This is a genomic window from Paenibacillus sp. FSL M7-1414 (assembly GCF_038003195.1).
Lineage (GTDB): Bacteria > Bacillota > Bacilli > Paenibacillales > Paenibacillaceae > Paenibacillus > Paenibacillus amylolyticus.
In genome coordinates, this window is sequence record NZ_JBBOOS010000001.1 from 3,806,319 (window position 1) to 3,863,989 (window position 57,671).

The 57,671-nt window shown below is 46.6% G+C and carries 56 protein-coding genes (2 of these 56 cut by a window edge); 17 read left to right on the top strand and 39 right to left on the bottom strand.

The window, feature by feature from the left end; genetic code table 11:
• From MHH92_RS16455 to MHH92_RS16465, 3 genes are all read right to left on the bottom strand, one after another.
• Positions 1–191, bottom strand: partial view of a DUF5682 family protein gene (locus MHH92_RS16455; RefSeq protein ID WP_340904954.1) — the start only. The gene continues 2,278 nt to the left of window position 1, outside the view; the window shows 191 of its 2,469 coding nt (coding positions 1–191); the start codon lies at positions 189–191; the stop codon falls past the left edge of the window.
• On the bottom strand, positions 179–1,279 hold the full coding sequence (locus MHH92_RS16460) for an ATP-binding protein (protein ID WP_076328618.1): 1,101 nt from the start codon (positions 1,277–1,279) through the stop codon (positions 179–181). The genes MHH92_RS16455 and MHH92_RS16460 overlap by 13 nt, the downstream gene beginning before the upstream one ends.
• A gap of 421 nt (positions 1,280–1,700) precedes the next feature.
• Positions 1,701–2,678: an aldo/keto reductase gene (locus MHH92_RS16465; RefSeq protein WP_307411809.1), complete on the bottom strand. Its 978-nt coding sequence runs from the start codon at positions 2,676–2,678 to the stop codon at positions 1,701–1,703.
• 189 nt (positions 2,679–2,867) lie between these two features.
• On the opposite strand from MHH92_RS16465, the gene MHH92_RS16470 reads away from it, so the two are divergent.
• The 4 genes from MHH92_RS16470 to MHH92_RS16485 all read left to right on the top strand — a co-directional run bounded on the left by MHH92_RS16470 (position 2,868) and on the right by MHH92_RS16485 (position 6,318).
• Positions 2,868–4,067 carry a cytochrome P450 family protein gene (locus tag MHH92_RS16470; RefSeq protein ID WP_340904957.1) on the top strand — a complete coding sequence of 400 codons (1,200 nt, stop codon included), beginning with the start codon at positions 2,868–2,870 and terminating at the stop codon, positions 4,065–4,067.
• A gap of 40 nt (positions 4,068–4,107) precedes the next feature.
• Positions 4,108–4,449 carry a ribosomal protein L7/L12 gene (locus MHH92_RS16475; protein WP_076328616.1) on the top strand — a complete coding sequence of 114 codons (342 nt, stop codon included), beginning with the start codon at positions 4,108–4,110 and terminating at the stop codon, positions 4,447–4,449.
• Positions 4,450–4,620: 171 nt separating this feature from the next.
• A complete protein-coding gene (locus tag MHH92_RS16480) occupies positions 4,621–4,905 on the top strand; it encodes an ArsR/SmtB family transcription factor (protein ID WP_076328615.1) in 285 nt (94 codons plus the stop codon).
• Between the two features lie 228 nt (positions 4,906–5,133).
• A complete protein-coding gene (locus MHH92_RS16485) occupies positions 5,134–6,318 on the top strand; it encodes an MFS transporter (RefSeq protein ID WP_340904959.1) in 1,185 nt (394 codons plus the stop codon).
• Between the two features lie 109 nt (positions 6,319–6,427).
• Here MHH92_RS16485 and MHH92_RS16490 read toward each other — a convergent pair whose 3' ends face one another.
• The 9 genes from MHH92_RS16490 to MHH92_RS16530 form a co-directional block, all read right to left on the bottom strand.
• Positions 6,428–7,183, bottom strand: coding sequence for an SDR family NAD(P)-dependent oxidoreductase (locus tag MHH92_RS16490; protein WP_076250445.1), 756 nt, complete (start codon positions 7,181–7,183; stop codon positions 6,428–6,430).
• Between the two features lie 323 nt (positions 7,184–7,506).
• Complete coding sequence (gene poxB, locus MHH92_RS16495; RefSeq protein WP_340904963.1) at positions 7,507–9,234, bottom strand: ubiquinone-dependent pyruvate dehydrogenase; 1,728 nt, start codon at positions 9,232–9,234, stop codon at positions 7,507–7,509.
• 256 nt (positions 9,235–9,490) lie between these two features.
• Positions 9,491–10,252, bottom strand: a complete 762-nt coding sequence (locus MHH92_RS16500; protein ID WP_340904965.1) for an SDR family NAD(P)-dependent oxidoreductase — start codon at positions 10,250–10,252, stop codon at positions 9,491–9,493.
• 151 nt (positions 10,253–10,403) lie between these two features.
• Positions 10,404–10,709 carry a Dabb family protein gene (locus MHH92_RS16505; protein WP_036673713.1) on the bottom strand — a complete coding sequence of 102 codons (306 nt, stop codon included), beginning with the start codon at positions 10,707–10,709 and terminating at the stop codon, positions 10,404–10,406.
• 404 nt (positions 10,710–11,113) lie between these two features.
• The gene (locus tag MHH92_RS16510) at positions 11,114–11,365 is read right to left on the bottom strand and encodes a type B 50S ribosomal protein L31 (RefSeq protein ID WP_036613829.1); all 252 of its coding nucleotides are present in this window, start codon (positions 11,363–11,365) and stop codon (positions 11,114–11,116) included.
• A gap of 144 nt (positions 11,366–11,509) precedes the next feature.
• Positions 11,510–11,776, bottom strand: coding sequence for an HPr family phosphocarrier protein (locus tag MHH92_RS16515; RefSeq protein ID WP_340904969.1), 267 nt, complete (start codon positions 11,774–11,776; stop codon positions 11,510–11,512).
• A 167-nt stretch (positions 11,777–11,943) separates the two neighbouring features.
• On the bottom strand, positions 11,944–13,011 hold the full coding sequence (locus MHH92_RS16520; protein ID WP_253508936.1) for an NAD(P)-dependent alcohol dehydrogenase: 1,068 nt from the start codon (positions 13,009–13,011) through the stop codon (positions 11,944–11,946).
• 110 nt (positions 13,012–13,121) lie between these two features.
• Positions 13,122–15,269: an alpha-glucuronidase family glycosyl hydrolase gene (locus MHH92_RS16525; RefSeq protein ID WP_253508938.1), complete on the bottom strand. Its 2,148-nt coding sequence runs from the start codon at positions 15,267–15,269 to the stop codon at positions 13,122–13,124.
• Entirely contained in the window at positions 15,266–17,455 is a 2,190-nt protein-coding gene (locus MHH92_RS16530) for a glycoside hydrolase family 52 protein (protein WP_340904972.1), read from the bottom strand. Before MHH92_RS16530 ends, MHH92_RS16525 begins: the two co-directional genes overlap by 4 nt.
• Positions 17,456–17,673: 218 nt before the next feature.
• Here MHH92_RS16530 and MHH92_RS16535 point away from each other — a divergent pair, with 218 nt between their 5' ends.
• Positions 17,674–18,585 carry an AraC family transcriptional regulator gene (locus MHH92_RS16535; protein WP_253508942.1) on the top strand — a complete coding sequence of 304 codons (912 nt, stop codon included), beginning with the start codon at positions 17,674–17,676 and terminating at the stop codon, positions 18,583–18,585.
• A 79-nt stretch (positions 18,586–18,664) separates the two neighbouring features.
• Here the strand turns inward: MHH92_RS16535 and MHH92_RS16540 are convergent, their stop codons facing one another.
• Both MHH92_RS16540 and MHH92_RS16545 read right to left on the bottom strand, forming a co-directional pair.
• Complete coding sequence (locus MHH92_RS16540; RefSeq protein ID WP_340904974.1) at positions 18,665–20,068, bottom strand: aldehyde dehydrogenase; 1,404 nt, start codon at positions 20,066–20,068, stop codon at positions 18,665–18,667.
• Positions 20,069–20,158: 90 nt separating this feature from the next.
• On the bottom strand, positions 20,159–20,461 hold the full coding sequence (locus MHH92_RS16545) for an ArsR/SmtB family transcription factor (RefSeq protein WP_017688208.1): 303 nt from the start codon (positions 20,459–20,461) through the stop codon (positions 20,159–20,161).
• Between the two features lie 271 nt (positions 20,462–20,732).
• Between MHH92_RS16545 and MHH92_RS16550 the strand changes: the two genes are divergently transcribed.
• The 5 genes from MHH92_RS16550 to MHH92_RS16570 all read left to right on the top strand — a co-directional run bounded on the left by MHH92_RS16550 (position 20,733) and on the right by MHH92_RS16570 (position 24,715).
• The gene (locus tag MHH92_RS16550; RefSeq protein ID WP_340907695.1) at positions 20,733–21,410 is read left to right on the top strand and encodes a GntR family transcriptional regulator; all 678 of its coding nucleotides are present in this window, start codon (positions 20,733–20,735) and stop codon (positions 21,408–21,410) included.
• Between the two features lie 40 nt (positions 21,411–21,450).
• Positions 21,451–22,518 (top strand): mannonate dehydratase, encoded by a 1,068-nt coding sequence (uxuA, locus tag MHH92_RS16555; RefSeq protein WP_340904979.1) that lies wholly within the window; start codon positions 21,451–21,453, stop codon positions 22,516–22,518.
• Positions 22,515–23,378 (top strand): SDR family oxidoreductase, encoded by an 864-nt coding sequence (locus MHH92_RS16560; protein ID WP_340904980.1) that lies wholly within the window; start codon positions 22,515–22,517, stop codon positions 23,376–23,378. Before uxuA ends, MHH92_RS16560 begins: the two co-directional genes overlap by 4 nt.
• Before the next feature lie 210 nt (positions 23,379–23,588).
• Entirely contained in the window at positions 23,589–24,317 is a 729-nt protein-coding gene (locus MHH92_RS16565) for a DUF421 domain-containing protein (protein ID WP_083684362.1), read from the top strand.
• Positions 24,318–24,343: 26 nt separating this feature from the next.
• Positions 24,344–24,715 carry a DUF4363 family protein gene (locus tag MHH92_RS16570; protein WP_076328606.1) on the top strand — a complete coding sequence of 124 codons (372 nt, stop codon included), beginning with the start codon at positions 24,344–24,346 and terminating at the stop codon, positions 24,713–24,715.
• Positions 24,716–24,830: 115 nt separating this feature from the next.
• Here the strand turns inward: MHH92_RS16570 and MHH92_RS16575 are convergent, their stop codons facing one another.
• The 6 genes from MHH92_RS16575 to rpmG form a co-directional block, all read right to left on the bottom strand.
• The gene (locus MHH92_RS16575; protein ID WP_036613817.1) at positions 24,831–25,532 is read right to left on the bottom strand and encodes a M50 family metallopeptidase; all 702 of its coding nucleotides are present in this window, start codon (positions 25,530–25,532) and stop codon (positions 24,831–24,833) included.
• A 54-nt stretch (positions 25,533–25,586) separates the two neighbouring features.
• Positions 25,587–26,069, bottom strand: a complete 483-nt coding sequence (locus MHH92_RS16580) for a hypothetical protein (RefSeq protein WP_036673725.1) — start codon at positions 26,067–26,069, stop codon at positions 25,587–25,589.
• Positions 26,070–26,234: 165 nt separating this feature from the next.
• Positions 26,235–27,353: a metal ABC transporter solute-binding protein, Zn/Mn family gene (locus tag MHH92_RS16585; RefSeq protein WP_253508954.1), complete on the bottom strand. Its 1,119-nt coding sequence runs from the start codon at positions 27,351–27,353 to the stop codon at positions 26,235–26,237.
• Entirely contained in the window at positions 27,340–28,233 is an 894-nt protein-coding gene (locus MHH92_RS16590; protein ID WP_253508956.1) for a metal ABC transporter permease, read from the bottom strand. Before MHH92_RS16590 ends, MHH92_RS16585 begins: the two co-directional genes overlap by 14 nt.
• A complete protein-coding gene (locus tag MHH92_RS16595) occupies positions 28,179–28,886 on the bottom strand; it encodes a metal ABC transporter ATP-binding protein (protein WP_253508958.1) in 708 nt (235 codons plus the stop codon). The genes MHH92_RS16590 and MHH92_RS16595 overlap by 55 nt, the downstream gene beginning before the upstream one ends.
• A gap of 50 nt (positions 28,887–28,936) precedes the next feature.
• Entirely contained in the window at positions 28,937–29,086 is a 150-nt protein-coding gene (rpmG, locus tag MHH92_RS16600) for a 50S ribosomal protein L33 (RefSeq protein WP_253508960.1), read from the bottom strand.
• A 234-nt stretch (positions 29,087–29,320) separates the two neighbouring features.
• Between rpmG and MHH92_RS16605 the strand changes: the two genes are divergently transcribed.
• Both MHH92_RS16605 and MHH92_RS16610 read left to right on the top strand, forming a co-directional pair.
• Positions 29,321–30,361, top strand: coding sequence for a permease (locus tag MHH92_RS16605; RefSeq protein ID WP_340904984.1), 1,041 nt, complete (start codon positions 29,321–29,323; stop codon positions 30,359–30,361).
• 84 nt (positions 30,362–30,445) lie between these two features.
• On the top strand, positions 30,446–31,429 hold the full coding sequence (locus MHH92_RS16610; RefSeq protein ID WP_340904985.1) for a TIGR03943 family putative permease subunit: 984 nt from the start codon (positions 30,446–30,448) through the stop codon (positions 31,427–31,429).
• 123 nt (positions 31,430–31,552) lie between these two features.
• On the opposite strand, the gene MHH92_RS16615 is transcribed toward MHH92_RS16610, so the two are convergent.
• From MHH92_RS16615 to MHH92_RS16640, 6 genes are all read right to left on the bottom strand, one after another.
• Positions 31,553–32,854 carry a pyrimidine-nucleoside phosphorylase gene (locus MHH92_RS16615; protein ID WP_036613808.1) on the bottom strand — a complete coding sequence of 434 codons (1,302 nt, stop codon included), beginning with the start codon at positions 32,852–32,854 and terminating at the stop codon, positions 31,553–31,555.
• A 184-nt stretch (positions 32,855–33,038) separates the two neighbouring features.
• Positions 33,039–33,746 carry a purine-nucleoside phosphorylase gene (gene deoD, locus MHH92_RS16620; protein WP_340904990.1) on the bottom strand — a complete coding sequence of 236 codons (708 nt, stop codon included), beginning with the start codon at positions 33,744–33,746 and terminating at the stop codon, positions 33,039–33,041.
• A gap of 96 nt (positions 33,747–33,842) precedes the next feature.
• Complete coding sequence (gene deoB, locus MHH92_RS16625; protein WP_047843308.1) at positions 33,843–35,021, bottom strand: phosphopentomutase; 1,179 nt, start codon at positions 35,019–35,021, stop codon at positions 33,843–33,845.
• 29 nt (positions 35,022–35,050) lie between these two features.
• Complete coding sequence (locus MHH92_RS16630; RefSeq protein ID WP_036613804.1) at positions 35,051–36,238, bottom strand: NupC/NupG family nucleoside CNT transporter; 1,188 nt, start codon at positions 36,236–36,238, stop codon at positions 35,051–35,053.
• A gap of 230 nt (positions 36,239–36,468) precedes the next feature.
• Complete coding sequence (deoC, locus tag MHH92_RS16635) at positions 36,469–37,119, bottom strand: deoxyribose-phosphate aldolase (RefSeq protein ID WP_076250397.1); 651 nt, start codon at positions 37,117–37,119, stop codon at positions 36,469–36,471.
• 213 nt (positions 37,120–37,332) lie between these two features.
• Positions 37,333–38,271: a sugar-binding transcriptional regulator gene (locus MHH92_RS16640; protein WP_340907696.1), complete on the bottom strand. Its 939-nt coding sequence runs from the start codon at positions 38,269–38,271 to the stop codon at positions 37,333–37,335.
• 240 nt (positions 38,272–38,511) lie between these two features.
• On the opposite strand from MHH92_RS16640, the gene MHH92_RS16645 reads away from it, so the two are divergent.
• A complete protein-coding gene (locus tag MHH92_RS16645; protein WP_036613802.1) occupies positions 38,512–39,138 on the top strand; it encodes an FMN-dependent NADH-azoreductase in 627 nt (208 codons plus the stop codon).
• Between the two features lie 113 nt (positions 39,139–39,251).
• Here MHH92_RS16645 and MHH92_RS16650 read toward each other — a convergent pair whose 3' ends face one another.
• The 4 genes from MHH92_RS16650 to MHH92_RS16665 all read right to left on the bottom strand — a co-directional run bounded on the left by MHH92_RS16650 (position 39,252) and on the right by MHH92_RS16665 (position 43,873).
• Positions 39,252–39,602 (bottom strand): hypothetical protein, encoded by a 351-nt coding sequence (locus MHH92_RS16650; protein ID WP_036613800.1) that lies wholly within the window; start codon positions 39,600–39,602, stop codon positions 39,252–39,254.
• A gap of 132 nt (positions 39,603–39,734) precedes the next feature.
• Positions 39,735–40,397 (bottom strand): class II aldolase/adducin family protein, encoded by a 663-nt coding sequence (locus MHH92_RS16655; RefSeq protein WP_340904994.1) that lies wholly within the window; start codon positions 40,395–40,397, stop codon positions 39,735–39,737.
• Between the two features lie 70 nt (positions 40,398–40,467).
• On the bottom strand, positions 40,468–41,958 hold the full coding sequence (locus MHH92_RS16660) for a rhamnulokinase (RefSeq protein ID WP_253508986.1): 1,491 nt from the start codon (positions 41,956–41,958) through the stop codon (positions 40,468–40,470).
• A gap of 124 nt (positions 41,959–42,082) precedes the next feature.
• Complete coding sequence (locus MHH92_RS16665) at positions 42,083–43,873, bottom strand: L-fucose isomerase (RefSeq protein WP_253509521.1); 1,791 nt, start codon at positions 43,871–43,873, stop codon at positions 42,083–42,085.
• 413 nt (positions 43,874–44,286) lie between these two features.
• Here MHH92_RS16665 and MHH92_RS16670 point away from each other — a divergent pair, with 413 nt between their 5' ends.
• Positions 44,287–45,303: a LacI family DNA-binding transcriptional regulator gene (locus MHH92_RS16670; protein WP_340904998.1), complete on the top strand. Its 1,017-nt coding sequence runs from the start codon at positions 44,287–44,289 to the stop codon at positions 45,301–45,303.
• Between the two features lie 241 nt (positions 45,304–45,544).
• On the opposite strand, the gene MHH92_RS16675 is transcribed toward MHH92_RS16670, so the two are convergent.
• From MHH92_RS16675 to MHH92_RS16685, 3 genes are read right to left on the bottom strand one after another with little or no spacing between them, the layout of a single operon-like run.
• Entirely contained in the window at positions 45,545–46,438 is an 894-nt protein-coding gene (locus MHH92_RS16675) for an NAD-dependent epimerase/dehydratase family protein (RefSeq protein WP_036613785.1), read from the bottom strand.
• A gap of 21 nt (positions 46,439–46,459) precedes the next feature.
• The gene (locus MHH92_RS16680) at positions 46,460–47,221 is read right to left on the bottom strand and encodes an SAM-dependent methyltransferase (RefSeq protein WP_340905001.1); all 762 of its coding nucleotides are present in this window, start codon (positions 47,219–47,221) and stop codon (positions 46,460–46,462) included.
• Positions 47,222–47,251: 30 nt separating this feature from the next.
• A complete protein-coding gene (locus tag MHH92_RS16685) occupies positions 47,252–48,232 on the bottom strand; it encodes a Gfo/Idh/MocA family protein (RefSeq protein ID WP_340905004.1) in 981 nt (326 codons plus the stop codon).
• A 189-nt stretch (positions 48,233–48,421) separates the two neighbouring features.
• On the opposite strand from MHH92_RS16685, the gene MHH92_RS16690 reads away from it, so the two are divergent.
• Complete coding sequence (locus MHH92_RS16690) at positions 48,422–49,006, top strand: bifunctional transcriptional activator/DNA repair enzyme AdaA (protein WP_340905006.1); 585 nt, start codon at positions 48,422–48,424, stop codon at positions 49,004–49,006.
• A complete protein-coding gene (locus MHH92_RS16695) occupies positions 49,003–49,821 on the top strand; it encodes an SPL family radical SAM protein (protein WP_340905007.1) in 819 nt (272 codons plus the stop codon). The genes MHH92_RS16690 and MHH92_RS16695 overlap by 4 nt, the downstream gene beginning before the upstream one ends.
• A 166-nt stretch (positions 49,822–49,987) precedes the next feature.
• Here the strand turns inward: MHH92_RS16695 and MHH92_RS16700 are convergent, their stop codons facing one another.
• The 6 genes from MHH92_RS16700 to MHH92_RS16725 all read right to left on the bottom strand — a co-directional run bounded on the left by MHH92_RS16700 (position 49,988) and on the right by MHH92_RS16725 (position 57,037).
• Complete coding sequence (locus tag MHH92_RS16700; RefSeq protein ID WP_340905009.1) at positions 49,988–51,094, bottom strand: Gfo/Idh/MocA family protein; 1,107 nt, start codon at positions 51,092–51,094, stop codon at positions 49,988–49,990.
• 96 nt (positions 51,095–51,190) lie between these two features.
• A complete protein-coding gene (locus MHH92_RS16705) occupies positions 51,191–51,916 on the bottom strand; it encodes a ThuA domain-containing protein (protein ID WP_211082254.1) in 726 nt (241 codons plus the stop codon).
• 70 nt (positions 51,917–51,986) lie between these two features.
• Complete coding sequence (locus MHH92_RS16710; RefSeq protein WP_036613779.1) at positions 51,987–53,159, bottom strand: Gfo/Idh/MocA family protein; 1,173 nt, start codon at positions 53,157–53,159, stop codon at positions 51,987–51,989.
• 54 nt (positions 53,160–53,213) lie between these two features.
• Positions 53,214–54,263 (bottom strand): LacI family DNA-binding transcriptional regulator, encoded by a 1,050-nt coding sequence (locus MHH92_RS16715; RefSeq protein WP_340905016.1) that lies wholly within the window; start codon positions 54,261–54,263, stop codon positions 53,214–53,216.
• 483 nt (positions 54,264–54,746) lie between these two features.
• The gene (glpX, locus tag MHH92_RS16720) at positions 54,747–55,829 is read right to left on the bottom strand and encodes a class II fructose-bisphosphatase (protein WP_340905018.1); all 1,083 of its coding nucleotides are present in this window, start codon (positions 55,827–55,829) and stop codon (positions 54,747–54,749) included.
• 689 nt (positions 55,830–56,518) lie between these two features.
• A complete protein-coding gene (locus MHH92_RS16725) occupies positions 56,519–57,037 on the bottom strand; it encodes a GNAT family N-acetyltransferase (protein WP_340905020.1) in 519 nt (172 codons plus the stop codon).
• Positions 57,038–57,160: 123 nt separating this feature from the next.
• Here MHH92_RS16725 and MHH92_RS16730 point away from each other — a divergent pair, with 123 nt between their 5' ends.
• Positions 57,161–57,671, top strand: the 5' portion of a protein-coding gene (locus MHH92_RS16730; protein ID WP_340905022.1) for a YczE/YyaS/YitT family protein. 134 nt of this gene lie beyond the right edge of the window; 511 of the gene's 645 nt are visible here — the first part of the coding sequence; its start codon is at positions 57,161–57,163; its stop codon lies beyond the right edge, outside the window.

Below are 57,671 nucleotides of genomic sequence, written 5' to 3' on the forward strand. Positions count from 1 at the left end.
TCCGGTCCTTCGATCAGAATGATATCCGGCTTGTACTCCCCAATTAATCGTAACAAGTGATACGAACATGCAGGGCTATGGTGTCGTATTGGATAATAGACCGTAGGATTACTTAGGTTATACACCTGGGATTCGAACAAGGATTGTAACTGATCAACATCAGGGTCCAGAACTGCTGTTAACCGATCCATTTTCTCTCCTCATAATAGTCCTTCCACATTCCCTCTTCTCTGGAACGCTCTTTTACGACCTTGGAGAAGTAGGTTTTGAGAATGGACAGATCCTTGTCGTTTTCCTTTGCAATGGTCCCCAGCATGTTCTGCACCAACCGATCCAGCCCAATAGCTTTATCTTCGTAATAATAGGAAGTCATCGCACTCTGGACATAGACAGACACCGCTTCCGCCGTACTCATGGATGCTTGAGGGGTGTCCAGCTTGTAGCCTTCCCGTGTCATGCCGGTGCGCAGTTCCATGAATGTTGTAGCCAGCAATTCAACCACATCCGGGTTAATTTCAATATCAATTCCACTATGTAACAACAGGCTTCGTGCCTGGGATTCAATGATTTTGGCTTCCATCTTTACGTTATGAATGGGCTTGATTGTTTCAAAATTGAAGCGACGTTTCAATGCACCGCTCATTTCGTTAACACCTTTATCCCGAATATTGGCTGTAGCAATGACGTTAAATCCCGGTTGGGCAAACAGTACACCACCATCCAGTTCAGGAATGCTCATGACCTTGTCACTGAGAATACTGATCAGACTATCCTGCGCTTCAGCTGGACAACGTGTAATCTCTTCAAAACGGGTAAGAATGCCTTTCTTCATGCCGTTATATAACGGTGATGGCACAAGTGCCGCTTCCGAAGGGCCTTTATCAAGCAACATGGCGTAATTCCAGGAATACTTGATCATATCTTCTGTTGTGCCTGCTGTACCTTGAATCGTGTTCAAACTGGTACCGGAGATCGCTGCGGTCAGCAGTTCGCTAAGCATGGTCTTGGCTGTCCCGGGTTCTCCCACGAGCATTAATCCTCGATTGCCTGCCAGAGTAACCACTGCACGTTCAATTAACACGTCATTGCCATAGAATTTGCGGGTAATCGTGATCTCTTCTCCATTTAAAAGCGCAGGCTTATCCCTGCCAATAATAAAATCGCGCACATAGGCGGGAGATAACAGCCAGTTCGGGGGACGTTTCCCCTGATCTTCCTCTCGCAGCGCGCGTAATTCAACCTCGTATAATGTCTCGGCGGGTGGTTTAAGCATCTCCATCGTCAAGGTGTCTCCTCTCACATAAACAGATCGTATGTTCTTATTCCTATCATTTTATCACAGCACTCCAGCAACTACCCTGTAAAACGATAAAAATGGTTGAAACGTCCTTCTTATCAGCACTCTTCCTAAGTCCATGGACATAGCCTCTAGCGCAAATATGAAGGTGAAACATCCTTACAGCCGTGCCAACACACTGGTTTCGGATCCGAATCAGCATGCTTATTACCCATGTATACGCATTGTAGGCCATATGACCTTAGGATTCATTACACTTTCGATCATGTGTTTCAACCAAATGAAGCCGATTATTACAAAGAAGACACAGGCCATCAGCAGCCTGTGTCTTCTTATATGTTCAATTTTCACCCAATATCTATGAATTTTGATCGAAACGAACCACTCTCTCAGATGTCTCTACTTACATTCTACGCCCGCATGAAGCGGAATAAAGCTCGTACCACTCATAACGGGTAAGCTCAATATTCGTTGCATCACGACAGGCCAGAATACGTTCTGGTCGAATCGAACCAATGACAGGTTGTATCCCTGCTGGATGCTTCATTAACCAAGCCAGTACAATAGACTCCGGTGTCACCCCACGCTCCTTAGCCATTCGATCAACCAATTGAGCCGTATGCTCAATCTCCGCCCGCTGTCCCTCAACTACCCTGCCAGTAAATCGCCCTTGAGCAAGTGGACCCCAAGCTTGCAGTTGAATATGCTCTGCCTGACAATATTCCATCGTGCCATAGGGAAACACGTTGTCTCTCGCTTGAGGACGATTTACCGTCACACCGGCTTCTACGAATCCAATTTTGTCTAAACTCATCTCTAACTGGTTCACAATCAGGGGTACTTTACTATGAAGCTGAAGAAGGCGAATCTGTTCAGAACCCATATTGGACACACCAAAATGGCGCACTTTACCGGAATGATGCAGCTCAGCCAGTGCTTCTCCAATCTCTTGCGGATGGGCGAGCGGATCAGGGCGGTGTAACAGCAAAATATCCAGGTAATCGATACCGAGCCGTTTCAGGATACCGTCCACACTCGCCAGGATATGTGCACCTGAGGTGTCATAACGCTGCGGTCCTTCATCATCACCCACAAGACGTATACCACATTTCGACTGTATAATGATCTGTTCACGCAAACCAGGAGTTTCGGATAAAACTCGCCCCAATACATGCTCTGCCTTACCACGTGTGTAAATATCCGCTAAATCAAAGTGATTAATGCCGATTTCAATAGCTGCTTCTACCGCTCGATGCCCTTCCACAACAAGATCTGAAGTAATGGGAAGACCATCCCATTCACCGCCAAACCGCATACAGCCAAGAACCATTCGACTTGCCGGAATCTGGTGGTGATGTAAAGGAAGTTGTGCGTAAGACATGTCAGCGTTCACCTCATTTTCATTTTTACCAAGCATAATAACCGATTCTCTCTACCATGTCTTCTTCCATCTTCCTCTATTTTCCTGCTCTATCATCCATATGAAGAAAAAACAAGGTTTCAAAAGCTTGTGTATTGAATATATAGAGGGTGCAGGTATTATGCAGGAATATGAGAGGAGATTTTGCATTTGAACCCGAATGAACCCAACGAGTCCTCAAAGCCAGCGTTTTTCACGAAAGAATTCACACGCAACCCTTACCCGGTATATGAAAAATTTAGAAACGAGGAGCCTGTTTTCAGAGTCATGTTTCCTCATGGGGAATTCGGCTGGATTATTACGCGATACGAGGATGCAGTCCAGATCCTGAAAGATCCTCGCTTCAGCAAAGACATGGTCCGACGTTACGGTGCTGACAATCAAAGCATCTTCTCCAATAATATGTTGTTCTCCGATCCGCCGGATCATAAACGTCTTCGGGGACTTGTGCAGAAAGCATTCACACCCAAACTGGTCGCAGACATGCGGAGCCATATTCAGGACATTGCTGATGAACTGCTGGACAACCTCCCGTCACAGGAAAAAATGAATCTGATCGATGACTTTGCCTTCCCGCTGCCCATCATTGTCATTAGTGAAATTCTGGGAGTCCCTCTTGAGGATCGTGACAAATTCCGCATCTGGTCCAATACGATAATTGATGCTTCCATAGCCGAGAGCGCCGAGCTGTTTGAGCAGCATGCCAGGGAGTTTACGGATTACCTGATGGCCTGGTTTGCAAAAGTTCGCCAAGATCCCGGCACTGATCTGATCAGCCAGCTCGTCATTGCAGAAGAATCCGGGCAGCAGTTAACTGAACGAGAACTGCTTGGCGTTGTCTCCTTATTAATTATTGCCGGTCATGAAACAACCGTGAATCTGATTGGAAATGGGATTCTCGCCCTGCTGGAGCATCCGGAGCAACGCGAACTGCTCATCAACCAGCCCGAGCTTATTCACAATGCCATTGAAGAGATGCTTCGCTATAACGGACCGGTGGAGTTCAGCACATCCCGCTGGGCTCTGGAAGATATTGAATTCCGTGGACAACGTATCGCTCAAGGTGATCTTGTCATTGTTGCGCTTGATTCCGCCAACCGGGACGAACAGCAGTTTAAGGATGCTGATATTTTCGATATCACACGCGAGAAGAGTTCGCATCTGGCTTTTGGCAAAGGCATTCATCTCTGCTTGGGAGCACCGCTTGCTCGTCTGGAAGGTGAGATTGCAGTCAGCACACTTCTGAATCGTTTTCCAAATATACAGCTTCAGGCAGATGTGAATGAACTGGAATGGAGACCAGGTATGAATGTTCGTGGTGTCAAGGAAATCCCGGTTCAACTAAAATAATGGCTAAATATGAATAAATGAAAGTGAGGCACATTACATCATGGAAATGAACACCTTGGTATGGATCGTTTTGCTGCTTCTGATCTTTGTGTTACTGGTCAGAGTCACCAGCCTGCAACGCCAATTGAATGAATTGAAAAGAGATGTCGAGCGTCTGGAGAATGGTTCAACCACAGGCACGCGCTCCGACTTCAATTACACCTTGTCGCCGAAGGAAGCATCTCCTTCCCACACAAGCCAACCAGCCCAAACGGATCTGGATCAGGAACTGCTTACACTTATACAACAAGGGAAAAAAATTATGGCGATCAAACGACTGCGTGAAGCCAGAGGTCTTTCGTTGAAGGAAGCCAAAGACTATGTTGATTCTCTGGATCGGTAATATACAACTCACATAACTCTCAGGAGAAGTTACTCCAGACTTTCGGCTGTTAACACAGACGCAGTAGAAAGTGTGGAATCTTCGTCCGAGAGTTTACTTTTCAAACGACATATGCTACTGTTATTTCTATATTACTAGAAATAAGAAATAAAGACGAAAGGACCGATTATTATGCAATCAAACTCGAATGAGATTGAACAAGTTGTCAAAATTCATAAAGCGCTGGGCGAACAAACACGCTACAAGATCATTCAGATTTTATCGGGCGAAAGCAACCTGTGTCCTGCCGATCTGGAGAGCCGCCTTATTACGGTTGCCCTATCGACTCTGTCTCATCACCTGAAACAGCTGTCCGATTGTGGTCTGCTTACATCGCAAAAGAAAGGTACGTATATCTACTACAGCCTGAACACGGAGACCGCACAAAAGTTTGTTCCCTATCTGCTAAATAAATAAAAAATTTGAGTCATATTTCTATATAATTAGAAATATTGAAACAACGCACAATATTTATTAGTAAAACCAGGTCACCTAAGTTTACGCTTATTCCAATATTCATTATCTAGGTTGTAACATTACCATTCGCGCAGATGGGTTGCATTCAGAGCATTCATGTCTTGTTCTATCGTCTTTATTTCTATATTTCTAAAAATATAATAATAATCAGAAAGAGGTTATGTTTCCATGTCTTCTACGCTCAAAATCTATGTTCTTGCCTTGGTCAGTTTCCTTGTGGGAACGTCCGAATATGTCATTGCCGGCATTTTGGATCGTATTGCAGATACGATGAATATCTCTTTAATCGCCGCCGGACAGCTTATTACGATTTTTTCACTCGTATATGCTCTCGGTACACCTGTCATTATTGCACTGACTTCGCGCTGGGACCGTCGCAAGCTGTTGCTATACTTCCTCGGTCTATTCGTTGTGGCTAATGTTCTTGCCTATCTGTTGCCGGGTTATGGACCGTTCGTCGCAGCACGCGTGTTGATGGCTTTAGGCGCGGGCGTTGTTGTTGTCACGGCATTAACGGTTGCTTCCCAAATAGCGGCTGAGGGCAAACAAGCTAGCGCAATCGCCACAGTAATCACTGGATTTACGGCTTCTTTGATCGTTGGCGTTCCGCTCGGAAGGCTTGTGGCTGCATCTTGGGATTGGAAGCTTGTTTTCGCAGGTATCGCCGTTCTTGGCATTCTCGCCATGCTGGTGATCGCGGCCGCCATTCCGCCTTCCAAAGCAGAAGCGCCTGTTCCACTGAAGAAACAACTGTCTTTGCTCAAACAGCCACGAATTGTATTGGCACTGCTGGTGACATTTTTCTGGTTAGGTGGGTATTCCATTGCCTACACGTATATTTCACCTTACCTTGTATCCGTTTCAGGAATGAGCGAAGCACTACTCAGTTCAGCTTTACTCGCATTTGGCATTGCAAGTCTGATCGGTTCGAAAGTTGGAGGATTCAGTGCTGACCGACTGGGTGTCAAACGAACGCTAATCACAGGCATGACATTGCATATCGTGAGTCTGGTCCTGTTGAATATAACGGCAAGCTCTCATCTCGCTGTCTTCCTTGTTCTGATTTTGTGGTCTTTTGCCGCATGGTCCTCAGGTCCAACTCAGCAATATAATCTGGTCACCATGGCTCCGGAATCCTCAGGCATTATGCTAAGCCTCAACAGTTCGGTGATGCAACTTGCGATGGCTGCCGGCGCAGGTATTGGCGGAATCGCGGTCAGCAGCGTTTCATTGTCATCCATTACCTGGATTGGCGCTGTCGGGGTTGCTGTTGCCATAATCATCGTTATAAGTTCATATCGTTCAGCATCTACGAAAAGTAAAAAAAACACTGCATCACACAACGTTGCCTGATATGGATTCGCAGTACAAAAGACAAACCAAAAAGAGAGGCCACTGTATGCATACAGTGGCCTCTCTTTAACCATTTTAACGGCTATTCTATTACCGATAAGCAGAACTCTTATTGGGCCGTAACTGCACCATCGATCGGATATACTGCACCATTGATATACGGCGCTTCATCTCCAAGCAGGAAAGAAACCAAATTCGCGATCTCTTCCGGTCTGCCCAGACGTCCGGATGGAATGCTGTCAACAGTTGCCTTGAACACTTCAGGGTTGTCTTTACCGAACTGAATGACCATTGGCGTCTCAATTGTACCTGGGGCAATCGCATTTACACGAATGTTGTCCTTGCCATATTCAATCGCAGCTGTGCGAGTCAAGCCGACCACGCCATGTTTGGTTGCTGCGTAAGGTGCAACTGCAGGTACACCAACGATACCCGCTGTTGAGGCCGTGTTCAGAATGGAACCTCCACCTGTTTTGAGCATTTCAGTAATTACATACTTCAACCCGTAGAATACACTTCTCAGGTTAATATCAATGATCTGGTCAAACTGCTCAATCGTATGTTCAATCAGCTTAATACCAGGACCTGCAATACCTGCATTATTAAAGAACATGTCGATTCGTCCGAACTCTTCGACTGTTTTTTTTACATAATTCTCAACTTCAGGTGCTTTACTTACATCTGCTTGTACAAAAATAGCTTTACTTCCCAGCTTCTCAATCTGCTTAACCGTCTCAAGACCTGTCTCTTCGACAAGATCCACAACGACAATGGATGCACCCTTCTCAGCCAGCTTCAATGCTGCTGCTTGGCCCAATCCACTTCCTGCTCCAGTAATAATGGCTACTTTTCCTGCGTGACTCATGTTGATCTCCTCCATGTGTGTGTGTCATCTTGTGATTGGATCGATGAATACGATATGAAACGTACTTACATGCAATGATGCAATATGTAGGTCAAAAATGGCATAAAACCTTCCTGACTTTACCTATTCTAATAGACTTTCGACATAAAAACAAATCATATAATATGTATTCATACTATATGACCTGTCACTTTTTCAGCATTTTAATTGAAGGAGCACACAACTATTACGTCTTGTTGCATGCTCCTCTTTTACATATACAATACTTTTTAAGTCGGTATCTCTATAACTTCAAACGGTGCATATCCGCTTATCAAAACACTTTAACGCAGCAAATTCGTTTTTGCCAATTCAATAATTTCGTCACCGCGTCCATTGAGCACGGCTTTCATCATCCATAAGGTGAATCCTTCCGCCTGTTTGATATCAATCTTCGGAGGTAAGGACAATTCCTGACGATTCACCACCACGTCAATCAGCACAGGACCATCATGCTGAAGGGCACGCTGCACAGCTCCTTCGAGTTCATCCGGATCCTCAACCCGAATACCTTCCATGCCCATGGCTTGAGCAACCATCGCAAAGTTGGGATTTACAAGCTCTGTTCCCGATTCCAGGAATCCGGCAGCTTTCATCTCCAACTCAACAAAACCGAGTGCTCCATTATTAAACACCACAACTTTGATCGGCAGATTATGCTGTTTCAGTGTCAACAGATCACCCATCAGCATCGTAATACCGCCATCACCCGACAACGAGATGACTTGTCTGCCCGGATCAGCGACCTGAGCACCAATTGCCTGTGGCAGGGCATTTGCCATCGTACCATGACTGAATGAACCGAGCAGCCTGCGATTACGAGACATCTCGATATAACGGGCCGCCCATACTGTTGGAGTACCAACATCACAGGTGAAGATGGCATTTTCAGCTGCGACATCACTAATGACCTTGGTCAGGTACTGCGGATGAATGGGCTTTTTACCCGGTTTTCCAACGGCCAGCTCGTCCAGATCTTTGCGTACTTTCACATAACGATCCACACTTTTACGCAGATGTTTGTCACTGTGTTCTTCTGTCAGATAAGGAAGCAAAGTTTCAATGGTCGCTTTCACATCCCCACATACGCCGTAATCCAGCTTCGTGCGCCGACCCAGATGGGAAGATTGAATGTCTACCTGAAGGACTTTCGCATCTTCGGGATAGAATTGACGATATGGAAAATCCGTTCCCAGCATTAATAATACATCACAGTCCATCATGGCATGATAACCGGATGAATACCCGATTAGGCCGGTTAGGCCGACGGAATAGGGGTTGTCATACTCCAAATATTCCTTGCCTCGTAGCGCAATAACCATCGGAGATTTCAAACGATCACAGAGCTGCATGAGGGGTTCCCGAGCGCCTGCGCAGCCTGCTCCGCACAACAACGTAATTTTTTTGCCTTGATTCAGATATTCCGCCAGTTTCACGAGTTCAGGCTCAGAAGGATGTACCACTGGATTGGTCGCATGATACACGTGCTCAGGCACAGGCATATCCGCTGCTTCAAGTCCTGCTACATCGCCCGGCAATACAACGACGGACACACCTGAACGTGCAACTGCTGTCTGAATAGCCATCGTCACGGAACGCGGCATCTGTTTTGCTGTTGTAATGACTTCACAATAATCACTACATTCCTGAAACAGATACTCCGGATGCGTCGCCTGAAAATATTCACTGCCAATCTCGTCACTTGGGATATGTGCAGCGATAGCGAGTACAGGAACACGATTGCGGTGACAGTCATACAGACCATTGATCAGATGCATATTGCCCGGTCCGCTGCTTCCTGCGCAGACAGCGATACTTCCACTGACCTCAGCGTCCGCCCCAGCAGCAAATGCAGCTACTTCTTCATGTCGTACATGAATCCACTCGATCTTCCCAGAACGACGAATGGAATCGAGTACCGCATTCAAGGAGTCTCCAACAATGCCATATATGCGTTTGATGCCAGCGTTCAATAAGGATTCAACCAGAACGTCCGCGACTGTTTTTTTCATAATAGGTGAGTCTCCTTTAATTGCTCATTTTGATTATGTTTCCACTCGGTTAATATACCTATTCTTATACCCCAATCTTCTGAAACCCGAACCAACTCAATATGTATGTCTGGATATATGAAACTAAACCGGCCCCTTAAACCCTTATTCCAGCTATAGCAAAATGCCAAAAAATCCGCTTGTCGAATGACAAACGGATTACGGTTAAACTAGGTTTATTGTTATTCCATCTGGATTTCCGAATCCAAATCAGACATTAGATAGCAGGCATCACATTGCCACCACTAACCGGGATATAGGCACCCGTGATAAATGAGGACAGGTCCGAAGCGAGAAAAGCTACCGCATTGGCGATTTCCTGATCTTCACCCCTGCGCTTCAGCGGCACGGTACGTGTATATGCCTCATCATGTCCAGGCTCACTGGACCGATCATGTTCGCTAATTGTCCATCCAGGTGCAACCTGGTTTACGGTAATCTGATACTCACCAACCTCCTTGGCAAGTACGCGATATACGCCATCCATTCCACGCTTACCAGCCGTGTAAGCCGATTGGTGAGCGAAGTTTTGCATCGCACATTCTGTATTGATACCAATGAACCGACCGGCTCCGATATCTTGCATATGTGGAATGAAAGCTTTGGCCAGATACACACTCTGCATGACACAGGATTCAAATTGGCTCAAGTAATCTTCAGGAGACTGTTCCAACACCGTTGTCCATTCATATTGAATGACCGCATTGGCAACAACGATATCCACTCCGCCGAGGACAGACTGAATCTCATCACGCATCCGAAATGCTGTATCCTGCTTTGTAATATCTCCCTGTACAATTACAGCCTTACGACCGAGTGCTTCAATCTCACCTTGAAGCTCCCGAGCCTTGGTATCATTATTTATGTAATGTAGAGCCAGATTGGCGCCACAGGCTGCCAGCGTGCGGGCGATAACTCTCCCCAGTTGTCCGGTTGCGCCTGTAACCAGAGCCGTTTTTCCTGAGAGATCCAATTGCATAACAGCGAAAACCTCCTTGAATTCATTTGATCGAAAACGATTTCGGAAATATGTTACTTTTGTTCATTAATTACGCATTATTCAGAGAGATATACAGCATTGTTCAATGCTGTATATGGTAGTTCAACTTTTTTCCTATATGTGGAGACTATTAATTATGATGTTGAATAAGATCAATTTCCTGGAAGCGACTGACTTCCTTTTCCCAACGCTCTTCTACATATTGACGGTGAACCGGGTGATTGTTGTATGCATCATACGCAACCTGATCCGCAAAGACCATCGAGAAACTGTAGTCAAACTCATTCTTCTCACTTACCTGTTTCAGAACCTGAAATTGCTCTACGCCAGGAATGACAGCCAATGCATCTGAACTTTCCTTCAAAAAGGCTTCGGCCTCCGGTGTATCTTTACCCGCGTAAAGTGTAAACGTTACCATATGTGTGATGCTGCTCATCTCTATTTCCTCCTCCAATATGTTCGTACTCGTTTCCTAGTGTACATCCGAATGTGTTGTAAGCGCAATAATTGGTTGAATTAATTTTTAATGAAATGGATATTTCTATATAAATTGAACTAAGGAATATTTATACTGGTCACTTCGATGACAGAACAACCTTCCGATCGCTGTTATCCCCAGATTTTTTTGATTCCTTCTATAAAGGTTAAATCCGGGGATAAAGGCGAACGCTCCGCTTCTTCAGGTTCTTTCTGTCCTCTCCGTTTTGTGTAAATGTTTATCTCAATTTATATAGTTACAAATATTAATTTCAAGTAAAATTCACTAGCCTTTACCCTGAATATGTACACAAAAAAACCTCAGGATAAATCCCGAGGTTTTTTTGTAATGTATGGACAAACTTATTTGGTGATGTTGTATTTACGGTTAAATTTATCAACACGGCCACCGATATCCACGTTTCTTTGTTTACCAGTGAAGAACGGGTGGGATGCGGAACTAGTGTCCACACGGATTACTGGGTAAGAGTTACCGTCTTCCCATTCCATAGTTTCGTTAGAGAACTTCGTGGAAGAACTCAGGAATTTGAAATCAGCACTTGCATCGTAAAAAATTACGAGTTGTGTCTTTGGATGGATGTCAACTTTTGGCATAATCTATTTACACTCCTTTAATATGGGTACTTCTTTAGAATCAAACTACATTTTATTATACTCTTTTTTTGGACAAAGTACCAGCAGGATTTGAGGAATAGCTAAAAAAATTATGATATCTGTGATTTTGCACCTAATCAGGTGTCACACCGTCCCTTTCTCCAGTACATTCAACATGTACTCCAAAGCCTCCAGTTCATCCCTGCCTCTTGTCTGTAATCTGACAACACTACCATATCGAATGGGTAGTAACGCCATTCCAAGCAGGCTTTTGACATCTACACGATGCTCATGCTCAGACTCCATATACGACAAAATAATATCCGAGGAAAAACGCGACGCTTGAGAAGATACCGACATCAGATCATCCCGATGAAAATCAGCGTGTATCATAAATTCATGTACTCTCACAACCTTCAGTTCCTTTCGCTAAGTACTTATTCACCAATATGGTGTGTATCCATTTATATATTAAAATCTTCATGAATTATACCATGTTATGGGAGCTTGACCCATACTTTTTTGCAAAAAAAACAACCTGGAAGAGTCCTATACCGCAGGACTCTTCCAGGTTGTTCTTACATACCGTTCGGATATACCATGACCTTCAGACTGCCGCTTTTATTGTGTAATGCGCGCTCCATCGCTTGCTGTGTCTCTTCGAGTGAATAACGATCTGTAATCAGGGACATCACGTCATGCTGGCCGGAGCTCAGGAACTCAATTCCTGCCGGATATGTGTTGGCATAACGGAATATGCCATAGATATCAACTTCATTGTCCGCAATAAATGGAACATTGAGTGCGATCTCGTCCTGTGCAGGCAGGCCCACAATCGCAAGTTTGCCTCCACGTCGAAGTGAATACAGAGCAGATTGTAGCGCCTTCGGATTCCCCGCTGTTTCCCATGCGGTATCAACACCCACGCCACCTGTTAACTCGCGAATCACAGCCAGCGCATCTTCATTTCGCACATTAATGGTATGAGTGGCCCCCATGCGGCGAGCTGCTTCCAGCCTAACTTCCTCCAGATCCGTTACAATGATCTTCTCTACACCGAAAGATTTGGCAGCAGCCACGGCCATGAGTCCAACGGGACCCATACCCATAATCGCCAGGGTTGTACCCGGAGCCAGTTTGCTGCGGCGTGCAGCGTGAATGCCAACAGAGAATGGCTCGTTCATAGCTGCTTCCTCATAAGACAGATGATCCGGGATCGGGAATACCATATCTTCACGCATCACCATGTATTGTACAAATGCCCCATCCACCGGAGGGGTCGCTAGAAATTGTACATCCGGACACAGGTTATAGCGACCTTCCTTGCATGCCGTGCAGCGTCCGCAAGTCACCCCAGGCTCAATAGCAACCCGATCCCCTGTTTTCAGACGTGATACGTTCGAGCCAACAGCAGCGATGATCCCCGCACACTCATGACCCAGAATGATCGGTTTCTCCACCACAAATCTGCCAATACGTCCATGTTCAAAATAATGCACATCCGAGCCACACACCCCGACTGCCATCACTTGGATTAACACCTCATCAGCTTCCGGTTGCGGGACGGGTTTTTCCTCAATAATAATGTGTCCTGGCTCTGTCATGATAGCAGCTTTCATGGTCTCGGGCAGTTGATGTTGTCCCATACGGTTCTCCTCCTCATGTATGTCCATGCTGTCTATTGTACATCAAAGAAAACAAGGTATCTTCTTACTTCCTTCCTAATTACCAAGTTCATCTGCATCCGCAATTCCACTCAATAGATTGTTCGACCTTGTTCATCCGCTATGCCGCTCTTCCGATAGAAGTACGTATTGATCATGTCCCGCCATTCCTTGGCATGTTCGGCCTGGTTGTCCTGTAATGAAGCAACTTTGCTGAAAATGACTGGGTCGATTTTGCCCTCCAGCCTTCTCCATGTCTCGGCTAACGCCTCCGCCTGCGCAACACCTTCAAAGTGTGTATCATAAATATGCTGAATGACCGTTTTACCCGAATGCAGAACATGGGTGTATGGCACGTGATGGAAAAATAAGAGCAGCTCATCCGGACAGGTGTCTACGGACTCATAGCGATCAGCATTCTCAGGGTGATACTGTGAAGTGTATCCTGTACCGCTGTTCACGGTTCGATCTACACCAATGCCATGACAATCGGCAAAGTGATACGTTCCCCATTTGGAATACTCGTATCCATCTACATTCGGCCCGTAATGATGTTCCGGGTTAACCATCCAACCCACACCGAGAGGCGCCGTATAATTCTCATAGATATCTAGTGAAGTCAAAAGCATGCCTGTAACCTGCCGCACAACTTCGTCTTCATGTCCAAATGTGAGTCTCACCCACTCATCAGCAATCTCTTCGGCGGACAGCTCCGGATTCCACGCAAGTCTTCCGTATCCATATAGATTCGCCTGCGCGAGTGGATGTCCTGTCCAACAGGCATCTGCACCAATATTGGATACTGCGGCGAAGCCACTATATGGTCGTTTATACAGAGAACCGTCCGCGATTCGCTTGATCTCTGAACCTTCGCCTTTAGCGTATGTGTCAAAGTCCAATACTTCTTTCCACTGGGGAACCAGATAACAGAGATGACGTTGTTGCCCGGTATACTCCTGTGTAATCTGAAATTCAATCACCTGATTTGTATTTTCCATGGCCCCGAACAGCGGGGATACCGCCTCTCTCACCTGAAAGTCCATCGGCCCGTTTTTGATCTGCAAAATGACATTTTCGGCAAAACGCCCGTCCAGCGGCGTAAAGTGGTCATAGGCTGCCCGCGCACGGTCTGTGGAACGATCCCGCCAGTCCTGCTTGCAGTTATAGACAAAGCAACGCCAGATGACCAATCCACCGAATGGCCGAAGGGCTTCAGCCAGCATGTTCGCACCATCGGCATGATCACGGTTATACGTGAATGGTCCCGGACGATTCTCGGAGTCTGCCTTGATCAGGTAACCGCCAAAATCCGGAATCGCTGCGTACACCTTGGCCGTTTGAATGTTCCACCATTCCCGTACCTGCGCATCCAGCGGATCAGCCGTACGCAATCCACCAATCTCAATTGGACTTGCGTAGTTGGCGCTCAGGAACAATCGAATGCCATACGCTCTGAATTCAGCGGCAACCTTCGCCACATCACTAAGATAACGTTCCGTCAGAAACAGACTCTCACGGCGGTGTACATTGACGTTGTTGATCGATATGGCATTGATTCCCGTGGAAGCGAGTAAACGTGCGTAATCCCGGATGCGTCCCAAGTCCAGCGTGAATTCCCCGTTATCATAGAAAATGGATTCTCCTGCGTAACCACGCTCAATGCTGCCGTCCACGTTATCCCACTGATTAATCATCCGTAGCGCATTGGTTGGCTTTTCTGTAATGAAGCTCCACTTATTCACAGCGTCATCCGCCTTATGTGCACTCCCTTGATCCATTGTCAGCTCTCGAAGCAGATGGAATGCACCATACAACACACCTTGAGGAGTCTCTGAACCAATGACCAGTACACCCTCGGTCTCGTTCTCACGAATGATGTACCCTTCTCCTTGAACAGTTGAACGCTCTGTCTCACTGAACGACCCAGCCACGGAATCGCTCCCTGTCCAAGTGCCGATTCGTATTGCGGGAGCGGAAGCGAGATTGTCCCGTTCATTTTCCTGAGCATCAGACAGATGACTGACCGACGGTTTCACGCCATATAACCTCTCCAGTCCCCGTGAAAGTTCGGTCAGAGCTGTTGTGATCACTCCATGGTTCTCTTCCGCCAGTATAAGTTTGCTCCATGCAGGAGCCGTCTTTTTGGTAAACTCATTCGCTCTTGGCAATTCAGAGTGATACCCCAGCCACGCATCGTACTGTGGACCCGACAAAGCAGATTGAACGACGGATTGGCTCATTGTACCGCCTCCTTGCTGGCATAGATCTGCGCAATGCGATTCCCTTTTCCTTCAAGTAGCCATAGGATCGAGGTTACACCACGCGGGTAGTACTTGCTGCCAACTGCTACACCAGACAGGATCTGGTCACTCCAGCACCAGTAGGATTCCTCCGGATGCAGAAGCCAGTTGACATGAGCCGCGTCTGCTGCCTTGCCTGTCTCATTCCATTCCACACCCAGCAGCTCTCTAGCGATAAACTGGGACAAATAGATTTTGCTCAGCCACGAGTTATTGCTTGTTGAGGACAGTTTCCAGCTCCCATCTTCGAACAGACATGTTCCCGGCACAAGAACCGTCTTCAGATGAGTTTGGAGTGCTTTCAGATAAGGTCCAAAACGACCATTGACATCCAGTGCTGCTTCACAGCCTGTAAAGTACGGGAACACCAAACCTTCAATTGCCGGGATAATTCGAGAATCATTATTTTCTGCAATAACAGCTGGAATGTAGCCGCCATCAGTCAATTGTGCAGCAATACTGGCAGCGCAGCGATCCGCTTGAAGCCCTGCTTGATGGGACAGATCCGCCAACTTCTCTGTTGCGAACAGCTTCTCCAATGCGACATAAACCGCCCAACATTTACCTGCCAGATAGATATTATTGCGAGACTGTCCAAGTGACACATCCAGGCTGTCATAGGTTGTAATCTCCGCTCCACCTTGGGTACGGCTGCTATCCAGACCCATTAGACCGTTACGCTGCTCAGCGTCGGGATGGTCCCGATTAAGCATACTTTCGAAGCAATCCTGGATAACAGGCAACATATTTTTCACAAAAGCTTGATCCTGTGTCTGTTCAATGTATACTGTCGCGCAGCAGAGCCAGTTCACCAGTTCCTCGTGGCTCATCTGTGAGAAACAGTCGTCAATGCCAACCAGCTCATATGCCGAGTGTCCAGGGCGTGAGAACACATTGGCAACACCAATATCATGTGTAAAGGTAATTCCGCCCGGATATAACTTCTCTTCCCCCGGGAAACGAACCTGATCCGTATAACTGTATCGTTTCACAAACCACTCCAGCTCATTACGCACCGTCCATGGATTCAAGGCAAGCTCGAAGTACAACTGATCAGCCGTCAGATCAAGTGTGTTCATCATCCGATACTCCCCTTCGTTCACCACCCAGAGTGGCTCACCATCGGCATCTAGCAGTTGAGTACTGGCATAATAGCTGTGAATGGAATGAGCAAGCATGAATGATTGATCTTCGGTCAAAGCAGCCGATCCAAGGCGTTGTTCAACCTCTCCACAGGATGCAGCCAACTCACTGAAGCGTTGAAGTGCATACTCTCCTGCTGCCTGAATATCGGAGAAGTACCGCGTATACCAATACGTTGTGTCCATTCCTGTCGTCACAATGCCCCCGCGATAGAAACATACTGCGAATTGATACGTACGTTTCTCTCCAGCCGGAACCTCCATCAGTAGTGCAGCTGTTGAACCAAGTCCAAATGCCAGATTCTCCCGATGTTTCTCCTGCAACAGTTTCTCCAGCGTAAATCCGCGTGCGGGCCACAGTCCGTCATCTGCTGACATAATCGCTGTAAGTCGACCTTGTCCCACACCTGTGATGGAGCCACCTTCCGGTCCCCCAATCAGACGCATCGCAGAGTACGGATCATTGCCCTGATAACCAAAGTAGGCTTTGCGGGATTGTTGACCTTCCGTATTGTCAATTGTCATCTCAACCAATACGGCAGGTACGAGTGCATCCATTAATTCTTCACGATCCCCATTCGTTGGATCAGGTACTGGACGTACAGGCGAGTAGATACGGAACGTCAGATCTCCAGCAGTCCACGTATCCGTACCTGAGGTAAATTCACGGGTAATATCTTCATCGCGAAAAGCCGTAATAAGAGGTTGTGGAGCTTTGGTCGCGTTTGTCGACGCCGGGTCCCCATTCTCCAGCTTCTCTACATCATAGCGGCTGCTCTCATCCTCGGAAGCTTCATAAAAAGGAAGCGCCTGATAATTGTCGCCATCGCGAGATTGTAATCCAATATATATATTCTGGTCTGCCGGCTTGCCGAGTTCAAGACCCAGCCCGCCTTTGGCTCCTTTGTAACCCAGTGTAAAACTCGCAAAAGCACCAATCGGTGCGTGATGTGCATTATAAAAGATGGATTTGAATGTGCTCATGAGTCATAACCCCTCTCAGAATGGTATGCATGCGTTTTCATTAGCCCCATCCTAACACGTGGTTCCACCTTCGACCATGATCAAATCAATCGGATATTTACCCAAATCAAGCTGATAGACTATAATGGATTAAAGCGGTTACAAAAAAACATTCCAATTGATATACCTGCGTAATCAAAATCACATTTTTGAACAACGTCTATGAAGGAGGATCTTCCATGTCTTCAACGTATTTGCCTCCTACCTTGGGAGAAAGTGTCCATGAAGTTTTTTATCCAGATGTGCAAACAACGGTTAATCTCTTCGCCATTCATTTACGAAGTGTGGGTATGGACTGGGATTATCCGGCGCATGAGCACCCTCAATATGAATTGAATTATGTCACTGAAGGCGAGCAACGCATGATGGTGAACGGTACCTTATATATTCAAAAGGCTGGCGAACTGCTCCTGATTCCTCCGGGAAGCATTCATTCCAGCCAGAGCCATAACCGCAAGGGATTCACGTATTTTTGCATGCATTTTGACATTGATGATCAGTTGTTCCTATCGTTGCTGGCTCGTATCAAACAAGTGCGATTCAGTGCGGATAGTCCGGTTACACAGCAGATTGAGCCGGTTTTGCGCAAATTGATGTCATCTGCGGATGATGAAACAGCAAATACGATGGTACAGCGTATGCAGTTGCAATCTGCGGTATTTGAACTATTTGGCCATCTGTGGGAGGCGGTCTCGAAAGAGGCAGCTCACTGGTTTACCGACGGACACGAGAAGATCGAACTCGCCCACCAGATTCGTAATCGGTTGCAAGGCCTGATGAGTCAGCAATTCAAGCAGGGACACGAGTCCAACGGTCACTATGGCATTGATGATATTGCAGCAGAGCTGGGCATCAGTTCTTCTCACTGTAATCGCGTGTTCAAGCAGGTGTTTGGTCAGTCTCCTCGTGCTGTATTATCCCAGTTGGTTTTGCATGAAGCGAAGCTTCTTCTGGGCAATCCGAAGCTGTCCGTTCAAAATATTGCCGACATGCTTGGTTATAAGGATATTGCCCATTTCAGTCGTCAATTCAAGCGCTGGTCCGGCATGTCACCCTCCCGTTACCGACTGGAACAGCCTGCTCTGGAATAGGTCCAGTAGCAGGCTGTCGGGCTTGATTCAACTTTTTCATAATTCGATTCAAGATGTTCTCTGTATTTAATATGAAGTGTTATTTCAACAAACGCTTAATCAACTTCAGCTTGTTATCATAAGGTGGATACAAAATCGGCAGATTCAACTTGGTGCTTTTTTTCAGTACACTTTTGAGATGAGAGAAGGTTTCGAAGCTGTACTGCCCATGATACGAGCCAACACCGGAATGACCAACACCGCCAAACGGCAGACGTGGATTCGCTACATGCGTGATGGTATCGTTAATGCAGCCGCCTCCAAAAGAAACTTCGCGCAGCACTTTGTCCTGAACCCGGGTGTCGGAAGTAAACAGATATAAGGCGAGCGGTTTCGGCCGCTTTACGATTTCTACAATGGCTTCATCAATGTTACGGTAGCTAATGATCGGCAGAATCGGTCCAAAAATCTCATCTTCCATCGTTGCTGCATCCCAGGACTCCGCATCAATCAGTGTAGGTTCAATGAAGCGATCTTCCTCATCCGAAGCTCCCCCATATATCACGTTGGCCTGATCACGCTCAATCAAAGTCGTCAGCCGTTTAAAATGTCCCTTGTTCACGATTCGCCCATAGTCCTTGTTGTGCTGGATATCCGAACCAAAGAAGGACACGATCGCTGCCTTCATCTCCGTAATTAACGGTTCCTTCACGCGCTCATGCACAAGTAAATAATCGGGTGCGATACAGGTCTGTCCTGTATTGAGCAGTTTACCCCATATAATGCGCTCAGCTGCTACTTTGATATCCGCCTGTTCATCCACGATGACAGGGCTCTTGCCTCCAAGTTCTAACGTAACGGGAACGAGATTTTTGGCAGCTGCCTCCATCACAATCTTGCCTACCGGTACACTGCCTGTAAAAAAGATATAGTCGAATGGCGCGTTAATCAGCGCTGTCGTTGTATCTTTAGCACCTTCAAGTACCTGTACGTATGCCGGTTCGAATACGCTCGCAATCATTTCACGTACAACAGCGGACACCGCAGGTGTATTCTCTGACGCTTTGAGCACGGCTGTGTTACCTGCTGCAATCGCACCTACCAATGGTTCAATTAAGAGTTGAAAAGGATAATTAAACGGTCCGATAATCAGAACCGCCCCGTAGGGTTCGGGTATGATATAACTTTTGGAACCCAGGAGCGCCATTTGCGTTTTCACTTTAACGGGTTTTACCCATTTATTCACTTTACGAATGGTGTGTGTGATGCTGTCCATCATAAATCCGATCTCGGTTGTGTAGGATTCGAACTCACTTTTGCCCAAATCCTGATAGAGAGCTTCCGTCAGTCTGGTCTCGTACTTTTGAATGGCCTGCTTCAGTTGGGTCAGACGGGCAATCCGAGCTTCTGCCGATCTTGTTGCCCCGGAACGAAAGAACTGTCGTTGCTGCTCCAAAATCTGTTCAACTTCCTGACTGGTTACTTCCTGTATAGTCGTTGTCATATATACATACTCCTCTATTCATTATTGATCAAGCGTTTAAACTTACGAACCTATAAGACACATGCAAAAGCATGTTTGATCACTATTACTCTACAGACACTCTTCTTCCAAAGCAGCTACCAGTTCCTTCAGCAGTTCCACCGATGCATTCAATGAAGCCGAATAATAGCGCTGTGTGCCCTTCTGCTCCACAGATATAAGTCCCTTCTCTAACAACAGCTTGAGATGATGAGATATGGCTGGCCGGGATAGGCTGGATTGTTCGGTAATTTCATTCACTGTCATTCTGCCTTTCTCGGTGAGTGTCAGCAAAATGGATTGACGATGGTTGTCACTTAACACCTGAAATAACGGAATACAGGTTTGAAAAACGCTAATTGCTTTTTGTCCCATGGTTTCACCTCTATACTATTTCTTCTTCATTATTTCTACGCATATTTCTCTGTTTGATGTCTGTTGGTTTAAACATTCGAACCCAATGATTGAATTGTACTCTTTAATCACTTGAACTGCAAGTGAACCATCAACTAAATTTAATACAATACCGATAAAGCGCTTCCATACTACCATACAAGTATGGTAGTATGTCATTGAAGGAGTTGAAGTTGTGGAATATACCCCAAAGTTATCATCCAAAGCCGGTTTGTTGCCTGTTGCGAGCAATATGTCTTCCATGAATAATAAGCAATCTTACTCATCGCGAGATGTCGTTTACTTCACGCTGAAACAACTCATTTTGAGTTTGAAAATGCCTCCGGGAACAGCTATTTCTGAGAAGGAAATTTCGCTAGAGTTCCAGGTAAGCCGGACACCTGTTCGAGAAAGTTTTGTAAGGCTTGCACAGGAAGGTCTGCTGGAAGTGTATCCACAGCGTGGCACATACGTCTCTCTGATTCAGGTCGATCTCGTTGAGGAAGCACGCTTCATGCGTGAACAGCTCGAACGAGCCGTAATCAGGCTCGCCTGCGAGAACTTTCCGAACGAACAGATGGTAGCTCTTGAACAGAACCTTGCGTGGCAACAGGAATGCAGGGTCAAACCGGATGATGAACGAATGTTCCAATTGGATGAGGAATTCCATAGCACTCTTTTTGCAGGCTGCAACAAAAGCAACACCTGGACTGTTATCCAGCAGATGAATGTACATTTGAATCGAAGTCGCATGTTACGCCTGTCCTCGGACCACCAGTGGGATCACCTGATTGAACAGCACCGGTCTATGGTCAAGGCCATTCAGCAGCATGATGCCGACACAGCAGAGCGACTGATGCAGGAACACTTGCATTTAACTGTCACCGATTTGGCTGTCCTGCAGGATACATATCCGTCCTATTTTCAATGACTGAATTTTTCTTCCTACTATTCATGATGAGGTGAACGTGATGAGAATGGTTTTTCGCTGGTTCGGCGAAGGCAATGATACGGTAACGCTGGATAATATCCGGCAGATTCCGGGTGTTGAAGGTATTGTGTGGGCACTGCACGATGTTCCTGCTGGCGAGGAATGGCCGATGGACAAAATACTCGCTGTCAAAACAGCAGCAGACAAGGCCGGGTTACATCTGGATGTCGTTGAGAGTGTGAACATCCATGAGGATATCAAGTTGGGCCTGCCATCAAGGGATAAATACATTGCGAACTATATTAAAACAATGGAGAAACTGGCTCAAGTTGGTGTGAAGGTCATCTGTTACAACTTTATGCCGATCTTCGACTGGCTTCGCACGGATATGTACAAGGAAATGGAGGATGGCTCAACTGCCCTCTTCTATGAGCACAGTAAACTTGCAGATATAGAACCTCTAGAACTCGTTCGACGCATTACGGAAAACTCCGCACTCACCATGCCAGGTTGGGAACCGGAACGATTGCAGTATTTAACAGGTCTGTTCGAAGCCTACAAGGATGTAACCGAGGATCATATGTGGGAGCACGCACGTTATTTCCTGCAAGAGATTATGCCTGCAGCCGAACGGTTGGGGATTCGAATGGCCATCCATCCGGATGACCCACCATGGCCAATCTTTGGATTACCAAAGATTATTACAAGTCAGGAGAATGTTCGGAAATATTTGAATCTTTATGATAGCCCTTACAACAGCGTGACACTATGCAGTGGCTCTTTGGGAGCGAATGCTGATAATGACATAATCGGGATGATACACGAGTTCAAGGATCGGATTCCATTTGCCCACATTCGGAATGTAAAAATCTACGATAATGGCGACTTTATTGAAACGTCACACCGCAGTCAAGATGGAAGCGTCGATATTGCGGGGGTTGTTGAGGCTTATCACGATATCGGTTATGAAGGTTATGCAAGACCCGACCATGGTCGTCACCTCTGGGGAGAACAGTGCCGACCTGGTTATGGACTCTATGACCGGGCTTTGGGGATCATGTATATCTGGGGCGTCTGGGATTCCCTGCAAAGGAGGGCAAAAGCATGAGTGAACACCAATATGAACGCTCATCTCGTCTCGAAGGCAGAACGGCTGTAATCACCGGAGGTGCTGGAGTATTATGCCGCTCCATGGCGGAAGAACTCGCTCGGCACGGTGCAAGTGTAGCCATCCTGAACCGCACGGTGTCCAAGGGACAGGAAGTTGTATCTGCGATAGAAGCTGCCGGTGGCAAAGCGATTGCTATTGCCTGTGACGTAACCCAGGCCGATAGTGTGCAAGCAGCGGCAGATGCGGTGCTGGAACAGCTCGGACCATGTGATATTCTGATCAATGGCGCCGGTGGCAATAAAGCTAGTGCCAACACCACCAATGAAATCTTCAGATTGGAAGATCTGGAAAAGAGCGATGTCACTACATTTTTTGATGTGAGTGTAGAAGGATTTCGTCAGGTGATGGATTTGAATTTTGTCGGTTCTCTCATCCCTACTCAAATCTTTGCAAAACATATGATAGAGCGCGATGTTCCCGCTACTGTCATAAACATTTCTTCCATGAGCGCCCCATCGCCCATGACGAAAGTTCCAGCTTACAGCGCTGCGAAGGCAGCCATTAACAACTTCACGCAGTGGCTCGCCGTTCATCTGGCCGAATCCGGAATTCGTGTCAACGCTATTGCACCCGGGTTCTTCCTGACCGAGCAAAACCGTAATTTATTACTGCAACCAGACGGCTCACCTACGGAGCGTTCCAGTAAAATTATTGCTCATACACCCATGCGCCGCTTTGGCAAACCGGAAGACCTGCTTGGCACACTGATGTGGCTTGCGGATGAAAGACAGTCCGGCTTTGTCACTGGTACAGTCATTCCGGTAGATGGCGGATTTATGGCGTATTCTGGTGTTTAATGATTTCTTACACAGACACTCCGATGAAAGAACAACCATAGGTATTTAATGAAACCGAAGCTTGGGATGCATACCCAGGTTTCGGTTTTTTGCGTTTAAGCATAAGATCCTCCAGCATAGGAAAAGCTTGTTATAATACGTGTTCAAAAGCAAACTTTTTAAACAACCTCTTAATACAGCTACGGTGAAATAAAGGAAGGTGATACATATATGATGGAAGAAACATGGGTTGTTGCCGTACGGTCTATTATTGCCTTTCTGACCCTGATCATCTATACAAGGGTGCTGGGCAAACAGCAGATGGGTAACTTGACGTATTTTGATTACATTAACGGTATTACAATCGGTTCCATTGCGGGTACGTTTGCAACCGATCTCTCGTCCAAGGCGTGGATTCATTTTGTGGCCTTGACCATTTTCACAATCATTACGATCATCTTTCAGTATATTACGCTGAAGAATCGCACCATCTCCAAATTAATGGACTCAGACCCCACATTGATCATCCAGAACGGTAAAATTCTCGAACAGAACCTGAGTAAAATGCGAGTCAAATTTGACGAATTGACCATGATGCTGCGGCAAAAGGATGTATTTGATATTACAACACTGGATTATGCGATTCTGGAACCGGATGGCAGCCTCTCGGTTGTTTTGAAACCTGAGAATCAACCGGTAACCGCCAAAGACATGCATATGCACCCGCCCAAGAGCAAGCTGATGACCGAGATTATCATTGATGGCCTGCTGATTAAGCAAAATCTGGAGGAAAGAAATAAAGATATCAACTGGCTCAGTGAACAGCTTAAGAAACAAAAGATCACGATACAGGATATTGCTTTTGCCGCCATATTGCCCAATGACAAACTGTATGTTGATCTGTTCAAGGATAAAATCACCGAAAAAATCGATATGGGCGATTATGAGGGGCCTTTCTAAATTCTTTACTTGAAGGAGGCGGTTGAATGAAAACGCGTTTCTGGCTGTTATATGTGCTTCCGATCTTCCTCATTCTTGTATTCGTTGCAATTATGGCTAGCGGAGCCTTTCTCAAAAAGCCCTTTGGCAACGATGATCGCTTGCTTGAATCTATACAAACGTTAGAGAAACAGGTTGAGGGTAAAAAATGGACTGAAGCCAAGTCTCAAGTTAATTACGCAATGAAGGCCTGGGATAAAGTCGTCAACCGCATTCAGTTCAGTGTGGAACGTGAAACGATATATGATATTCTGGGCACGCTTGCTCGGATCAAGGGCGGCGTTGCGGCAGAGGATGATAAGGCGATTATGGAAGAGATTTATTACTTTTATGTGTTATGGGATAATCTTGGAGATTAGGTTCAATATCTTTAATATCAGGCTTGAATATAAGAAGTAAGTCCAACAACAAAAGGCACTATCCTTTTATGAAGAAAGGAAGTGCCTTCTTTGCTTTGATATAACTTTATATCCATTACGCTCTTCGTAATCCCCGAGACCGTGACGATCGCGAAGTACCTTCTTTGCGGAAAAAGAGACCGAGTGCTCCCTTGGCACACCACAGTGCAAACAAAGCGAACAGCGTGCCCCAGAACAGCGCCGGAAGGAATGTCTGTTGAGCGAGATTCGCTGCATCCCCTGCCCGTGAAGGCTGAGTCCAGGACATAAATCCAACGTATACAGCACTAACAACCGACTCTTCCAGCGTAAGAAACGCCAGTAACAGATAATAGTACTTCACGATCTTGGCACCAAAAATCATAATGACAACGTTCAGTACGATGAACCCGGTCAGCCATAACATGCCGAACTCCCCTCTTACATATAACAGGAGCGACACTAGAGCGACAGCCGTCATAATACCAAGTCCCCACATGTGCAAGCCTTTGCGGTATAAGTAAAACAACAGCAAGGCGAACAGTGATGCACTGATATATCCCGCCAGAGAAACCAGGATCGATCTGCCTGGCGTCAGCATGGAAGAGTAAGTTACACCACTATGATCAGCGTATAATTCAATGCGCAGCACTTTACCGGACAATACCAGTGTCATTAGTGCATGACCGAATTCGTGAATCATCGTATCCAGGTTACGGAACAAGGACGAAAATGGGATGAATCGTGTAAGAAAGACGGAGCCTAGTAGAAAAAGTATCGTTTTGACCCACTTATTCAATCGTGTATACCTCCTTTACCTTCAAGTAAACAATCAAGTAAACAAGCTTATCCTTTATACTACGCTTTTTTCACTCGATTCGTTTCGGCTTCCGAACTGTAAGGCACAGTGCTCCATCCACCAGCAGAAGCTCCGATTGTGTCCAATGAAAAAAGAAGATAGATCATAGCGGCCCTTTTCGGCCTCTAGCGTAACGAGCAGTCGATTCCGCATCCGACGGAGGGCATAGTGCACGAATTGATCTGCTACCTCACTTTGTATCAGGGTAACATAAGCATAAAGGGAATGATCGACAGGTTCATCAAGCGGACTCACCCCTGCACATGAAAATTCCGTCCTCACGCCCGCACTCTGAAGTATGGACAATGCCTTCACGAGTTCGGCATCAACTTCAACACCGTTCCAAATCTCTGTTTTCTTCGCGGATACTGTATGTTTATCACGTTCCGTCCAGTGCATCAGCTCCAGCTTACGCCGTCTCCACAGATGGGCAGGCTGTTCACTTAACAGCACTTCATGTTCCTCATTTAAATTCATGCAATGCGTCCTCCTGTTCTGCTTGATCCGGTCACCTTATTCAACAAAGAGAGAGCACATCACTGTGCTCTCTGCTTTGCAAAAAGGCAAAGGAATGGCGATCCATTCCTCAGCATGTTGTATTATTGTACCTTTTTCGGTGACAGGCATCAAACTGATTTTAAATTATTCGTTTAGTGCCAGTTTCAGAGCCTCCAGATTCTGTCTCATCACGCTAATGTAGTCCATTCCCGCCGCAATTTCTTCCTCGGTGAGTCCCTCAATCGGATTCAATACAGCCGTCTTGGCCCCCACTTCACTTGCGATTGTCTCAGACACTTTGGATGAAACCAGTGTTTCGAAGAAAATCATTTTCACCTGATGCTCTTTTGCAAAATCAATGACAGATGCCATCTGCGCTGCTGAAGGTTCTTGCTCAGGAGACAATCCTGCGATGGGCACCTGTTGCAATCCATATTCCTTGGCAAGATAACCAAATGCAGCGTGTTGTGTGATGAAATCCTTACGTTTGCTATCCGTCACAGCCGCCTTGAAGTCCTGATCCAGTGACTCCAATTGAGTAATGTAAGCATCTGCATTCTGCTGGAACTGTTCAGCATGTTCCGGGGCAGCCTGCGCCAAACCTGCTTCAATATTGCGGACTTCTTTTACAGCCAATGCAGGTGACAGCCATACGTGGGGATCGAGTCCACCGTGATCGTGATCATGTCCTGCTTCTGCCTCTGCGTCATGATCATGGTCGTGTTGTTCAGTAGTCGCTTCATCCACATGATCGTGATCATGTGCTTCCCCAGCGGATTCATCGGCATGGTCATGCGTATCCGTTCCATCGGAATCTTCATGTCCATGATCATGCTCATCTTCTGTACCTTCAAGCAGGTTAATTCCTTTGCTCGCTTCCACCTGAATGAGTGAAGCATTGCTCAGACTTCCGGTGACCTGATCAATCCAAGATTCCATGCCCGCACCGTTGTATACAAGCACATCCGCTTTTTCAATGCTGGCAATATCTTGTGGTGTTGGCTCCCAATCATGGGGCTCCATTCCTGCCGGAACGAGTGTATGCACATCAGCCAGATCACCTGCCACATTTTTGGTGAACTCATACATCGGGTAGAAGCTGACCTGCACGTTTAATTTTGCTACTTCACTCTCTACGGGTACCGTATTACCGGCACCCGTAGAACTTGTATTTGCATCAGAAGCGGATTTTTGTCCGCAGCCTGCGACGATAAGTGTGAGACTGAACAACAATCCGAGCGTAGCTTTTTTACTGAATTTCATGTGATGTATTCCTCCTAGAATGGTTGACCAGAATGACGTGCTGTGATTTCGTTTCTTTGCGGTGACGCTTGCGGTTATATCGTGCAATCAGCTTTTGCGCTGATATTCCAGTCAATAGGATGACCAACAGGATGAGTGCAATTGTTCCTCCCGGTGGTGTATTTAGATGGTAAGATGTTGTGAGCCCGCTAAAAATACCGATTAACCCCGTGATTACCGCGACAATAATCGCTGCTGTAAAACTGCGAGACACTCTTAGTGCCAAGGCAGCAGGCAACACAATGAGAGCAGACACCAGCAACACACCGACGATCGGCATGGCTGAAGTTACAGTCATTCCTGTCAGAATGGCAAATGCAAACGATAAACCTCTTACCTGAACGCCTCCAATGGAAGCAGTCTCTTCATCAAACGTAAAGTTATACAACGGTCTTCGGAGCAGGATGAAAAAAAGTAAACCCGTGATACATACTCCCGCCATCATCCACAATTGTATATCGCTAACCGCGACAATAGATCCAAATAAGTATGAGCTGAAGGTCTTGGACAGATTGGTTTTGAGACTCATCAATACCACAGCAAGAGCCAGCCCCGAAGTCATGATGATCGCCACAGGTACCTCGCTGTAGGTTCGGTAACTTCGCCGCAATTGTTCAACCAGTAATGCACCGATAATTGCAATCGCGAATCCGCAGATCACCGGGTTAAGATTCATGACCGAACCGAGCGCAACCCCTGCGAGTGAGACATGGGATAACGTGTCTGCCATTAGGACCTGCCGCCTGAGCATCAGATAGACCCCGAGAATTGGAGCGATGACTCCAATCAGTCCACCTGCCCAGAAGGCACGTTGCATGAATTCGTACTCAAACACTGCCATTCCTCACTTTCTTGCCTCTCCAGAGTAATCGTTCGGTCCAATCGATCCCCCATCTCTTCCAGTCCATGAGTAACCATAATAATCGTTATCCCATGAGCATCAACATAGTGGCGCATCAGATTGTAAAATCCCTCACGGCTGTGGCGGTCCATTCCCGTTGTTGGCTCATCAAGTACCAGAACCTGCGGTTGCCCAGCCATAGCTCTGGCAATACAGATCCGTTGCTTCTGTCCACCAGACAGCTCACCGACGCGTGTATTCCGATATTCCCACATACCAACTTCCCGCAGACTGCGTTCAACGACGGCATCCTGCTCTGCTGTGAATCTGCGGAATAATCCCAGACTGGTGTAACACCCGGACCGGACCAGTTCATTCACCGTACTGGGAAATCCACTATTAAACGATGCCACCTGCTGGGGCACATAACCGATATTGGACTTGTTCCCACGTTTCAACTGCGGATTCATATGTATCGTGCCGCTCCAGGGCTTCAATAGCCCTAGTAGCAGCTTTAACAGAGTCGTTTTGGCAGAACCATTGGGACCTGTGATGCCTATGAACTCTCCCACATGGATATCCAGCGACAGTTGATCAATGACCGGCTCTTTGCCATATCCAAATACAACATCACGCATGGAGGATAGTATCATGCCTCTCCCTCTTTTCGTAAGTATTACGATTTAAAAATAACAAAAAAATTTTATCTGGTTTCCCGGTGGATCGTCATTTTCTTCAAACGTGGGGAGTACTTCTTCATCTCCAGTCTCTCCGGATGGTTACGTTTGTTCTTGGTTGTTGTGTAGTTGCGGTCCCCGCACTCGGTGCAGGCTAAAGTTAAAATGACTCTCATGATTGTTGCCTCCTCTTATTTAATCGTAATTATTACTATTTAATGATAGTAGCGTATGCTTTTTCGTTTGTCAACTCCATGCAGGAAAAGGATCTTTCAGTTCACGCCAGTTCTACATATCGATGAAGAATCTTGATTAATCGTAAAAATGTTGATTAGACCATAGGAATGATGTATGTTGCCGCACGTACAAGCATATATTTTAGCAAAGTCCTAGTTGTGGAGGTCTGTTTCATGAAAATGGCAGCCAATCTGAAGCTCCTGTCCTTCCTGATCCCTTGTGCATTTCTTGTTCCCGTGTTGATCACAATGGCTCCGGACTTGAAGGAAGCATGGAACAGTGAAGCTTTGCAAAATATGAAAACCGTATTCATAGGTATTTTCCTTGAGGCCGCACCTTTTCTGCTCATGGGTGTGCTATTATCCTCGCTCATGCAATGGTTTGTATCCGAAGAAATGGTCCGCAAACTCACGCCCAAGAATCCGATCGGCGGCGTGCTGGTCGCAGGGCTACTCGGTATTATTTTTCCCATCTGTGAATGCGGCATGATCCCGGTAGTGAGAAGGTTGATGCACAAAGGCATGCCAGCCTATATTGCAGTGACGTTCATCCTGAGTGGTCCCGTAGTCAATCCCATCGTATTTACCGCAACCTTGCTTGCCTTTCCCTCCCATCCTGAGATTACCATTGCCCGTATGGGGCTGGCCTTTGCCGTAGCAGCTTCCATAGGCATGCTCGTGTATGTGTTTGTTCGTCGAAATCCCCTTCGGATGCCAAAGATCGCAGTGACAGAGGTCAAGACACATCCCGGGTTTAAAATGGCGCAACCTCATGCTCATGCACACGCAAACGCTCATGACCATAACCATGTAAAAAACTGGCGTAGCTTCTTCATTCACGCCGGAGATGAATTTGTCGATATGAGTAAATATCTGGTGATCGGTGCCTTGATTACAGCCTGCATCCAGACATTCATTAGCCGCAGCGATCTGATCTCACTTGGCAATGGTCCTGTTGCCTCTTACGTGTTCATGATGGGCTTTGCTTATGTGCTGTCTCTCTGCTCCACTTCTGATGCTTTTGTGGCTTCTGCGTTCTCACATACGTTTGCACTGGGGCCGTTGGTATCCTTCCTTGTTCTTGGTCCAATGCTGGATTTCAAAAGCACCCTGATGCTGCTCTCCACCTTCCGTACCCGGTTTGTTATTGGTCTAAGTCTAGCCATTATCACGCTTGTCTTTGCCGGCTCGTGGTTGATTAACCTACTGGTATAAAGGTTGAGCAACATACTTCATGGCCTGAATGGTTAATCACATGAACTTTCATCACGACGATTAATAGAGATGAGGTGATGATATATGAACCACACTATCTATACGATGACAAAAGTCCCTGTTCCAAGGTCACACGTCATCCAATGGCATAACCTGATCCGTGCAGGCTGGATCGGCGGGGTGGCAGTGTACATTATTCAGTTGAATTCAAGTGATTCGCTTCATTATTATTTGGCTCCTACCATGCAAAAACTGCTATTATGTTGCCCTGTTCCCTTATTGTTTATTGCCGTTATCATGGCATGGCACGGACTGTTCGGCAGAAACGAGGTTCATTGCAACTGTGAACATCCACCACCCTCGGGGTTCCTTCGTAGCTTAATGGTATATGGTCTGATTGCTATCCCCTTGTTGCTGGGATTTCTGTTACCTGACCGGGCTCTCGGCAGCTCCATGGCCAGTCAGAAAGGCATGTCTCTCACCTATGCTCCTCCCGAGATTCGTCGAAAAGAGCCCTTACCTGATCCAGCAACGCAATTGAAAGTACAAGATTTCACACAACAACCAACAGCTGTTCAGGCTGCTGCGGCTACCAAAGTACAATTCATTCCCCCAGACGAGTATAGCCGTGAATTCGCTGAACTGGCGGAGAAGTTGTATGGAGAACAGGTCATTCGAGTCTATCCTGAAATTTTCTCTGAAACCCTCGGCACGATTGATATGTTCCAGCGACAATTTGCAGGCAAAGATATCTCCTTAACCGGGTTCGTTTATCGGAACAAAAGCATGGATCATGAATCACATTTTGCACTAGGACGATTTCTCGTCATGTGTTGCCCCGCGGATGCGGCTCCCTTCGGCGTAATGATTCACATCCCCGAAGCGGATAGCTTCCCTACAGACAGCTGGGTGCAAATTGATGGCAGCATTGGCTCTGCACAGGTGAACGGTAAGGATACGATTGAAATTCGCGCCACAAAGGTGACACCTGTAGCCGAGCCATCCACGCCTTATATTTATACCAACGCAGATTCGGTGATGGCGTATGAGAAAATAAAGAGCCCATAGTTGCTCGCAATAACTAACAGCGTAATTTCAAACGACAAAAAGCCCCAAAGCTATGGATTACATCGCTTCGGGGCTTTCATGTTCAGTCAGATACGAGATTACATCTCGTCTTCTCTGATTGTATTATTCCGTTACGATATCATGAACCAATACAGGAGCATCAGCATGATCCGCAATCGTAATGTTTTCTTTGATCTTCGCGATGACGTCTGCTACGTCTTCACGATTGGCATGAATTGTTACGAGGGACTCACCAGCTTTGACTGGGTCACCCACTTTTTTGTTCAGCATCAGACCAACAGCGAGATCGATCTCGGACTCTTTTGTTGCACGGCCTGCGCCGAGCAGCATTGCTGCAGTTCCGATTTCGTCAGCAACGATTCCGGCAACATAGCCGTCTTTGTCTGCTGGGACTTCAACCAGATATTGTGCTTGTGGCAAACGATCTGGATGATCGACAACCGAAGCGTCTCCGCCTTGGTTTGCCAAGAAATCTTTGAATTTCTCCAGTGCTTTACCGTTCTGGATCACTTCTTTCAATTTCTCCTCAGCGTGCTCCAAGGAATCTGCCTTGCCAGCAAGGAATACCATCTGACGTCCAAGTGCCAGACACAGTTCTTCCAAATCTTTTGGACCTTTACCTTGCAGTGTGAGGATGGCTTCTTTCACTTCAAGCGCGTTACCAATCGCCAGACCTAGTGGTTGGGACATATCGGAGATAACAGCCATCGTTTTACGTCCAACATTGTTACCGATGCTTACCATGGCATGTGCCAATTCTTTAGCATCTTCCGTTGTTTTCATGAATGCACCAGCACCCGTTTTAACATCCAATACGATTGCATCTGCACCTGCTGCAATTTTCTTGCTCATGATGGAGCTGGCGATCAGTGGAATGGAGTTAACGGTAGCTGTTACGTCACGTAGTGCATAGAGCTTTTTGTCTGCAGGCGTAAGGTTACCACTTTGTCCAATAACTGCAACCTTGTGTTCGTTTACGAGACGAATGAACTCTTCTTTTTCAAGCTCTACGTGAAAACCTGCAACGGATTCCAGCTTGTCTGTTGTACCACCCGTGTGACCAAGTCCACGTCCGGACATTTTGGCAACAGGAACATCCAGCGCAGCAACGAGCGGAGCGAGTACCAGTGTCGTCGTATCGCCCACTCCTCCTGTGGAGTGCTTGTCTACTTTGATGCCTTCGATAGCGGACAGGTCGATCGTCTCACCGGAATTCACCATCGACATCGTCAGATCGGCGCGTTCCTTGTCTGTCATATCTTTGAAGAATACTGCCATCGCCCATGCGCTGACTTGATAGTCCGGGATTTCTCCTTGAGTGTATCCTTGAACAACAAAATCAATCTCAGCAGTTGTCAGTTCTTTTCCGTCGCGTTTCTTAGCAATAATGTCTACCATTCTCATGATGATCTCTCCTCGGGTAAATGATTTGTATAGAACACTTTGTACTGGGACCGTTCCGGCTCCGGATCGTTCCTGCGAACGCTTCGCTTCTTCAGAATCGATTCCGGGTCCTTCACTCCGTGCTTAAAACAAAAGTTTTGATCCACATCAATTGATTATGAATATAAAATATAAAATGCAACTATTACAGTGTGATTGCTGTGTCCAGGGCAACTACCATCATGTCGTTGAACGTTTTTTGACGTTCTTCGGCAGATGTTTCTTCGCCTGTCAGCAAGTGGTCACTTACCGTCAGGATGGTCAGTGCGTTAACACCAAACTTGGCAGCGATAGTGTACAATGCTGTTGTTTCCATTTCTACGCCGAGTACGCCGTGTTTCATCAACTTCTCGGTTACGGAACGGTCATCGCGGTAGAAAGAATCGGAGCTGAATACGTTACCAACGTGAATCTTCATACCTTTAGCTGTTGCACGGTCATAGGCTTCTTTCAGCAGGGAGAACGTAGCGATTGGTGAGAAGTCATATCCACCAAATACGTGTTTGTTCATGCTGGAATCTGTACATGCTGCTTGTGCAAGGATGACGTCACGTACACGTACATGCTCCTGCATACCCCCACAAGTACCCACACGAATCAGGTTTTTCACGCCATATTCGCTGATCAATTCGTTAGCATAGATTGCAAAGGACGGAATTCCCATCCCTGAACCTTGCACCGAAATCCGGTGTCCTTGATATGTACCTGTGTAACCGAGCATTCCACGAACTTCGTTGTAACATACAACGTCTTCGAGGTACGTATCTGCGATATATTTCGCGCGCAAAGGGTCACCTGGCAAAAGGATCGTTTCTGCAATATCTCCGGATTTTGCTCCAATATGTGTACTCATGAATGAATCTCCTCCAGTTATACAATTAGTCTATTATGATGGCAGGACCGGAGCAGCCCAAGCTACTCCGACCTCCCCTATCCAGTTTTGAAAAACTTATTTCAAATCTTTCAGGAAGCTGGTGCCGTATTCCGGCATTTTCACTCCAAAGTTCTCGGCTACGGTTGCACCAAGGTCAGCAAATGTGCTACGCAGGTCAAGCTTTTTGCCCTCGCTGAAGCGCGGAGAGTAGGCAAGCAGTGGTACATATTCACGTGTATGGTCTGTACCGCGGTATGTTGGATCGTTACCATGGTCAGCTGTGATCAGCAGCAGATCATCATTGGTCATTTTGGCAAAAATCTCTGGCAGCCGTGCATCATAGTCTTCAAGTGCCTGAGCATAACCTTGCGGATCACGACGGTGACCGTACAGGGCATCAAAATCAACCAGGTTCAGGAAGCTGAGTCCAGTGAACTCTTCATCCATTGTTTCAGACAACTTGTCCATGCCATCCATGTTAGAGACGGTACGAACAGCCTTGGTTACACCTTCGCCATCATAGATATCTGCGATTTTACCCAAAGCAATCACATCAAATCCGCTATCTTGCAGTTCATTCATAACAGTACGACCAAAAGGTTTAAGCGCATAGTCATGACGATTTGCAGTACGTTTCCAGTTACCCGCTTCACCTACAAATGGACGTGCAATAATGCGGCCGAGCATGTACGGATCTTCAAGTGTAATCTCACGGCAGAACTCACAGATCTCATACAGTTCTTTCAGTGGAACAACGTCCTCATGTGCTGCAATTTGCAGAACCGAATCAGCGGATGTATAAACGATGAGCGCGCCAGTTTCAACATGCTCTGCACCCAGCTCATCCAGAATTTCCGTGCCGCTGGCCGGTTTGTTACCAATTACTTTGCGGCCCGTTTTCTCTTCAATGCGTTGAATCAACTCATCGGGAAAACCATTCTCGAACACACGGAAAGGTGTATCAATGTAAAGACCCATCAGCTCCCAGTGACCTGTCATTGTGTCTTTGCCTCTGGATGCTTCCTGCATCTTGGTGTAGTACGCTTTAGGTGCATCCGCTACAGGGACGCCCTCGATTTCTTTGATGTTGGACAGTCCGAGACTGGCCATGTGAGGCATTTTCAGACCTCCGCGTTCACGTGCAATGTGACCGAAGGTATCTACATCAAAATCATCAAATTCTGCTGCATCCGGCGCTTCGCCGATCCCTACAGAATCCATAACGATCAGATGTACTCTTTTGAATGTTGACATAACCTAAGCACTCCTTCCAATAATCCGGTTTACAAGAACAGTCCAGTAATGATCGCTGACAGCACGCTGACAAGCGAAGCACCGTAAAGCAGCTTCAGACCGAAGCGGGCGACCACATTACCTTGCTTCTCATGGAGCCCCTTCACCGCACCAGCAATGATACCGATAGAGGAGAAGTTGGCGAACGACACGAGGAAGACAGATACGATACCCGTTGTTCTGGCAGACATTGCAGTCTCCTTCAAATTAAGCATAGCTACGAATTCGTTGGATACCATTTTGGTTGCCATAATACTTCCTGCCTGAATCGCTTCTTTCCATGGAACACCCATGATGAAGGCAAATGGTGCAAACACATAACCAAGTAGCTCCTGGAACGAAATGCCAAGCACCGCGCTGAAAATTCCGTTAACAAGTGCGATCAAGGCAACAAAACCGATTAACATCGCAGCTACGATGATAGCAACTTTGAATCCATCCAGGATGTATTCGCCGAGCATTTCGAAGAAGGACTGTTTCTCCTCTTCCTGTACTTCCAATATATCTTCTTCCTCTGTAACCTCATAAGGATTCACAATCGAAGCAATGATAAAACCGCCAAACAGGTTCAGTACAAGAGCTGTAACCACATATTTCGGCTCGATCATGGTCATATAAGCACCAACAATCGACATCGATACCGTGGACATCGCCGAAGCACACAAGGTGTACAGCCTATGTTTTGGCAACAACCCAATTTGTTTTTTCACAGAAATGAACACTTCAGATTGCCCCAAAACAGCCGAAGCAACCGCGTTATATGATTCCAGTCTGCCCATTCCGTTGATTTTGCTTAATACCAGACCAATATATTTTATAACAAAAGGCAAGATTCGGATATACTGCAATATACCGATAAGGGCGGAGATGACAACAATCGGCATCAATACGCTGAGGAAGAACGGCGCCCCCCCGCTCTCTGCACCTACAGTAGTCAAACCCCCAAATACAAATGCGATACCTTCATTCGCATAGTCGAGTAAACTTTTAAATACGGTCGCGAAACCGCCAATTAAAAAAGTACCCACTCCTGTATTCAACAGAGCATAAGCTAGTATAACTTGCAAAACAATCATGATAGCCAGCGGCCGGTAACGAATCTGCTTTTTGCCGTTGCTTGCGATATAAGCCAGTCCAAAAACAACGAGTAAGCCGATAATGGCAATTAGAAATTTCATTTGATTTCTCCTTTGAAGGTAGTTAAGCCGGATGTGAAAATTCAGCTCAAAGGGCTCTTAAGCATTCTTATCAGTAATCTTTCAGAAAACTTATGAAGCGCTTACAATTAGTTCCGTTATTTAAAATACAAGTGTAAGTTGTATTCCCTGTACCTGAGTCGAATGCCCAAGTACAGAGAATATAACATTACTTTTATTTATTAAGCTTTTTCTTGATAAGATGCTTTTGCTTAGTAAGACGATGAAGACTGTTCGCCCTGCATAATCTTCACGCCAGAACTAGCACCGATACGAGTTGCACCCGCTTCGATCATTTTTTGCATATCTTCCAGGCTACGTACGCCACCGGAAGCTTTAACGCCAACATCAGGACCTACAGTACGACGCATCAAAGCGATATCTTCTGGCGTTGCTCCACCTGTGGAGAAACCTGTAGAAGTTTTAACAAAATCAGCTCCAGCTCGCACAGCTGCCTGACAAGCACGTACTTTCTCTTCATCCGTCAACAGACAAGTTTCAATAATAACTTTCACCAAAGCTTTACCCGCAGCCGCTTCAACAACAGCACGAATATCTTGTTCAACGAAATCATCTTTGCCATCTTTCAAAGCACTGATGTTGATGACCATATCGACTTCAGTTGCACCTTTAGCAATCGCATCTTTCGTTTCGAAAGCTTTTGTCTCCGATGTAGATGCTCCCAGAGGGAAACCAATAACGGTGCAGATATCTACGCCAGAACCCTGCAACTGCTCAGCAGCATAAGCAACCCAGCCTGGGTTAACACATACGGAAGCAAACTGATATTGCTTTGCTTCTTCGGTTAACTTGGCCATTTCACTTTGCGTTGCGTCCGCACGAAGCAACGTATGGTCGATCATTTTAGCTAATTGTGGTGTAGTCAATTGAATCTCTCCCTTATCTGAACTAGTTATTTTCTATACCCTTACACTAACATGAACATATGTAAAAATCAACTTGAACTTTTGTTCACAGTTACACTTACATTTCTTCTTCGTTATATTTTCTTCCTGAAAAAGAAAAACATCCGCCCTTTTTACGTGGCAGATGTTGTCATCCATATTCGTTTGAAATTAAAATCGAAGTAATGCCTGCGCTGTGTACTGGTCCGTGACCAGAATATTTGCGTAATGACCTTTGAGCGCGGCGTGAATGGCTTCAATTTTGCGTTGTCCCCCGGCAACAAGGATTGATTTTTCCTTATTTCTCAACTCGGCTAGATCAATTCCAACGGTTCTGCTGTTAATCTCTTCACTGATCAACTGACCTTCCGCGTCGAAAAAGCGTGAACAAATGTCACCTGCACCGGAGTTCATCAGCAATTGTTGCTCGTCTTCATTGAAGTAACCGAGCCTGAACAATAATGCATCTTCCTTCACAGTACCCACGGTAAACAAAGCAATGTTGGCCTGTCTGCCAAGTTCCACGATTCTGCCGATATGTCGATCCGCTTCCACCATGTTTTTTACTTCAATGTTGTCGAAAATAACAGGCAGCGGCAGATACCTTGGTACCGTATGGAATGCCTCAGCGAACAAATGAACAATCTCAGCGGCATAGGTATTGACATGGGAGTGGCTTACGCCCCCCTTCAATTGCACGACTTCAACACCTTTGACCTGCTTGGGACGAAGTTGACGTGCTACAGCATGCATGGTTGTTCCCCAAGTCACCCCGATAATATCTGCATCCTGAACCGTCTCTTGAAGATAATCCGCTGCTCGTTTGCTGATATGCTTCTGTATTTCCTCATCACTCTTCAACGGGGCAAAACACACAAGTGCCGTATCCAGATCATATTTCGACTTAAGTTCTCCGGCAATGATGTCGATATCCTCCAGCGGGTCCATAATTTCAATCCGGACGTATCCACGATCTTTGGCGTACTGAAGTAACCTTGATACGGTTGGACGCGACACGCCCAACCTTGCGGCAATATCCTGCTGGCTATAATCGGACTGATAATACAATTTCGCTGCTTCAATGCTTAATCGTTGCTTCTCCAGGTCCATTCCCATGTGCGCTCATCTCACTCATCCTATTGTCTTTGGAAAATAAATACTCGTCCTGTATATTATACATGGATTGAGTATCCGGTCACCATATAACATCCAATTCAGTATCATGATCGATCCATTCATTCATATCCCTTTCTGACGTATAAAAATGGGGAAACGATGCATACTACTGCGGTCGCTTCATCATTGCCAAGATCACTTCACCCCATTAATCGCACAGAGAGGAAGAACTACATGTCTACCTTATTGTATATTACTGCCCATCCTCATGATCATGAAACCTCCTTCAGCATGGCTACAGGCAAAGCGTTTATTGATGCTTATCGTGAAAGTCACCCTTCTGATGAGGTTGTTCACCTCGATCTGTATCGTTCGGATATTCCGCATATCGATGCGGATGTCTTCAGTGGTTGGGGTAAACTGCAATCGGGCAGTGATCTGACTGCCGAAGAGCAGACCAAAGTAAGTCGTTTGAATGAACTGTCGGATCAATTTGCCTCAGCAGATAAATATGTTTTTGTAACCCCGATGTGGAACTTCTCGTTCCCCCCTATTCTGAAGGCTTATGTGGACTCGATCTGCGTAGCTGGCAAAACATTTCGTTATACCGAACAAGGTCCTGTCGGACTGCTGTCTGATAAAAAAGCACTGCATATTCAGGCCCGCGGCGGCATTTATTCCGAAGGCCCAGCGGCTCAGATGGAATCTGGTCATCGTTACCTGAGCATTATCATGTCATTCCTCGGTGTGCCGAAGCTTGATGGCATTTTTGTTGAGGGGCACAATCAATATAAAGATCGTGCGGATGAGATCAAGCAACAAGCTATAGAGCAAGCACGCACTTTCGCAAAACAGTTTTAAGAGAGGTAGTTCAAAAAGTAGAATAACACTCAAAACATAAACAAAACCCGCGTGCTACCTAGGGGATAATCCCAGGAAACACGCGGGTTTTCAATGTATAATCAACCTAGAGCTTATTGATGTCCAGCGCTGGCACGGCTCATGGTTTCAAGTTTACGTGTGATCGCATGACGGTCTACTTTCAATCCCCAGATCATTTCAATAATCTGCTCTTTCTCCTCAGGACTGTCGGCATGCTTCAATTGCATTAACAGATCATGCATTTGTTCATTAATGCCTTCAAATTGAATCCATAAATCCTGTCTTACCTCTTTAGAATCCAGATGATGATTCGCATCTACTTCTTCCTTCAATGCTTGCAGAATAGCATCTTTCCATTCGTCATCACCCAGCTGTTTCGCAATGTTCAGGAGATCCAGATAATCGTCAACAAGAAGTGAGTTCAATTCAGCATGTGTTTTCATCGTTTATTGCATCCCCTTTTCGTTCTATTTACCAAGTATTATACTCGGTATTTCAGGTTATGCAATAGTTGACGAGAAAAATAGTGGATTGTCCAGTTTCATGTCATGTTTTGACGAATGATTAATCTCCGATTAAGACTTGAGTTGTTGCAATAACTGCACACGGTAGGCTTCACTTTCAAGCGATTGAATTTCCTTATATTCTTCGGCAGTAAGCACTTTGGGTTCCCCAGCTGCTTTGGCGATCATATATACCTTCGCGCTTTCTTCCACCACTTGGGTGCGGTAATAGGCTTCGCGGAGGTTTTTACCCGTTGTGACCAATCCGTGATTGACGAGAATGAGTGCCGTATGTTCTTCTACCTTTGCTGAGACTGCATCAGCAAGTTGTTTCGTCGTTGGCAGAACGTATGGAACAAATCCGATATCACCTACCAAAGCGGACTGATCAGGGAACAAGTGAGGCAATTCATCGAAAACGAGACTGAGTGCGATCGTATATGCCGGGTGCGTATGCACAATGGCTTGGATATCAGGATTCACACGATAACTGTACAGATGCATCAATACTTCGGAAGAAGGGCGTGTTGCTCCCACACGAGTCTCTCCTGTCTCGATATCAATGGCGATCCATTCGTCAGGCTCCAGATCCTCAAGTGCATAACCACTCGGAGACAACAACATCGTTTCCCCAGAGCGAGCGCTCAGATTCCCACCGGGTCCTACCACCAACCCTTGGGCAACTGCTCTGCGAGCATATTTCGTCAACTCTTCCCTTACTTGCTGTTCAGACATGTTGCTCACCACTCCTCATACTTTTCTTTTTAGTATTTTGCATCCATGCTCATTGCATTGAATCTGTTCATTACCTTTCGATTTGATTCAGACTTTGGTAGTTTTCATAAGCTTCCTGCCACAGCTCTGTATCCTCAGGCTCATAGGTCTCGGGGGAAAAGGAAGCAGCCATGACCTCCCGTATCTCGGCCAAGCTACTCACTTCTCCATGCGCAAGGAATTGCAGCATGCAATTCCCGGCTGAAGTCGCCTCTGCCGGGCCTGCCACCACCGGGACACCGGCTGCATTGGCTGTAAACTGGCACAATAGTCGATTGTGCACACCGCCACCAACCATATGAATGACACGAGGTCTTGTACCTGTAATCAACTGCAGTTCATCCAGCGTCTGTCTGAATTCCAGTGCAAGACTTTCCAGAATGCAGCGCACAATCGCTCCAGTCGTTTCGGGCACTGTCTGTCCGCTGAGACTGCATTGTTGCCGTATTCGTTCAGCCATATTCCCTGGCGCCAAATACACGCCATCTCCCGGCGATACGTAACTTTGATGCGGCGCTGACAAGGTAGCCAATTGAATCAGTTCTTCATGTGTAAAAAGTTGATTCTCCCGCTCCCACTGCCGTTTGCATTCCTGTAGCAGCCACAAGCCTGAACGATTTTTCAGGGTGCGTACTTTTCCACTTACCGTCCCTTCATTGGTGAATCCCAATGCACGACTTCGGTTATCCAATACAGGTGTATCACGCTCCACCCCCATAAGAGACCAGGTACCACAGCTGATAAAAGCAAAGTCCGAATCCATCGCAGGGATTGCTGCCAAGGCAGACGCCGTATCATGTGATCCCACAGAGACTACATGCATCGGTCCAGTCCGTAACTCGGCGCACAACTCATTTGTTAGATCGCCCAGCACGGTACCGGGTTGAACGAGTTTTGGAAATAATGTATCCGGTATACCGAGACGTCCGATCAGATGCTCATTCCAACGCGCCTCGCCTGCATGCAACAGCCCGCTGGTACTTGCAATCGTATGCTCACAAGCCTGCTGACCGGATAGATAATAGTGAAATAAATCCGGCATAAATAACATGCGCACATCCGGACGCAAACCTTCGGCCTGCTCTTGTACACTGCCTAGCAGTTGAAATACTGTATTGATCTGCTGCGGCAAAACGCCAGACATGGCATACAGTTCTTCTTCTTTCACCATGTGCAGTGCTTCTTCCATCCACTGTGCGTTGCGTGCTTCCCGATAGTGACGTGGGTTCGAGCACAACCTTCCCGCACCATCCACCAGTCCATAGTCCACTCCCCACGTATCCACTGCTATAGAACGGACCGATGGAGAGACGCCTTGTGTCCCTTTCACAATGCCTTGTTTTAATTCATGAAAAAGTCGCAAGAAATCCCAATACAATCCGTCCCCCAGCTGCACGGGTTCATTGTTGAATCGATGCACTTCTTGTAACGAGAGTCTGTTTCCGTCAAAAGAACCACGGACTACGCGTCCACTACCGGCGCCGTAATCGGCAGCAAGCACATGTGTTGCTTGATTGCCCATTCTTTCAAGCCTCCTTAACTCTTCGCGATAAGCCGTATTCGAGTTCTGAGCACAGCTTTCAAGAGAAAGCCATGTTACCTCATCTCACAAGGAACATGGCGTTTGACAGGAATGCAACTTTATTTTAACGATACAACGGGCCAAACACACTGCAAGCACGGTAGTCTGCACTCTCCGGCTCACTTGTGCCGAATAATCCCCATGCACGCGGACGGAAAATTTCCGATTCTGGGACATTGTGCATGTTTACCGGAATGCGAAGCATGGAAGCAAGCGTAATCAGATCAGCACCGATGTGTCCATACGAGATAGAGCCATGGTTGGCGCCCCATTGATTCATGACTTCGTATACGGAAGTAAACGCTCCCGATCCGGTTAGAACAGGTGCAAACCAGGTGGATGGCCAGGTTGGGTCTGTCCGCTGATCCAGAGTATCATGCACATCTTCAGGCAGATCGACTGTGTAACCCTGAGCGATTTGCAGCACTGGTCCCAGTCCTTTGACCAGATTCAGACGTGTCATCGTTACAGGCATGCCACCTTTGGTCAGGAAATCCGCTGAATAGCCGCCCCCGCGGAAATACTCTACGGATGCCGGTCTCCACGATGTTGCTTTCAGGCAGTCCTGAACTTCCTCATCTGTAATTTCCCAGAAAGGCTTGAGGACTGGCTTCCCGTCTCTGGACTCTTGTCCTGTGCCATCCAAAGCTGCGGAACCGGAATTAATCAGATGCAGAATGCCATCCTTTGCGTTTCCTTCCAACTGGTGCCCCGTCACGCGCTGTACCGAATCCGGACTCCAATACGTACGCACATCAGCAAAGATCTGTGCCGTATGTGTCAGCAGCGAACCGAATAACATCGATACCCCGTTCAGGCTGTCATTCTCCGTTGCAACCAGATAAGGCGCACGTTTGCCATTCCAGTCAAAGGAAGAGTTTAATATCGACTCCAGAAAATCTCCGTTAGGTGAATGATCCGTCCACTGCCGTTGTCCTTGGAAGCCGGATACAATCGCGTGGTGACCCATCGATTCCTCTGTAAACCCAAGCTCTGCCAATCTTGGGTTGCCCGCCATCAAGTCACGCACGATTTGGGTCATTTTCACAACGGTTTCCCATTCGTACTCTTTGCGTTTGCGATCCGTTTGCAGATGGGCAGCGTTGTTGTCCGGACCTTCGCTACAATTCTCTTTCACCCAGGCCAGTGCGAGCTTATACTCCTCAGGATCATAGATTTCTTCTTCAATACGACGAGTGAGTTCGCTCATATCTACATATTCGTTCCTCATGCCCAGATACTCTTGGAAAAATGAATCGTTCACAATTGAGCCTGCAATCCCCATGGATACTGATCCAATAGACAGATACGCTTGCCCTTTCAAGGTCGCGGCTGCAAGACCTGCACGGCTGAACCGGAGCAATTTCTCACGCACGTCATCGGGAATTGTTGTATCTCCGCCGTCCTGCACATCTTCTCCATAGATCCCAAAGGCCGGAATCCCCTTCTGTGCATGGGCAGAGAGTACCGCTGCCAGATATACTGCACCCGGACGTTCAGTCCCGTTAAAACCCCAGATGGCTGTAGGAGTGGATGGTGACATATCCATCGTTTCCGTACCATAACACCAGCATGGTGTCACGGTGATTGTTACTCCAACGTTCGAACGGCTGAACAATTCTGATGCTGCGGCCGCCTCGGCCACCCCGCCAATACAGGTCTCAGCCACAACACACTCCACTGCGGACCCGTCAGGATAACGTAGTTCTGCTGCAAGCAACTCGGCAACAGATGTCGCCATCCGCATCGTTTGTTCTTCCAGTGACTCCCGAACGCCTTTGCGTCTTCCATCAATCGTGGGACGAATACCAATCTTGGGGAAAGCCTGTTTATAACGATAATCCTGATGTGTCATACTGGAATGTCCTCCTTCAATTCGTTTCATAGGATTTGGGTTAATTGAGAAACCTTCTGTCTGATCCATATGCATTGATTGGAATGAGATAATGACGGAAATACAACCGATACCCGAGTGGCACACAAGAGCTACATACACAGATTATCAAGAGCACTACGTGAGTGTTGAATGCGTTTACATATTTAAAAAAATAACAATAAACCACTTCATTAATTAGCTATGTATGTAGTTCCTCTATTCAAGAAAATGGAACGTGCATGAGCGAATTAAACGAAATGGTTTATGTAGTAAAGACGTTCAGAAACCTGTTAGGGTTATCGGTAACCCTAACATAGCATGAGCCTATCTTGCTGTCAATTGGCATTATCCTATAGAATGGTAAGACTATGTTGCGGAAAGGTTAGATTCTAATGATTACCATTTATGATATTGCCAAAAAAGCCAACGTCTCCGCCATGACGGTCTCCAAGGTCATTAATCATACAGGCCGCATAAGTTCCGCGACACGTGAACGTGTGCAACAGGTGATCGACGAACTGGGTTACATCCCGAACTCCAATGCGCGGAGCCTTGTGCTTCAACGAACCCAGATGCTCTCCCTGCTTATTACGGATATTACCAACCCTTTTTATACAACACTGGCCCGTGGTGCTGAAGATGCGGCCCATCTTCGTGGGTACCGTCTTTTATTCGGCAATAGTGACGAGGATTATAATAAGGAAAAGGATTACGTAGATGCGATTCTGTCTACACGTGTGGATGGTGTACTTTATGCTCCGGCGGGAGATCGTTCACTCACTCATCTGAAACAGCTGCAGGAACGTCACATACCGTTTGTTTTTCTGGACCGCACCGTACCTGGTATTACGTCAGATATCATTGCTGGAGATAGTCTGGAAGGCGCGATTGAGCTGATCCGATATCTGGTGCAATTGGGGCACCGGCGCATTGCACTGGTCAATGGTTCTTCAGAGGTTTCTACCGCCAGACTACGGGAGGAAGGTTATATAGCGGGTTTACGTGAGGCCGGAGCTGATATCGATCCCGAGCTTGTGCTTCGAACCGGGTACCGGGATTTCAGCGATGAAGAAGGACTGGATCGCCTACTCTCTCAACCAAATCAACCAACAGCCATTTTTGCCGCCAACAACATGCTGGCGATTGGGGTCATTCGGCTTTTGCGCAAACGAGGACTGCGTGTACCAGAAGACATTTCCGTTGTGTGTTTCGACGATCTGGATCTGGCTTCTGCTTTTGATCCTTTCCTGACTGTAGCTGCACAGCCAGCATATGAATTTGGGTTTCAGGGCGTACAGATGCTGATTGACCGAATTGAGGGTAAGTCCCCTTCCGAAGCCCAAACCCTCATTCTACCGTCAGAACTGCGCATACGGGCTTCAGCTACTACTCCACGTGAGCAAAAATAGAGTTAAGCGCGTGAGTTGACTAAATATTATCGTGTAAACGATTAGTCCCACTTATCTAGATTAGGTCCCGTTCAAATTCGTGAAAATGTACAACATAAACAGGGTGAACCGGAGATTACGCTCTGGTTGCACCCTGTTTGATGTTCATTCGTTAGAATGACCCGTTCGTCCGAACTGGTTGGTTAGTCAGGTTCATTCAGTTTCATTTCAGTTTCATTTCAGTTCCATCCGAGCCGATATTCTACCGCTCCGACTGTAATGCAAGAGCGACCTCTCGAACGAGTCCCGGGAACCAGTCCATCAGAGGTTCGAACGTATATCCCGCTTGTTCAGCTTTGGTCGTCTCCATCGTCCATGATTGCTCAATTCCGAAGGGTGACATGTCCTCTTTCACCGTTTCCGTGAGGATCTGGGACTGCATGCCCGTGACCGTCTCGATCAGATGTATCATGGCTGACAGCGTAATCGCCCCCTTGGATGCTGCATTCACCGGACCGGTAATGGACGAATGTCCAAGCCAGGCGAGAAATCTTGCCGCTTCGGTGGAATTGATAAATCCAATCTCCGCATCCGGATTTGGCATACCGATCGGTTTTCCTTTTTGCACATGTTCAATATGAAAATGGAGTCTTCTCGTATAATCATCAATCCCGAGTACAATGGGAATGCGCATCGCCACAACCGGGAAATCTGCTTCCTGGAAAAATACAGCCTCCGCAAGCCGTTTGCCTTCTCCATACGAAAAATCCTCTGCACTTCCATACTGCAATGGATATGTATACGGGTCAAAATCCGTTTCCTTAAATCCAGGTCTGGGATCACCGTACACCGAGAGTGTGGATGTCAGAACGTATCTTTTGGTGCGCCCTGCAAAAGATTCACATGCCGCTTTCGCCGCATCTGGGGAATAACAGATATTATCGTACACAACATCCCACATGTCTGTCTGCGCAACCTCTGCCAGAGATTCCGGGTCTTCACGATCCATCTTGATTCGGTTTACTTCGGGTCCGAAGTCAACATCCGTTTTACCACGAGTTGCGACTGTGATTTGAGACTTCCCTTCCCACAGCAAGTGATCCACAAGACGTTTGCCAAAAAAACGTGTACCCCCAAGTATAAGTACTTTATTCATCCAAAAAACCTCCTATCATGTTCAATTATGTTTAACAATTTGAAGCATGGTGTGAGCATTCCGTTGAAACTCATATGAAGTTGGTTCTTCGGATACCGTGCACCCACGCTCTTCGAGTATTAATTTTAAAGCATCCATGTGTTTGTAACGTTCACCAGACAGATCGACTGTTGGAAAAATGCGAACCTCTTGTTTGGTCACACGCAGCAACTCCATTATGGTTGCAACATGAAAATCAACATCCAATCGATCCTCATAAGTAAACAGGAAATGGGCGGATAACGTCAGATCGAATTGTTCATCTGCAAAGGGTAGATCCGGGAGCACAGACGCCACATAACTGTCAGGAAACATTCTCATATCTGCGATGCAATCTGTGATGGCACGAGTTCGTTCTTCCTTTAACCCCTGGATTGATCCAAATTGATCCCACACATATATCCCTTGCACGGGTTCCATCTGTTTCATCGTATGCTCAATGTCCTGAAATCCCTTTACTTCAAGCTCGTCGATCTCGTATTCGTAGGCAATATCCACGGCCACGGGATCAGCACCCAACTTGCGCGCCTGGCTACTGAACGAACATGCTCCACCTGGACAATCCAGAATAGACTTGCCATTAATCTCGTCCACCGTCAGGTTGAACATCTTCATATATTCTTCGAAGGTTCTTCCTATGAAAACGATCTGTTTCAGTTCCAAACCTCCAGAATCATTGGACTGCTGATCTTCTCTACTGTTCTTCTGCACTTCTTTACTGTTGCTCTGCTCATCTCTGCTCATCTCGTCTCAGCTTCCTTTCCTGCGCTTGAATCAATCGTTAGGGAACACAAGCCCAATCTGCTTCCGAATCTGATCCATAACCTGCATCGTCACATAAGAGCGTTCATACGTGTTCATGTCAGACTCCTTTTGGCCCTGCTCAACCAGATTCACGAACTCCTCCACTTCATAATACATCGCCGGATGGTTTTGTTCGACTGTGAGCTGCTCCACCGTACCGTCATTGTAACGTATCTCTGCATGTTCCGGTGAGCCAATCTTGTCAATGATGATACTGCCCAGCTCACCCATGATTTCGCTTGGTAGATGAGAGTTGGAGATTTTGGAGTATGTAACGACCGCATCCATCCCATCATAGTCCAGCAGCACACTGCCTTGTCCATCCACGCCAGATTCCAGCATCATCGCTTGGGATTGAACCCGGTTAGGTTCACCGAACAACGTAATCAATGGATAGAGACAATACACACCGAGATCCATTAACGCCCCATTAGCGAGTTCAGGCTTGAACGCGTTCAGGACAATCCCCTCTTTGTACTTGTCGTAACGCGAAGAATACTGAGAGTATCCTGCTACGTATTTGCGGACAGGACCGATTTTATGCAGGCTCTTCTGCACCATTTTGAACTGGGGAACAAGAGTCGATTTCATCGCTTCCATGAGCAGAACCTCGTGTTCTCGTGCAGTATCGATCATACTCCGAACTTCGGCGCTATTTGCAGCCAGAGGTTTCTCGCACAATACATGTTTACCGTTTCTCAGAAAAAGCTCAGCCTGCTCTGCATGAACCGTATTTGGTGTTGCGATGTAGACTGCATCAATCACATCACTTGCCGCCAACTTTTCCAGATCGGTGAAGCGGTGTTCCACATCATATTTATCTGCAAATGCATTAGCCTTATCTTCAGTTCTTGAATACACGGCGGTTAATTTGAACCCTTCAACCTGCGCTGCGGCTTCAAGAAGCCTTTCTGTAATCCAGTTGGTACCCACTACTCCAAAACGAACCATGCTTACCTACCTCTTTCATCTATAAATTTCATTTGAGATATAAACCACTTCCATCCTGTATATTGTAGCTCATATTTCGTTCAGATTGAAGGAAGGTACTTTATCCCAGATATTGATATCTTGCTTTTTAAGTTGAAACTTCGTCAATCCCTTGGAATCAGGGGTATAATTAGAGATGAGGTGATCACCGTGGAAAGTCCAGATCAAGATCGCATACTGCCCAAATCTATAGATGAAAAATACTGGCATGCCATCATCAACAACGATAATTCTTATGATGGAACATTCTTTTACGGTGTGCAAACAACGGGCATTTTCTGCCGACCTTCCTGTAAGTCCAGAGCACCCAAAGCTGAAAATGTGCTGATATTTCAACATGTTGAAGAAGCATTGGCACGAAAGTTCAGACCCTGCAAACGTTGTAAACCTACAGGCGAGCGGGTACCTGATCAGGAGTGGATATACGGGATCACGGATTACATCGAACATCATTACGCCGAACCTCTAACCTTGGATGTCCTTGCCTCTGTAAGTCATGGCAGTCCTTATCATCTGCATCGTGTGTTCAAGCGGATTACAGGCCGCACACCGGTTCAATATATTCAGGATAAACGAATTAGCGAAGCCCGGAAGTTGCTTGAACATACCGGACTTACCGTCACCGATATTGGACGCCATGTCGGTATACCTAACTCAGCTTATTTCATTGCTGTATTTCGCAAACACACAGGTCTCACACCTGCACACTACCGCGAAAGGCATGAGAACTTATGAAGACAAATCTTACTTACAAAGTACCCAAAACGTTACTCAACAAGGGGATAGGGTTCCTTAATGGCTATACACATACACTGAATCCTTACACAGGCTGCGCCTTTGGTTGTTCTTATTGTTATGTCAGACAGATGCCTGTCTCCCTATTTCGTAAAGAGGATTGGGGGAGCTGGGTGGATGTAAAACAGGAGGCTTCTCGAGTATTCGCCAAAGAGTTGCAACGTGCCCTGACCAAAGGGAAAGTTACTCTGTTCATGTCATCCAGTACCGACCCGTATCAACCCGCCGAATACAAGGAGTGTATCACGCGTTCATTACTTGAAACGATGGTACAGCATCCTCCAGATTTCGTATTAGTCCAGACCCGCAGTCCACTCGTTACCCGGGATATAGATCTGCTACAGCAGTTAGGTGACCGGGTTCGGGTCAGCATGACGGTGGAGACAGATCTGGACGATATGCGGAAGCATTTCAGTCCTTCCGCTCCCCCAATTGCAGGCCGATTACGTGCACTGGAACAGTTGCGGGATGCCGGAATACCCACGCAGGTTGCGATTGCTCCCGTATTACCCAGCAGTGAACAGTTTGCAGCCATCTTGAGACCTCTGGTTCAGCGTGTATGCATTGACGACTACTTCATGGGCGATGGCAGCGAGGGCAAGCGCACCCGGCGACTCGGTATGGAGTCGCTCTATCAGCAAGTGGGGATGGAGCATTGGTATCATCCAGATGCGTATCAGACTGTAGTTCAGCGGATGAAAGACTGTTTTGCCGAGGATGAGATCTGGATCAGTCAGGCGGGATTTGAGCCATAAATGGCTATATAAGTTGGACTAAAGATTATTTACACTGGACACTCCAATGACAGAACAACCTTTCGAGCGCTGTTATTCCCAGATTTTTTTGATTTAATAAAAAACAGCCCCTTTCCTTGTTCGAAGGAAAAGGGGCTGTTTATCATGATATAAGTCATAATGGCTATTATTTATCCAATGTATACAATGGCAGATCCACCGGCAATGCAGACGGGCGCTGACACGAGCTTTTCATCTGGTAGAACGTCTGTTCATCTGATGAATCGTGGAATGCCCACATGGCCTCAAGTACGTGGTATGCCAGTTCCCCACTCGCACGGTGTGCACGTCCACTATGTGCTGCATAGGCCATATCTGCCACACCGATGCCGCGTGTATTTTCCTGATATCCTGGGAGGAGCGGAACTTCCGTCCATTCATGTTCACCCAGCAAGCGGTAACGAACCGGACCGCCAAAGGTGTTAGGGTCAGGTACCTGCAATGTACCGTGCGTGCCATATATCTCAATCGGTGGCAATGCACTTCCGCCAAATACGTCAAAACTTGTAATCAGTGTGCCAATGGCTCCCTGTTCAAACTGTAACAGACCAGTAACGTGAGTAGGAATTTCGACGGGAACCGTCTGACCTCTCTTTTTCTCACTCGTAATCGTCCGCTCTTCCATGGCTTTACCTGTCATACCTGCGATCGACTTGATCGGTCCCATAAGCTGGATCAATGCCGTAAGGTAGTATGGACCCATGTCAAACATTGGCCCACCGCCTGACGCGTAATAAAACTCCGGATCTGGGTGCCAGTGCTCATGACCACGGCTCATCATAAATGCGGTCGCCGCCACCGGCTTGCCGATTACCCCTTCTTCCACCAATTGAAGTGAAGTCTGGATACCTGAACCAAAGAACGTTTCTGGTGCACAACCCACGAGCAATCCTTTACGCTTCGCTGTTTCGAGCACGGCCTGCCCTTCTTCACGGGTAACCGCGAGCGGTTTTTCTACATAAACATGTTTGCCAGATTCAAGTGCCCGCAAGCATACATCCGCATGAACGGAAGGAATCGTCAGGTTGATGATCAGCTCAATCTCGGGATCAGCCAAGATTTCGTCGACGCTGTATACGTTAGGCACGTTATAGGCTGCTGCCTGCTCCTCGGCACGTTTCCGGTCGAGATCCGCAACAGCAACAAGTTCCAGCACCTCGAACCGATGACAGTTTTCCATATAAATACCGCTGATTTTACCGCAGCCAATAATGCCTACTTTCATTGTTTTCATACCTGGGGCTCCCTTCGCCGTGGATCATAAATGGTTTATCCATTGAGGATGAATGGTTAACACTGAAGTTACGTTTGCAATCCAACTACAATCTCATTAGTTCTGGTTGTCCGCCATACCTGTGTACACTTCGGTTGATGCACTTACTCGACTCTTGGCAAGCTCTTTGCCTGCTGCTGTCCATTTGAATCCGCTGCGCATCATTTCAGTCACGGGTTTCATGTCTACAATGTCTGCATGATGTCCCAGTGAGTTGTAGAATACCCGTCCTGCGCCCCAGCGTTTCGTCCAGACAACAGGCATATCTACGGGGCCATTCGCTGCATGCGGACCAGTCACCACTGGGAAACGAGTTGTTGCCAGCACTTCCACTGCCGGATCTACGTGCAGGTAGTACTGTTCACTTTTTACCTGAAAATCTTCAATATGATCCAATAACGGGCTAGAGCCGCGCTTCATGTTCACCATATACTCCACACCATCGTTACCTGGATGGGCAACCCATTGTCCACCCGTCATAAACTGCCAGTCTACGTTATTTCGGAAGGCATCACACATCCCGCCATGAAGACCAGCCAAGCCCACACCGCTCTGAACAGCCGCTGATACGTTATTGACGAGTTCTTGCTCAATCTGTCCCATTGTCCACAAAGGCACAATCAGATCCAGACCCAGCAGCTTCTCTGCATCCGCATAAGACTCCAACGTATTTGAGACTTCAACCTCAAACTGTTCTTCCTTCAAAATACGTTCAAAAATCGCTGCTACCTGCTCCGGTTCATGTCCATCCCAGCCGCCCCATACAATCAGTGCTTTACTCATCGTTTATTCACTCGCTTTCGCCTAGTTTAGTTGTGTTCAACCCTATTCCTGACGTCACTGTCTTGCTTGCTCACATCTCTTCAAGCGTCACCCAGCGTCGCTCTGTCACCGAACGTTCTACCGCTTCCAGTACAGCCTGACAAGCGACCCCGTCGTGGAAACTCGGTGATGGTTGGCGTCCTTCAGAGATCGCTGTTACCAGCTCCAGCATTTCATGGGTGAACGTGTGCTCGAATCCAATCGTATGTCCGGCAGGCCACCAGGCTTCAGCATATTTATGTGCCGGATCGGTTGCCAGTACACGGCGGAATCCCTGTACGTCCTCTTCATCCTTTGTGAAATAGACTTCCAGTTCGTTCATCCGTTCAAAATCAAATCGTACACTGCCGAGACTGCCGTTAATCTCAAACGAGTTCGTACTGCGATGCCCCGCTGCAAAACGTGTAGCCTCGAAGCTGCCCAGCGCCCCTCCTGCGAATCGTGCCAGGAACAACGTAGCGTCGTCAACAGTCACTTCTCCTTTCGGTGCATCCGCATTCGAACTGCCCTTTGCACTCAGACCGGTCATCTCAGCTGCAAGCGGTCGTTCTTTGATGAAGGTTTCGCTCATGCCGATGACTTCCTGAAATTCACCAACAAGGAAACGAGCCAGATCGATTAAGTGCGCGCCCAGATCCCCATGGGAACCGGAGCCAGCCACTTCTTTTTGTAAACGCCATACCAGCGGGAACGAAGGATCCATGATCCAGTCCTGCAAGAAAAAAGCACGGAAATGATAGATCTTACCCAGTCGTCCGCTCTCCACCAGATCCTTCGCTAATTGCACCGCTGGTGAGAAACGGTAGTTGAACCCGACCATATGTGCGACTCCAGCATCCTCTGCTGCCTGAAGCATCTCACGCGAATCCGCAAGTGACAGGGCCAGTGGTTTCTCACAAAACAGATGTTTGCCCTGACGAGCTGCTTCCAACGCAATTTCCTTATGGGCATCACTTGGCGCGTTAATATCAATCAGATCGATATCATCCCGCTTCACTAGTTCACGCCAATCAGTCACACTTTCGGACCAGCCGAACTGATTCGCCGCCTCTTGAACTCCTTGCTCGTTACGTCCACAGATCACAGACATCTCAGGCTGCAACGGAGCAGACGGGAAAAACATCGGCAGACTGCGATAGGCGTTACTGTGGGCCTTCCCCATAAACTTGTATCCAACCATTCCGACACGAAGACGATTTGACATGATCATTTCCTCCTTTGGAATAATAAAAAGTCTTTCAATATGTGTACCAATAAACTATTGACGGATAGAAGAAGCACGGATGATCAGTTCGGTAGGCAACAACGCTCTCGCTGATTCGGTTACCGCTACAACAGAGTTATTCGCTTTATGTGTGTCACCCACAGACCCATGCATAAGCTTCGATACTGCAAGTTCACCCATTTCAAAAAATGGAACCCTGACGCTGCTCAGCGGCGGAACCGCCATCTCGGCGGCATCGGAGTCGTCATAACCCACAAATGCCGGAAAATCCGCAGGCCCTATTCCCCGCTCACGCAAACCATGCATGACACCAATGGCCATCCGGTCATTGGCCGCAAATACAGCATCAATCTCATGTAGGCGATCTGCTACAGTCGCTGCCGCCTCAATGCCACTTCTTCTACTATAATTCCCTTTAAGCAATAGACTCGGGTCCAGCTCCATATTTGCTTCTTGCAGGCCAAGACAAACGCCTTCCATTCGCTCCTGGCTGTTGGAATAGCTGTCTGGACCATTGAGAAAAGCGATTTTGCGATACCCCTGATCCGTAAGATGACGTATGGCAAGTCTGCTTCCTTCCACATGATCCGCATCCACTTCCGTGAACGATTGGCCCTCAAAATGCTGATTCATGACACAGAATGGGTGTCCTTCCTGATGAAGTTGCTGCATGGCCGCCAGTTCTTCATGATCATCTCTGGCACCAAGGATAATGCAAGCGTCCACTTTCTGACGCCGGAACAGATCCGCATAATTCATCACTTCACCGGGTGTTCGGAACATAACCAACAGGTCCATGCTATTGTCTCTGGCTTTGCTTCCAATCCCACTCAGCATTTCCGAGAAAAAATACGCCGAGAACAGATGCGCCTTCGGAACATAGGGTAATACCACCCCAAGGTTCCCGCTTTTACTTCTGGCAAAACTGCGAGCAAGCGCGCTGGGCACATAGCCTAACTGTTCGGAAGCTTCAAGAACCTTGCGGCGTGTCTCTTCTTTAATAGGGCCTACCCCATTAAGCACCCGGGAGACCGTCGCCTCGGAAACACCCGCAAGATCAGCCACTTCTTTACGAGATGCCATGAATTTCACCCCCTTTTATATAAGTTGAACTAAAGATTATTTACACTGACACTACGATGACAGAACAACCTTCCAATCGCTGTTATCCCCAGATTTTTCGATTCCTTTTTTCTAAAGGGGAAAATCCGGGGATAAAGGCGAACGCTTTGCTTTTTCAGGTTTTTTCTGTCCTCTCCGTTATCGTGCAAATGATTAGTTCAACATATATAGCTCATCAATAAATCAAATAGTAATTAAAAATCGATATTTATGTACGCGCGTACATTTTCTCATGCCATGTAACCGTTGTCAATGCTTTTAACACAAAAAAATAATGAGGGTTTGGGTTAATCCAAGCCCTCACTATTATCTTGCCAGAGATGGTATTTTCATTAACTCCATGCTCTGTAATCTTAGGGGTTCAAGTTACTTATCAAACTTAAATACAACCTTAAATACAACGATTTTAGTTGATCCTGTTTGTTCAATTATGGGAAGTGCAGCTCACAACGTCGTTGTAACGCCAAGATCAACGGAGGATTGACTAAACTCAGCTTGCTCCATCGTTTTCGCATGACTCGGAATGCGATCCGAGGGTTCTGGCGTGGATTGGAGCTGTCTTACTTTGTGCAACACTTCTTTGTTCGGCAGAAAGTGTTGGGAACGAATAAACCGAATTGTTTTGGTTTTGGCACGCATAACAATCGAATCGGTCTCGGCACGATCATCCGCAAGATACCGTACCCCTCCCAAGATCTCACCTGGCGTCACACCTGTTGCGGCAAAAATGACATCCTCCGTGCCGATCATATCCTGCATCGTTAACACTTTGTAAGGATTATCGATCCCCATCTGCAAGCAGCGCTGGAATTCGTCTGCGTTGGCAGGCATCAGACGACCTTGGATCTCACCCCCAAGGCAAGATAGCGCTGCGGCAGCCAGTACACCTTCTGGCGCTCCTCCAGATCCGACATACAGATCAATACCCGCCTCCGGGAAGGCCGGTGCTATCGCACCCGCAACATCACCGTCACTGAGGAACTTGATCCGTACGCCAACCTTGCGTAGCGTCTTGATGGTACTCTCGTGTCGCACACGATCCAGAATCATCACAGTAAGGTCTGAGATGTTTTTGTTCAATGCGGCAGCGGCTTTCTCCAGTGTGACTTCAACCGGGTCTTCAATGCTGACCTTGCCTACAAGTGCAGGCCCTACCGCCAGTTTCTCCATATACATGTCCGGTGCGTGGAGCAGGTTCCCTTTTCCCGCCACTGCAATAACCGATAGAGCGTTGTTTAGTCCTTTGGCCACGATTTCTGTACCTTCGAGCGGGTCTACAGCCACGTCAACCTCAGGCCCCTCAGCGTTGCCCACTTCCTCGCCGATGTACAACATGGGTGCTTCATCCATTTCTCCTTCACCGATTACCACCGTGCCGCGAATGGACACGGAATCGAACATAGCGCGCATGGCCAAAGTAGCCGCTTCATCTGCACTGTTCTTGTCGCCTCGTCCCATCCAAGGTGCTGAGGCTAACGCAGCCAATTCTGTTACTCTGACAATTTCCAACGCCAGTTCGCGTTCCATTTTTCCCACTTCCTTTCCAATTTCCAAAAGCATAACGTGAAAGCGGTACTAAATCCATCGCAAATCCATATGAAATTGATCTATAAAAGGCGTAGTAGCGCCTTTCGAACGCTTTATACCTTATTTATCCAATTAATATTTTGGTTGATTAGTTCCTTTTTTGGGCTGGTTTTAAGAGTCCAATCCGCCTGAATTCTTACTTGAAATATTAATTTTATTTTCCATTTTCCGCTCTAAAACTAAATAATTCAACATGGTGGATTAACACGTCCGTTTCATGTGCAAAAAGTTCTTTTAACATGAGGTATATACAACTTATATACTGATTATTAAGAACGTAACGCTATCTAACAAACTACAAACGAAAACGATTTTCGGATGACTGTCCAAGCGTAGAAATAAACTAATAAATTGTATTGATGATCCTTGAGATCAGCCTGTTGCCTTCACGATTATTGAGCAAAATATTACTGCTAATTATGTATTAATCAGGCCTTTAACTTTTGCTAAAGCCATAGATGCAGCTTATGAAGGTCATCGAAAATAATTAGTTTACATAATATTTGTTATGTATTAAACTTCGTCAATTTCTTCATTTTTTATTCAACGGTTCTGGTAAAACATAAAAAAGCCCGAAAGAATTCTGCTCAATAGCATTTTTCTCCCAAGCTTTTCCCTCGATGATCCAGTTACAGTATCGTTTTGGTCATTATAAAATCAATCTGTTCCTCATCTCCCATGTAAAACGCATGGGCTCCTGTCTGTACAAACCCCATCTTTTCATAAAATGCGATGGCATTTTCATTTTTCTCCCACACGCCTAACCAAATATTCGTTTTGTGATGTTCTGTTGCCATCTCTATGGCTTTATGGAGTAGCACTTTACCAAGGCCATGTTTTTGGAACTCTTTCTTGATGTACACCCGCTCGATCTCAAGGGATTCCACGCCCATCTTCTCAGACTGAGCATCATTGATATTTACCTTCATGTACCCTGCCACTTTATGGTTGACATAAATAAAAAGAAATTGTGAATCCGCAACGGACAGTTCCGTTTCCAATTGCTCCCGATTAAACGCCTTTTCCAGATAAGCTTTCATATTTTCGGGTGAATTTTGCGCTTTAAACGTTTCATTAAACGTCTCATAACTAATCTCCTGCAGTTCACATACATGTTCAATGGTACATATCTCTATACGAATCGTCATCTATATTCACATTCCTTTAACAAGTTAATCGTTTGTTGCAAATGCACTAAAAAAGGGTTACATTGAATTTATCTCAATTTTGTTGTATTTGCAACATAATTTCTAAAAAAGAGGTCGAATGAATTGAAATATGTACTTTTTGTCGCAGGTATTCTAATCTTAACACTTGGCATTTCCCTTACCATCCAATCTGAACTGGGTACCTCTCCGTTTGATGCACTTCTGGTAGGGCTGTCACATCATGTAGGGCTTAGTGTAGGTAGCTGGGAGGTCATCATTGCTTTCCTATTAATTGGATGTAATTCGCTTTTGAAGCAGCAAAAACCCGAGTTTCTGGGGCTCGTCACCGCATTCATTACTGGTGTGGGGATTGATATCTGGCTTTATGTATCTGATTCCTTGATCACACCCGAAGTTTGGTACAGCAAATTAATGACTTTTTTCATTGGTTTAGTGATCATAAGTATCGGCACGGCGATTTATTTACAGACCAATTTTGCACCCATTCCGATTGACCGCTTAACATTAATCTTGCATGAATTCACTCAAACGCCCTTATTTGTATCGAGAACATTCATTTACCTTGTATTTTTAATTCTGGCGTTTCTGCTCAGTGGACCGATCGGGCTTGGAA

Coding starts and splice junctions, on each gene's coding strand:
- uxuA (WP_340904979.1), top strand. CDS start 21,451: ATGAGAATGGTTTTTCGCTGGTTCGGCGAAGGCAATGATACGGTAACG.
- MHH92_RS16565 (WP_083684362.1), top strand. CDS start 23,589: ATGATGGAAGAAACATGGGTTGTTGCCGTACGGTCTATTATTGCCTTT.
- MHH92_RS16685 (WP_340905004.1), bottom strand. CDS start 48,232: ATGGTTCGTTTTGGAGTAGTGGGTACCAACTGGATTACAGAAAGGCTT.
- MHH92_RS16535 (WP_253508942.1), top strand. CDS start 17,674: ATGTCTTCAACGTATTTGCCTCCTACCTTGGGAGAAAGTGTCCATGAA.
- MHH92_RS16530 (WP_340904972.1), bottom strand. CDS start 17,455: ATGAGCACATTCAAATCCATCTTTTATAATGCACATCACGCACCGATT.
- MHH92_RS16510 (WP_036613829.1), bottom strand. CDS start 11,365: ATGCCAAAAGTTGACATCCATCCAAAGACACAACTCGTAATTTTTTAC.
- MHH92_RS16460 (WP_076328618.1), bottom strand. CDS start 1,279: ATGGAGATGCTTAAACCACCCGCCGAGACATTATACGAGGTTGAATTA.
- MHH92_RS16630 (WP_036613804.1), bottom strand. CDS start 36,238: ATGAAATTTCTAATTGCCATTATCGGCTTACTCGTTGTTTTTGGACTG.
- MHH92_RS16580 (WP_036673725.1), bottom strand. CDS start 26,069: ATGAATTTAAATGAGGAACATGAAGTGCTGTTAAGTGAACAGCCTGCC.
- MHH92_RS16475 (WP_076328616.1), top strand. CDS start 4,108: ATGGAAATGAACACCTTGGTATGGATCGTTTTGCTGCTTCTGATCTTT.
- MHH92_RS16505 (WP_036673713.1), bottom strand. CDS start 10,709: ATGAGCAGCATCACACATATGGTAACGTTTACACTTTACGCGGGTAAA.
- MHH92_RS16595 (WP_253508958.1), bottom strand. CDS start 28,886: ATGATACTATCCTCCATGCGTGATGTTGTATTTGGATATGGCAAAGAG.
- MHH92_RS16545 (WP_017688208.1), bottom strand. CDS start 20,461: ATGGGACAAAAAGCAATTAGCGTTTTTCAAACCTGTATTCCGTTATTT.
- MHH92_RS16590 (WP_253508956.1), bottom strand. CDS start 28,233: ATGGCAGTGTTTGAGTACGAATTCATGCAACGTGCCTTCTGGGCAGGT.
- MHH92_RS16710 (WP_036613779.1), bottom strand. CDS start 53,159: ATGTCAAATCGTCTTCGTGTCGGAATGGTTGGATACAAGTTTATGGGG.
- MHH92_RS16480 (WP_076328615.1), top strand. CDS start 4,621: ATGCAATCAAACTCGAATGAGATTGAACAAGTTGTCAAAATTCATAAA.
- MHH92_RS16650 (WP_036613800.1), bottom strand. CDS start 39,602: ATGAAAACACATGCTGAATTGAACTCACTTCTTGTTGACGATTATCTG.
- MHH92_RS16725 (WP_340905020.1), bottom strand. CDS start 57,037: ATGACGATTCGTATAGAGATATGTACCATTGAACATGTATGTGAACTG.
- MHH92_RS16665 (WP_253509521.1), bottom strand. CDS start 43,873: ATGACACATCAGGATTATCGTTATAAACAGGCTTTCCCCAAGATTGGT.
- MHH92_RS16585 (WP_253508954.1), bottom strand. CDS start 27,353: ATGAAATTCAGTAAAAAAGCTACGCTCGGATTGTTGTTCAGTCTCACA.
- MHH92_RS16570 (WP_076328606.1), top strand. CDS start 24,344: ATGAAAACGCGTTTCTGGCTGTTATATGTGCTTCCGATCTTCCTCATT.
- deoD (WP_340904990.1), bottom strand. CDS start 33,746: ATGAGTACACATATTGGAGCAAAATCCGGAGATATTGCAGAAACGATC.
- MHH92_RS16485 (WP_340904959.1), top strand. CDS start 5,134: ATGTCTTCTACGCTCAAAATCTATGTTCTTGCCTTGGTCAGTTTCCTT.
- rpmG (WP_253508960.1), bottom strand. CDS start 29,086: ATGAGAGTCATTTTAACTTTAGCCTGCACCGAGTGCGGGGACCGCAAC.
- MHH92_RS16675 (WP_036613785.1), bottom strand. CDS start 46,438: ATGAATAAAGTACTTATACTTGGGGGTACACGTTTTTTTGGCAAACGT.
- MHH92_RS16500 (WP_340904965.1), bottom strand. CDS start 10,252: ATGCAATTGGATCTCTCAGGAAAAACGGCTCTGGTTACAGGCGCAACC.
- MHH92_RS16560 (WP_340904980.1), top strand. CDS start 22,515: ATGAGTGAACACCAATATGAACGCTCATCTCGTCTCGAAGGCAGAACG.
- MHH92_RS16645 (WP_036613802.1), top strand. CDS start 38,512: ATGTCTACCTTATTGTATATTACTGCCCATCCTCATGATCATGAAACC.
- glpX (WP_340905018.1), bottom strand. CDS start 55,829: ATGGAACGCGAACTGGCGTTGGAAATTGTCAGAGTAACAGAATTGGCT.
- MHH92_RS16695 (WP_340905007.1), top strand. CDS start 49,003: ATGAAGACAAATCTTACTTACAAAGTACCCAAAACGTTACTCAACAAG.
- MHH92_RS16615 (WP_036613808.1), bottom strand. CDS start 32,854: ATGAGAATGGTAGACATTATTGCTAAGAAACGCGACGGAAAAGAACTG.
- MHH92_RS16680 (WP_340905001.1), bottom strand. CDS start 47,221: ATGAGCAGAGATGAGCAGAGCAACAGTAAAGAAGTGCAGAAGAACAGT.
- deoB (WP_047843308.1), bottom strand. CDS start 35,021: ATGTCAACATTCAAAAGAGTACATCTGATCGTTATGGATTCTGTAGGG.
- MHH92_RS16670 (WP_340904998.1), top strand. CDS start 44,287: ATGATTACCATTTATGATATTGCCAAAAAAGCCAACGTCTCCGCCATG.
- MHH92_RS16465 (WP_307411809.1), bottom strand. CDS start 2,678: ATGTCTTACGCACAACTTCCTTTACATCACCACCAGATTCCGGCAAGT.
- MHH92_RS16640 (WP_340907696.1), bottom strand. CDS start 38,271: ATGGACCTGGAGAAGCAACGATTAAGCATTGAAGCAGCGAAATTGTAT.
- MHH92_RS16520 (WP_253508936.1), bottom strand. CDS start 13,011: ATGGGACAACATCAACTGCCCGAGACCATGAAAGCTGCTATCATGACA.
- MHH92_RS16550 (WP_340907695.1), top strand. CDS start 20,733: ATGTCTTCCATGAATAATAAGCAATCTTACTCATCGCGAGATGTCGTT.
- MHH92_RS16660 (WP_253508986.1), bottom strand. CDS start 41,958: ATGGGCAATCAAGCAACACATGTGCTTGCTGCCGATTACGGCGCCGGT.
- MHH92_RS16490 (WP_076250445.1), bottom strand. CDS start 7,183: ATGAGTCACGCAGGAAAAGTAGCCATTATTACTGGAGCAGGAAGTGGA.
- MHH92_RS16605 (WP_340904984.1), top strand. CDS start 29,321: ATGAAAATGGCAGCCAATCTGAAGCTCCTGTCCTTCCTGATCCCTTGT.
- deoC (WP_076250397.1), bottom strand. CDS start 37,119: ATGATCGACCATACGTTGCTTCGTGCGGACGCAACGCAAAGTGAAATG.
- MHH92_RS16705 (WP_211082254.1), bottom strand. CDS start 51,916: ATGAGTAAAGCACTGATTGTATGGGGCGGCTGGGATGGACATGAACCG.
- MHH92_RS16540 (WP_340904974.1), bottom strand. CDS start 20,068: ATGACAACGACTATACAGGAAGTAACCAGTCAGGAAGTTGAACAGATT.
- MHH92_RS16610 (WP_340904985.1), top strand. CDS start 30,446: ATGAACCACACTATCTATACGATGACAAAAGTCCCTGTTCCAAGGTCA.
- MHH92_RS16655 (WP_340904994.1), bottom strand. CDS start 40,397: ATGTCTGAACAGCAAGTAAGGGAAGAGTTGACGAAATATGCTCGCAGA.
- MHH92_RS16700 (WP_340905009.1), bottom strand. CDS start 51,094: ATGAAAACAATGAAAGTAGGCATTATTGGCTGCGGTAAAATCAGCGGT.
- MHH92_RS16525 (WP_253508938.1), bottom strand. CDS start 15,269: ATGAGCCAATCCGTCGTTCAATCTGCTTTGTCGGGTCCACAGTACGAT.
- poxB (WP_340904963.1), bottom strand. CDS start 9,234: ATGAAAAAAACAGTCGCGGACGTTCTGGTTGAATCCTTATTGAACGCT.
- MHH92_RS16715 (WP_340905016.1), bottom strand. CDS start 54,263: ATGGCATCTCGTAAAGAAGTGGCTGATCTTGCGGGTGTTTCCGAGGCG.